A 56,932-nucleotide genomic window follows, 5' to 3' on the forward strand; every position below is an offset into this window, starting at 1 on the left:
CCCGTGGGCCGAGGCCGCCGGCATCACGCTGCGCGGCGGGGTTCGCGAGAACCCCGACGAGCACGTCGTCGACGGCACCACCGCGGGCGGCGAGCGGTGGCGGCTGGCCGCGCTGCCGTTCCTGTCCCAGCGCTACGCCATCCGCGCGGTGGAGATGTACGAGCTGACCGCCGCCGAGACCACCCAGACCTACGCCGACCACCTGGGCCGGGTGCTGGCCCGGCTCACCGAGAGCTTCACCGAGCCCGACCGGGTGCACCTGGTCACCGCGCACCTGACGGTGGTCGGCGCGAGCACCGGCGGTGGCGAGCGGGACGCGCACACAGTGCTCGGCTACGCGGTGCCGGCGACGGTCTTCCCGGGCACCGCGCACTACGTGGCGCTCGGCCACCTGCACCGCTCCCAGCGGGTACAGGGGCCCTGCCCGATCCGCTACAGCGGCAGCCCGCTGGCGGTGGACTTCGGCGAGCAGGAGAACGTCCCGTCGGTGACGCTGGTCGAGGTGACCGCGACGACGGCGGCGCAGATCCGCGAGGTGCCGGTCGCCGCGGCGACCCCGCTGCGGACGGTCCGCGGCACGCTGGCCCAACTCGCCGAGATCGAGGCCCCGGAGGGCTGGCTGCGGGTCTACGTCCGGGAGCAGCCGCGCGCCGGGCTCCGCGAGGAGGTGCAGGAGCTGCTCCCCCGGGCGCTGGAGATCCGGATCGACCCGGAGCTGGTGCCGGCGCCGGGCAGCGGCACCCGGGTCGCCCAGCGGGCCGGCCGCTCGCCCCGGGAGCTGTTCGCCGACTACCTGAGCAGCCGGGGGCACGCCGACGACGGCGTCCGGGAGCTCTTCGACGAGCTCCTCGAAGAGGTGGATCACTGATGCGCCCGATGCGGCTGGACATGGCCGGCTTCACCGTCTTCCGCGAGGAGACGACGGTCGACTTCACCGACGCCGACTTCTTCGCCCTCGTCGGCCCCACCGGCTCGGGCAAGTCGACGGTGCTGGACGCGATCTGCTTCGCCCTCTACGGCACGGTGCCCCGCTGGGGCGGCGCCCGCGGCCTGGCCAACGCCCTCGCGCCGTCGGCCACCGAGGCCCGGGTCCGGCTGGTCTTCGAGTCCGGCGGCGCCCGCTACGTGGCCACCCGGGTGGTGCGCCGGGACGGCCGGGGCAACGTCAAGACGGCCAACGCCGGGCTCCAGCTGATGCCGGCCGGGTTCGACGTCACCAAGCTGGACACCGGGCTCAGCCCGGAGGACCTCGGCGAGGTGGTGGCCGGCACCCCGGCCGAGATGGACGAGGCGGTGCAGGAGGCGGTCGGGCTGCCGTACGAGCAGTTCACCAGCTGCGTGGTGCTGCCGCAGGGGCAGTTCGCCGACTTCCTGCACGCCAAGCCGGCCACCCGGCAGCAGATCCTGGTCAACCTGCTCGGCCTCGGGGTCTACGAGGAGGTACAGAAGAAGGCGACCGCGCGGGCCGCGCAGGCCGAGGCGCGGTTGGAGACGGTCGACCAGCTGCTCGGCGGGCTGACCGACATCGACGATGCCGCGCTGGCGGCGGCCACCGCCCAGGTCGACCGGTTGCGCGAGCTGGCCGCGGCGGTGGCGGCGGCCGTACCGGAGCTGGACGCGGCCCGCGCCGCGGCCGGCGAGGCGCACGCGGCGCTGGCCGCCCTCGACGCCGACCTGGCCGTGCTCGGCGCGGTGCGGGCGCCGGCCGGGGTGGCCGAGGTGGCCCGGGCGGTGACCGCCGCCCGCGCCGACGCCGACGCGGCGGCCACCGCGGTGGCGCTGGCCGAGGAGCGGGAGGAGAAGCTCCGTGGCGAGCTGGCCGCCGCCGGCGACGAGAGCGCGCTGCGGCTGCGGCTGAAGGCGTACGCCGACCGGGAGAAGCTGGCCGGCGAGGCCGACACGGTCCGGGCGGCGCTGGCCGGGGCCGGGGCCGAGCACGACGCGGCAGTGCGGGCGCTGGCCGAGGCGCGGGCGGCGGCCGAGCGGGCCGAGGAGGAGCTGGCGGCGGCGTTCCGGGCGCACGAGGAGGCGAAGGCCACCGACCAGGCGGTGGCGCTGCGGGCGCACCTGGCCGACGGCGACGCCTGCCCGGTCTGCGAGCAGGTGGTGGCCAGGGTGCCGGCGGTGCCCGCCGGTTCGGCGGTGGCCCGCGCGGTCGAGGCCGGCAAGGCCGCCCGGGCGGCGAGCGAGGCGGCCCGCCGGGTGGTGCAGGAACGTGACACGGCGGCCCGGGAGCTGGAGCGGGTGCTGGTGCAGGCCCGCGCCCGGCAGGACCAGCTGGACGGCCGGCTGGCCGAGTTGGACGCCCAGCTCGCCGGGGCCGCGACGGCGGAGGCGCTGCGGGAGCGGCTCGCCGAGCACGCCCGGCTCCGCCGCTCTCTGGACGAGGCCGGCGCGGCGGTGCGGGCGGGCCGGGAGGCGGCCCGCCGGGCCCGCGGCGCGGTGGACGCCGCCGAGCAGAAGCTGCGCGCGGCGTGGCGGGCGTTCGACGCGGCCCGGGACGGGCTGGCCCGGTTCGGCCCGCCGGCGGCCGACCGGGAGGACGTCGCGGCGGCCTGGGCCGCGCTCACCGACTGGGCCGGGGCCGAGGCGCAGCAGCGCCGGGCGGAGCGGGCCGGGCGGGCCGCCGCGGTGGCCGAGGCGGAGGCGGCCGCGGCCGGGGCGACGGAGCGGATCGCCGGCATCTTCGCCGCCGCCGGGCTGCCGCCCGCCGACGACCCGGTCCGCGCCGCCGCGGTGGCCGTCGAGCGGGCCGAGGCCGACCGGCGGCACCTGGTGCAGCGGCGCGAGCAGGCGGCCGGGCTGCGCGAGCAGCGCGCCGGGCACGAACGCGAGGCGCAGGTGGCCCGGGCCCTGGCCGGGCACCTGCGGGCCAACAACTTCGAGCGCTGGCTGCTGGCCGAGGCGTTGGACCTGCTGGTCGACGGCGCCTCCCGGATCCTGCGGGAGCTCTCCGGCGGCCAGTACGACCTGGTGCACGACAAGGGCGAGTTCTTCGTCGTCGACCACCACGACGCCGGGCTGCGCCGGGGCGTCCGCACCCTCTCCGGCGGCGAGACGTTCCAGGCGTCGCTGGCGCTCGCGCTGGCCCTCTCCGAGCAGCTGGCCGGGATGTCCACCACGGCGGCGAGCCTGGAGTCGATCGTGCTGGACGAGGGCTTCGGCACGCTCGACGCGGCCACCCTGGACACGGTGGCCGCCACCCTGGAGAGCCTGGCCGCCCGGGGTGACCGGATGGTCGGCGTGGTCACCCACGTGCCGGCGCTGGCCGAGCGCATCCCGGTCCGGTTCGAGGTACGCAAGGACGCCCGGTCGGCGCGCGTGGAACGGACCGGCCGGTGACCGCCGGCCCGGTCGGCGTCCCCGGCGTGCGGGAAGGGCGGGCCCGGTGAGCGCCCGGTTCTTCGTCGACGCGTGGGATCCCGCCTACGGGGCGTCGTTCGAGGCGTCGTCGGCCGGGCCGGCCGCGCCGAGCAGCGCGCAGGTCGACCCGGACGCCGAACTGCCGGCGGTGGACTGGCGCGCCATCGACGTGCGCCCGGGCCTGCGCGCCCCGGACGTGGTGCTGCTGGTCGACGGGGTGCGCCGGATCGACGCCAGCGTCTGGACGGCTGAGTCCGACGGCGGCTCCTTCCCCGGCCTGGCCGCCTCCTACGCGGCCGGGGTGGTCCGCTGCGACCTGCAACGGGGCGTGGCGCAACTGGCCGGCACCCGGGTGGGCCGGGGCCTGTTCACCGCCAGCCCGTCGGCCGAGGACGTGGTGGCCGGGCGGGTCCGCTATCCGGTGCACCGGGTCAGCGGCACCGGCGAGCTGGCCAAGCTGCCGGCCGCCGTGCAGGGCCCGCTGACCGCGCTGGAGGTGGAGGTCTCCGGCGCCGCCCGGGTCGACGGCGACCTGCTGGTGGTCGACGGTCCGCTGCGCAACCGGCGGCAGCTGCCCCGCACCCTCGGCTACATCAAGACCCAGCACAGCCAGTACCTGGACGCCCGGCTGACCGCGGTGGTCACCGGGCTGGCCGCGGGGCAGCGCTCCCCCGTCTTCCGGCTGGGCACCGCCTGGGGCGGCTGGTCCTGGTACCTGCGGCTGCCGGTGGCCGCCGGGGCGCCCTGGGCGGGCATCGTCCGGATGGAGTGCTCGGCCGACCTGACCGTCGAAGAGGCGGTCGAGCTGGCCGACCTGTCCCTGGTCACGCTGCCCCGGTTCGCCTCCACGCCGTACAAGGACCCGCGCGCCCCGCAGAACCTGATCCCGATCGCCGGGCTGGAACGCCGGCTGCGGGCGCTGCTCGGTGACGCCCGGCTGCTGCACCGGGCGCTGACCGCCGCCGCCCGCCCCACCGCCCGCCGCCCCTGACCAACCCGCCGGAGATCCACACCAGGTCAGGGATGTGGCGGTATCCGGACAGCCCGGACACCGCCAGGTCGCCGATCCGGAGTCGATCGAGCCGGGAAACCCGCCGGCGGCGGGGTGACCGGGCCTACCCGGGCGGGGTTCGCGGCGGGCCGGGCCGGGGCCGCCGGGATACTGGGCGGCATGGGGCGCAGGCGGGCCGGGGACCGGGTGGTCGAGCAGGTCGACACCGGGCTCGCCGAACTGGCGCCGGACCCGGACCGGGCCGGCTCCTGGACGCTGCTGCTGGACGGCGCCCCACAGTCACACGTCGACCTGGCCGACCCCACCCACCTGGAGTTCGAGTACGTCCGCCGGCTGGCCGCGGCGATCGACCTGGTCGCGCCGGCCGGCGCCCCGCTGCGGGTGCTGCACCTCGGCGGCGGCGCGCTGACCCTGCCCCGGTACGTCAGCGCCACCCGGCCGGGCTCGACCCAGCGGGTGGTCGAGGTGGACGGCGCGCTGGTGGACCTGGTCCGGCGGATGCTGCCGTGGCGCGCCGACCCGCGACTGCGGGTGCGGGTGGCCGACGCCCGGGCGGTGCTCGCCAGCACCCGCGACGCCAGTTGTGACCTGGTGGTCGCCGACGTCTTCGCCGGCGCCCGGACCCCGGCCCACCTGACCTCGGTCGAGTACGCCGCCGAGGTGGCCCGGGTGCTGCGCCCGCAGGGCTGGTACCTGGCCAACGTCGCCGACGGCCCGCCGCTGCGGTACGCCCGCGGCCAGCTCGCCACGGTCCGTTCGGTGCTGCCCCGGGCCTGCCTGGTCGGGGACGCGGCCGTGCTGCGCGGGCGGCGCTACGGCAACCTCGTGCTGGTGGCCGGCCGGGTCGAGCCGCCGGTGCCGGAGCTGACCCGGCGGGCCGCCGGGGACTGGTTCCCCGGCCGGGTGCTGGCCGGCGCGGAACTGGACCGGTTCGTCGGCGGCGCCCCGGTGGTGCGCGACGCCGGCGCCACCGCGTCGACGCCGCCACCGCCCGGGATTTTTTCCGTCCGGCGTTGATCCGTTCGCCCCGGCGCTGCGTACCACCGGGCGGCCATGCCCGTGGGGGGAGGGCCGATGTCATCGGACACCCGGAGGTCTGCATGCATGCGGTGGCGGTCGGCTGGCACGGCGACTCGGTGCGGGCGGACTGGATGTCGGCGCGGTCCCAGTCGCGGTCGACCCGGTCCGCACGCGGGGTCGACGCCCGCCCGTCGCCTCGCCAGAATGACCCGGTGACGCCGCGACCGGCGCCGGGACGCCACCAGGCGGCGTCGTCCGAGGCCGCTCACTCCGACCAGCTGATCCGGCTGCTCTACGCCGAGCACGCCGGGCCGCTGCTGATGTTCGTCATGCGGCTGACCGGTGGGGACCGGCAGCGCGCGGAGGACATCGTGCAGGAGACCCTGCTGCGGGCCTGGCGCAACGCGCACCGCCTGGGGGCGCAGGGGCAGGGGTCGCTGCGGCCCTGGCTGGTCACCGTGGCGCGCCGGATCGCCATCGACGAGCACCGCAGCGAGCAGGCCCGCCCGGCCGAGACGTACGACCGGGACCTGACCGCGTTCGCCGAGGCGGACAGCACCGACCGGGTGCTGCGGACGATGACCGTGGCGGACGCGCTGCGTACGCTGAGCCAGTCGCACCGGGAGATCCTGGTGGCCACGTACTTCCGCGGCCGGACGGTGCCCGAGGCGGCGGAGGAGCTGGGGCTTCCGCTGGGCACCGCCAAGTCGCGGGTCTACTACGCGCTGCGCGCGCTGCGCACGGCTCTGCAGGAACGGGGGGTGACGGAATGAGCCGGGCGGACCACATGGACGTCGCGGCGTACGCGCTGGGCGTGCTGGACGAGCAGGACACCGAACGGTTCGAGGAGCACCTCGCCACCTGCTGGGCGTGCGCCGCGGAGCTGGAGACCATGGTGCCGGTGGTGGGGCTGCTCTCCGGCATCGACGGCGAGACGATGTCCGCGCTGGAGCAGACCCAGACCGACCCGGCCCTGCTGGACCGCACCCTGGTCGCGGTCCGGGCCGACCGGCGGCGTACCCGGTTGCGCCAGCTGCTGGCCACCGCGGCCGCCGTGGTGGTGCTCGGCGGCCTGACCGGGATCGGCTTCGCCAGCGTGGTCGAGCGGGACGAGGCGCCGCCGGACGTGGTCGCCGGACCGACCACCGGCGCCCCGGCCACCCCGCCGGACCAGACGCGCTCAACCGGCCCGAACGAACCGGGCCTCGGCGGCACCGAGGAGGAGGGCGACCGGCACGACGTGGTGGACTCCAGCACCGGCGTGAAGGCGACGTTCTTCGTGGTGTCGAAGGAGTTCGGCACCCGGGTCAACTTCAGCCTCTCCCGGCTGCCCGGGCCGCGCACCTGCCGGCTCGTGGTGGTACGCAAGAACGCCACCGCCGAGGTGATCTCCACCTGGTCGGTGCCGGGCGGCGGCTACGGCACCAACACCAACACCCAGCTGCTGACCCTGTCGGCGGCCACGTCGACGCCGGTCGACGACATCAAGCAGTTCCAGGTGCAGTCGGTGGACGCGAACGGGGTGGCGAGCCCGCTGGTGACCGTACCGGTCTGACCCGTCGACACCGATCGGCGCCGGCCCGCGACAATGGCCGGCGCCGATCGGTCGTTGGTTTTCCCGAATGGCCGCCGTCGATGGCGCGCACGCAGCCGGGTCACGCCCGGTTCAACCATTCCTTGTGAAATTGGCCACGGATCCGATTTCAACCTTGACAGCCCTCGTGCCGTATTACCCGGTGAACTGCCAAGCATGAGGAGGGCACGTGGCACAGATGAAGCGGACCGTCATCGTCGCGAGCGCGATGGTCGCACTTACGGCCTGCGCTCCCGCGGGCTACGACGGGGCGAACCAGAGCGCGGCCGAGCCGGTCGCCGTCGCCGCGGCCGAGCCCACCGCGACGGCTGAACCGGAGGCGTCGGCATCCGCGGAGGCCCCGGCGGCCGACGCGCCGCCGCCCGCCGACGTCGAACTCACCGACCGGCTGATCGGCAAGAAGGTCGCCCGGATGGGCAGCGTGGTGACCGACCAGGACGGCTGGATCCTGTACCGCTTCGACAAGGACACCAACGACCCGGCGGCGTCCAACTGCGTCGACAAGTGCGCGGAGGTCTGGCCGCCGGCGCTCACCGACGGCAACCCGCAGCTCAACGGCGTCTCCGACGACAAGGTCGGCACCGTCACCCGGCAGGACGGCACCCGGCAGATCACCCTGGACGGCTGGCCGCTGTACCGCTACATCGGCGACAAGAAGCCCGGCCAGTGGAAGGGCCAGGGCGTCGGTGGCACCTGGTTCGTGGTGGCCCCGGACGGCAAGAAGAACCTGACCTGCCTGCCGACCGGCACGCCGAAGCCGGTGGCCCCGCCCTCGGACGACCAGGGCGCGCCGGCCGGCGACTCCGGCTACTCGTACTGACCCACGTCAGGCCCGGTGGCCGGTCGCAGCCGGGGAGGGCGCGGCCGGTCACCGTCGTCGGCCGGGTCGGCGGCACCGGCCGCCGGTCCGGGCGCCCGGGAGCGGGCCCGGGTCGGTGGCGCGCCCACGCCAGCAGGCGCTGCCCACCGGCACTCCCGAACCCACGGTCGGCATTCCGGCGGCCCACTGTCGGAGGGAGCACCGCCGACGCCACGCGCGTCGGCGGTGTCGTGTGTCACCCGGACCGCCCGTGACAGCATGTCCCGGTGACCGAACCCACCGCGCGCCGGGCGCTGCGCCCGCCGGCCGGCTACCGGCTGGCCGCGTCGGTGCGGGCGCTCACCTTCAGCCCGTACGACCCGTGCGCGCGGATCGCCGGCGGCGCCCTCTGGTGGGCCACCCGCACCCCGGCCGGTCCGGCCACCCTGGCCCTGCGCCCGGCCGCCGGCGAGCTGGTCGCCGAGGGGTACGGCCCGGGCGCCGACTGGGTGGTGGACCGGGCGGACGCGGTGGCCGGGCTGCGCGACGACCTCACCGGGTTCGCCACGCTCGCCGCCGCCCACCCGGTGGTGGCCCGGCTGGCGGCGCAGCACCGGGGGCTACGGATGCCGGCCACCGGGCTGGTCTTCCCCCGGCTGCTGCGGGCGGTCTTCGAGCAGAAGGTGACCGGCAAGGAGGCCTACCGGGCGTACGCGGCGACGGTGCGGCACTTCGGCGAGCCGGCGCCGGGCCCGCTGCCGCTGCTGCTGCCGCCGGAGCCGGCCGCCGTGGCGGCCAGCCCCTACTGGGTGTTCCACCCGTTCGGGGTGGAGCAGCGCCGGGCCGAGACGCTGCGCCGCGCGGCGGCCGCCGCCGACCGGTTGCAGCGCTGCGCGGACGCCGCCGAGGCCACCCGCCGGCTCACCGCGATCGCCGGCATCGGCCCGTGGACCGCCGCCGAGGTGGTCCGGGTCGCCTACGGCGATCCGGACGCGGTCAGCGTCGGCGACTACCACATCCCGAACACGGTGGCCTGGGCGCTGGCCGGCGAGCCGCGCGGCGACGACGCCCGGATGCTGGCCCTGCTGGAGCCGTTCCGCGGCCACCGGGGCCGGGTCTGCCTACTGCTGGAGGCCGCCGGCGTGCAGGCGCCGAAGTTCGGACCCCGCGCCCCGATCCGCTCCTTCGCCCGGTTCTGAGCGCCAGCTCCGGCACGCGCCGGGGAACGATCACGACCATGCCGCCGGCCGGCGCCGGCGCGGCGTCAGCGGCGGGCGCAGAGCCGGCGCAGCGTGCGCCCCAGCCACCAGGCGTACGCGTGCTGGAAGAGCCGGCCGGCCGGCCCGGCCGCGCGCATCAGGAACCCGCCGGGGCGGCTGAACGCCACCACCTCGAACCAGACCCGGCCGGCGGCGTCGCGGCTGACCACGAACGCCTCCTCGCCGCGCGCCGGGTGCCCGGGGAGCGTGCCGTAGCCGAAGCCGGCCCGGTCTCCGTCGTCGACGGCCCAGACCACCTGGCAGGGCGCGGCCAGCCGCAGCGCACCGACGCCCAGCCGGGAGACGACCCGCACCCCGGGCTCGGCGCGGGCGGCGTCGGTGTCCATCCGGATCCCGGCCGACCGGTGCAGGCGCCAGGAGAGCACTGCCGCGCCGGCGGCGGTGAAACAGCCGTCCGGCAGGCGGACCCGGTGCCGCACGTGCCGCCAGCCGTCCGGCAGCCGCCCGTCGCGGGTGGCGCCGACGTGCGGATAGGTCAGTGCCGGCACGCGCACCCCCAGGCTCGACGGATCACCGCCAGCGTACGGGCGGCCGGAGCCGACGCCCCGCCGGCCGGCCCGGCCCGGCTCAGGCCGCCTCGCGCAGGTCGGCCAGTTCCAGCGGAGTGCTCCGGCGCAGCAGCTCCTCCAGCTCGGCCACCGAACCCACCTCGCCGAGCACGTTCTTGCCGCCGCCGAACCGCCGCGGATAGCGGTGCACCAGCCGGTAGCGGTACCGGCCCCGGATCAGCTCGACGCTGACCCGCCAGCGACCGCAACACCCGCAGACCCACTCGGACACCCCGCGAAAGTAGCTCTGACCTGCGGGTATCTGATCCGGTCGGCGGGGCGCAAGCGGGACGACGCGGGACACGCCACCCGGGTGCCGGCGGTGATCCGCCTCACCGCTGTCGGTGCCGTCTGGTTGACTGGTCGCCGTGGAGCTGCCGATCAATCCGCCGGTCGAGCCGATGCTGGCCAAGAGCGTCGCGAAGATCCCCACCGCCGCCGGGATGACCTACGAACCGAAGTGGGACGGCTTCCGGTGCATCGTCTTCCGCGACGGCGACGAGGTCGAGCTGGCCAGCCGGGGCGGCAAGACGATGACCCGCTACTTCCCCGAGGTGGTCGAGCAGGCCCGGCGGCAACTGCCCGAGCGGTGCGCGGTCGACGGCGAGCTGATCGTGATCCGCCGCGACGGGCCGGGCGGCCAGCCCCGGCTCGACTTCGAGCTGCTGGCCCAGCGCATCCACCCGGCCGCCTCCCGGGTGAAGCTGCTCGCCGAGACCACCCCGGCCGACTTCGTCGCGTTCGACCTGCTGGCGCTCGGCGACGAAACGCTGCTCGACGCGCCCTACCCGCAGCGGCGGGCCCGATTGGAGGCCGCGCTGGCCGGGGTGCGCCCGCCGGTGCACGTTACCCAGATCACCACCGACCCGGAGACCGCGCACCGCTGGTTCGACGTCTTCGAGGGTGCCGGCCTGGACGGGCTGATCGCCAAGCCGGCCGACCTGCCGTACGAGCCGGGCAAGCGGCTGATGTTCAAGGTCAAGCACGCCCGCACGGCCGACGTGGTGGTGGCGGGTTTCCGCTGGCACAAGTCCGGCCCGGTGGTGGGTTCGCTGCTGCTCGGCCTCTACGACGACGCCGGCGTGCTGCACCACGTCGGGGTGTGCGCCTCGTTCACCATGGCCCGCCGGGCCGAGTTGCTCGACGAGCTGGCGCCCTACCGGGACGCCGGTGCCGAGCACCCGTGGGTGCACGGCGACCACGAGCGGGGCCAGCGGATCCCGGGCGGGGTCAGCCGGTGGACCGGCACCAAGAACCTGGAGTGGGAGCCGCTGCGTCCCGACCTGGTGGTCGAGGTCGGCTACGACGCCATGGAGGGCGACCGGTTCCGGCACACCGCCCAGTTCGTCCGCTGGCGGCCCGACCGCGACCCGCGCTCCTGCGGCTACGACCAGCTCGACCGCCCGGTCCGGTTCGACGTGGACCAGGTGCTGCGCGGTGACCCCGCGGCGACCGTCGGGTCCGCCGCCGGTCCGGCGTAGCCTGGCCGTCGACCCGATCACGGAGGCTCGCTCGTGACCCGCACTTCCGACCGGATCCGCCGGTTCCGGCTCACCCTGGCCGGGCTGGCCGGCGCCGCGCTGGTCGCCGCCGGCTGCACCCTCCCGGCGCTCGCGCCGCGGACGGACACCGACGGCGAGGCGGCCGCGCCGGGCACCGCGCCGACCTGGCGGGCCTGCCCGGAGGTGGCCGAGGAGCTGGTCGGGCGGGGCGCGCCGGGCATGCGCTACGAGTGCGCCCGGATCGCGGTGCCGCGCAACTGGGGCACCGGCACCGGGGCCACCGCCGGGCCGGGCGTCGGCGAGACCTTCGAGATCGCGCTGCTGCGGGCCCGCTCCACCAAGCAGCGCGACCGGATCGGCTCGCTGGTGGTCAACCCGGGCGGCCCCGGCGGATCCGGCGTGGACACCGCCGTCTACCTCTCCTTCGGCCCGGCGTTCGGCGGCCTGCCGGCCTCGGTGACCGACCGCTTCGACATCGTCGGCTTCGACCCGCGCGGGGTGTCCCGGTCCAGCCCGGTGAAGTGCATCTCCGACGCCGACCTGGACGCCAGCTTCGGCTACGACCCGGACCCGGCGAGCCAGGCGGCGTTCGACGGGTTCGTCGCGCTCAGCCAGCGGATCGGGCGGGGCTGCGGAGAGCGCTACGGCGACCAGTTGCCGCTCTACGGCACCGAGCAGGCCGCCCGGGACATGGACGCGGTGCGCGCCGCCGTCGGCGACGACAAGCTCACCTACCTCGGCTACTCCTACGGCACCCTGCTCGGCGCCACCTACGCCCAGCTCTACCCGCAGCGGGTGCGCGCCCTGGTGCTCGACGGCGCGGTCGACCCGAAGATGGGGCTGATCGCCGGCTCGGAGAGCCAGGCCAAGGGCTTCGAGCGGGCGTTCGACAACTTCACCCGGTGGTGCGCCGCCAACGCCGGCCGCTGCCCGATCGCGCCGGACGCCCGGGCCGCGGTCACCTCGGCGATCGACAAGGCGCGGGTCTCGCCGGTGCGCGGCGCCGACGGGCGGGAGGCGACCCCCGGCTGGGTCTTCTACGCGGTCATCTCCTCGCTCTACACCGAGTCCGGGTGGCAGGAGCTGGCCCGGGCCGTCGACCGGCTGGAGGGCGGCGACCCGGAGCAGGTGTTCCGCCTCGCCGACGCGTACGCCGGCCGCGAGGAGGACGGGCACTACTCCAACCTGTTCGACGCCAACCTGGCGGTGAACTGCGCCGACGAGGAGGAGAAGCCGAGCCGGGAGCGGATCCGCCAGTTGCAGTCGCAGTGGCGGGAGAAGTACCCGCTGTTCGGTCCGGCGCTCGCCGTCGGCATGCTCTCCTGCACCGAGTGGCCCGGTGGCCGCGACCCGTACCCGACCGGCCGGGCCGACGGGGCGCCGCCGATCGTGGTGGTCGGCACCACCGGCGACCCGGCGACCCCCTACGAGCAGACCGCCGCGCTCGCCACGATGCTCGGGGTGGGCCGGGTGCTGACCTGGGAGGGCGAGGGGCACACCGCCTATCCGCAGACCACCTGCATCACCGCGGCCGTCGACGCCTACCTGATCGACCTGACCGTTCCCAGGCCGGGGCTGCGCTGCCCGGCCCGCTGACCGGGCGCTCCGCCGGCAGGTCCGGCAGCTCGATGCCGTGCCGGGTGGCGAGTTCCTCCAGCAGCGCCCGCATCCGGCGTACGTCGGCCTTGAGCTGCTCCTGCTCCTCGTGCTCGAAGGCGTCGTCGTCGACGATCAGCCGGCTGGCGAAGTGCGCGGTGATCAGTGGGATGACCAGCAGGACCATGGTGGAGATGAGCAGCGCGGCCAGGGTACGGCCGGCCCAGCTGGTGGGTGAGATGTCGCCGTACCCGACGGTGGAGGCGGTCACCACCGCCCACCAGACCGCGTCGGCCGGGGTGCGGTTCTCCACCTCGCCGTAGATGACGCCGGCCACCACGATCATCAGCAGATACGAGGTGATCAGCGTCCGGGGCGAGTTGGCGAACCAGACCAGCCCCCGGTAGATCAACCGGAACGGCAGCAGCAGGGCGTCCATGTCGCACCATGCTGCCCGGTGGCGGCAACCGGTGCCCGCACATCGGCCGGGGTCGCTGTGCCAGGCTCACCGGCATGAGCGAAGTGATCTTCCGTGAGGCCGTCCGGGCCGATCTGCCCGCCATCGTCGCCCTGCTCGCCGACGACGTGCTCGGCAAGGCGCGCGACCACACCGAGGTGGACGCGGCGTACGAGAAGGCGTTCGCCGACATCACCGCCGATCCGCGCAACCAGCTGATCGTGGCCGACGCCGACGGCGAACTGCTCGGCTGCATGCAGCTGACCTACATTCCCGGCCTCGGCCGGCACGGCGCCGAACGGCAGCTCATCGAGTCGGTGCGGATCCGCTCGGACCGGCGTGGCCAGGGGCTCGGCCGGACGATGATGACCTGGGCGATCGACCAGGCGAAGCAGCGGGGCTGCGCGCTGGTGCAGCTCACCACTGACAAGACCCGCCACGACGCGCACCGCTTCTACCTGGGCCTCGGCTTCGTCGCCAGCCACGAGGGCATGAAGCTCCCGCTCTGACGGCTCCCCGGCGAGATCCACGCGACCCCGGCGGGCACCGCTCGCCGTCGCGCGGTGGCCGGCCGGGGCGGCACGGGCGGCGACGCTCGCCGTCGCACTGCCGGCCGAAGGCGATGCGGGCGGTGACGCTCGCCGTCGCACTGCCGCCGGCCGAGGCGGCGCGGGCGGTGACGCTCGCCGTCGCACTGCCGCCGGCCGAGGCGATGCGGGCGGTGACGCTCGCCGTCGCGCTGCCGCCGGCCGGGGCGGCGTGCGGGGCCAGGCCGCCGCCGCGATCCGCCGGGCGGGCCACGCTCCCCCGCGTCGGGGAGCGGGGTCCCCCGGCGGCGGGGTGTCCGGCCCTCCTCGGCCGGCCAGGCTGGAACGGCCGCCGAGGAACGGAGACCGTCATGAGCAGCGCAACCGCCGTCGCCGCCGCCCCGTCACGCCACCCCCGCGACGGGCGACCGGCACCCCGGTGGGCGGTGCGGACCGCCCACCTGATCCCCCTGCTCACCCTCCCGTCCGGGCTGTGGCGCGTCGCGCTGGTGGCCGGCGTACCACTCGGCACGGTGGGCGTGGACGAGCCGATCCGAGGGTGGCTCGCCGCGTACATCGTGTCGCTGAGCCTGGTCTCCGAGGCGCTCGCGCTGCTCGCGATCGGGCTGGTCCGGCCGTGGGGCGAGGTCTTCCCGCGCTGGCTGCCGCTGGTCGGCGGCCGGCGGGTGCCACCGCCGTTCGCCGTCACCGCGGCCACCGCCGGCGCCGTCGCGCTCATCCTGATCTGGGGGTACGCCGCGGTCAACGTGGTGCTGGGCGACGGGACGGGCTTCACGCCGGCCGGCTGGGTGCTGATGCTCGCCTGCTACACGCCGCTGCTGCTCTGGGGGCCGCTGCTGCTCGCCCTCACCGTGGCCTACCACCGGCGCCGCTGCCGGGACTGAGCCCCGGACCGGCCCGGGACCGGCAGCCGGAGCGGACCCGACGGTGTGGCCGGGACCGGAACCGGCCGGCACCGGAACCCGGCACCGGCGGCGCGACCGGGGCCGGGACCGTCCGGGAGCCGGTCCGAACGGGACCGGCGGCGCCACCGGGGCCGGGACCGACCGGGAGCGGGACCGGACGGGAGCGGGGGCGGGTCCGCACCGGGGGCGGTGCGGATCCGCCGGGGCTCAGTCGTCGGCCAGGTGGCCGTCGCGCAGGGTGAGGACGCGGTCGGCCAGGTCGATCAGGGCCGGATCGTGCGTGGCGACCAGGGCGGTCATCCCCCGGGCGTGCACCACCGCGCGCAGCAGGTCCATGATGGACCGACCGGTCTCCGAGTCGAGCTGGCCGGTGGGCTCGTCGGCGATCAGCAGGTCCGGCTCGTTGGCCAGGGCCCGGGCCACCGCCACCCGCTGCTGCTGGCCGCCGGAGAGTTCGTACGGCCGCTGGGCCGCGTGCCCGCCGAGGCCGACCATCTCCAACAGCACGGCCACCCGCTCCTCCCGCTCTGCCGCCGGCACCCGGGCCAGCCGCAGCGGCACCCCGACGTTCTCGGCGGCGGAGAGGATCGGCACCAGCCCGAAGGTCTGGAAGACGAACCCGATGGTTCCCCGGCGCAGCTCCAGCAGCTCCCGCTCGCCGGCGCTGGTCACCTCGTGCCCGGCGACTACCACCCGGCCGGCGTTGGGCCGGTCCAGCCCGCCGACGAGGTTCAGCAGGGTGGTCTTGCCCGCCCCGGAGCGGCCCCGGACCGCGACCAGCTCGCCGCGGCCGGCCCGGAACGAGACGTCCCGCACGGCGTGCACGGCGTGCTCGCCGCGCCCGAAGGTCCGGCTGAGCCCTTCCACCCGGACCACCTCGTCGGTGGTCACCGCGCTCCCCCCGGCGGCCTGACCCTGCACCACGACGTCCTCGCTCATGCCGCCGCTCCGCTCCGCCGCGCGCCGCCACCCGGCCGCGTCGCGCCGAGTCCGATGATCCACTCGCTCATGCCCCCGCCTCCCGCTCGTTCCGGGCACGGTCGCCCGGGCGTACCTCCACGTGGTCCGGCTCCAGGTTGAGCCGGACCCGGTCGCGCAGCGACAGCGCCTCGACGAAGGGCGCCGGCAGCTGCATCCGGCCGGACCGGTCCAGCACCGCGTACTCCTCGGCGACCAGCTCGGTGTTGCCGTCGGCGCCGATCCGCGCGGTCCGGCGTACCTCCGAGGCGGTCCGGCCGTCGCGGATCGCGACGGTCCGGCGGACCTGCTCGGCCACGGCATGGTCGTGGGTGACCACGACGATGGTCACGCCCAGCTCGGCGTTGATGGTCCGCAGCGCGGCGAAGACCTCGGCGCCGGTCGCCTCGTCCAGCTCGCCGGTCGGCTCGTCGGCGAAGAGCACCTCGGGGTCGTTGGCCACCGCCACCGCCACCGCGCAGCGCTGCTGCTCGCCACCGCTGAGCTGGCCGGGCCGGCGGTCGGCGCAGTAGCCGACGCCCACCATGTCGAGCAGCTCGCGGGCCCGCTGCCGGCGGGCCCGCCGGCCACCACCGCGCCCCGCCAACTGCATCGGCAGCTCGACGTTCTCCAGCGCGGTCAGGTATGGCAGCAGGTTGCGGCCGGTCTGCTGCCAGACGAACCCGACCATCTGCCGCCGGTAGCTCAGCCGCCGGCGGGCGGAGAGGTCGAGCAGGTCGTAGTCGCCGACCCGGGCGATGCCGGCGGTCGGGGTGTCCAGCCCGGAGAGGATGTTCAGCAGGGTGGACTTGCCGGAGCCGGACGCGCCCACGATCGCCACCAGCTCACCCCGGTCGATCACCAGGTCCAGGCCCTGCAGGGCGACCACCTCGACGCCCTCGGTCTTGAAGATGCGCACCAGGCCGTCGCAGACGATGTGCCCGCGCAGCCGGTGCTGGCCGCCGGCCCGCTGGGCCGCGCGCTCGGCGGCCCGCGCCTGGAGGGCGGCCAGGTCCGGCACCGTCGGAGTCTGGGCGGTAGCGGTCATCTCAACTCTCCTCTCCGAGCCGGAGCACCTCACCGAGGCGCAGCCGGCGGTTGTTCAGGGTCTCGACGGCGACCGCGAAACCGAGCGCGACGGCCCCGAGCACGACGACCCCGGCGACCAGGCCGGGCTCGAACGTCACCGTGACCGGCGCGCCGCTGGTGAAGGCCGACAAACCGAGCAGGGGCGTGAGCAGCACCGGCAGCAGCGCCCCGACCAGCGCGCCGGTGAGCACCGACACGCCCACCAGCGGGGCCAGTTCCACCAGCAGCAGTCCCCGCCACTGCCGGCGGGACAGCCCGAGGGTGCGCAGCCGGGAGAGCACCTGCCCCCGGGCCCGGGCGCCGGCCAGCACGCAGAACGCGATGGCGAGCAGACCGAGCACCGTGCCGCCGGCCGCGCCGGCGGCGAAGCCGAAGACCAGCACCCCGTTGGCCCCGCCCTCACCCACCTGGCGACGCACGTCCGCCCAGGTGAGCACCTCGACGCCGCGCGGGCGCTCCCGGCCGGTGACGGCACCGCCGGTCTGGTAGCGGCTCTGGCCCTCGTCGCCGACCCGGCGCAGCGCCTCGGCGTCCAGATCCTCCCCCGCGACCAGGAAGCCGGTCGGCACCGGGTCGTAGTCGCGGCGCGGCAGCGACTGCAACGGCAGGATGACGAACCGGTCGTTGGCGGGCCGGAGCAGCGGGAAGCTCTCCGCCCGCTCGGCCACCCGGAACTCGTACCGCTGGCCCTGCACGCTGACGAAGGCGGAATCGGCCAGCCCGGCCTCGGCCAGGTCCTCGGCGACCAGCGGGGAGACCACGGCGGGTAGCGCGCCCGCCTGGCCGGCCGGGGCGAGCAGCGCCGCCGGCACCGGCACGTCGCGGCCGGCCGACCGGGTGAGCCGGTCCAACGCCGGCCCGTCCACCAGCAGCACGGTCACCGTGCCCATCAGGGCCTCGGCGCCGAGCGCGTCCGCCGCCGGCCGCTGCGCCGGCTCGTCGAGCACCGGGGCGGCGACCCGCACGCCGGGCAGCCGCTCCAGTTCGGCGCCGGTGTCCGGGGCGAGCCGGTCGCCGCGGATCAGCGCGTCGCCGGGCACTGTCCGGCTGGCGGTCCGGTCTCGGCTGGCCTCGATGCCGGTGGCGACCACCGCGCAGAACGCCGCGGTGGCGATGGCCAGCACCACGACGACCAGCGGGGCGGCCACCACCGACCGGCCGGCCCGTGCGGTGCCCAGGAACGCCACGCTGCCCCGGGTCCGCGCGGCGAGCCGGCTGACCAGCCGCAACGGCCACGGGTACACGCGCAGTGCCAGCATCGCCGCGGCGACCGCGAGCAGCACCGGGACCGACACCAGCAACGGGTCGACGTCGCCGGGGGTCAACCCCCGGCGCACCAGCAGGACGGTGGCCAGCGCGGCCAGCAGCAGCACGAACACCTCGACGGTGAGCCGCCGGGCGGACGGGCGCACCCGGATCAGGTCGCGCCGACCCGGGCCGCCGACCGGGGCGACCAGCGTGGCCACCGGCAGCACGAGGGTGAGCAGCGCGGCCGCCGCGACCGCGAGCGGCCAGGTGCTGCCGGGCGGACCCGGGACCAGCGTGCCGAGCAGCCAGCCCGCCGCCGCGGCGGCCGGAATGACCAGCAGCGACTCCGCCAGGCTGCGCCGGGCCCCGGCGGTCGCGGAGCCGCCCCGCGCGCGCAGCAGGGTGAACTCCTCGCGCCGTCGCCGGGTGCTCAGCGCGGCGGCCAGCGTCACCAGCCCGGCCAGGGTGGCCAGCACCCCGGCCGCGATCACCGCGAGCAGGGTCCGGGCGGCGGTCAGCGCGGCGGCGAACTCCCGCAGCGGGAGGTCGAGCCCCTGCACGAGGCTCCGCCTCGGCGGCGTCTCCCGCTTCATCTGCTCGATGCTGTCGATCAGCTGGTCGAGCTTCCGGACGTCGATGCCGTCCGCGCCCATCCGGTAGCGCCAGCTGAACCGCAGCGGCACCCCGGCCAGCGCCTGGCCGTCCAGCCCGGCCGGGCTGACCAGTCCGACACCGATGAACGGCATGGCGTCGCCGGGTGGCTCCACCACCTCCAGCGCGGACGGCAGGTTGTCCCAGATCCCGTCGGACCGGTCGATCGGCTCGAACAACCCCACCACGGTCACCGGCAGCCGCGCCGACGTGTCGTCCGGCGCCCCGGTGGCCATCTGCAGCCGGCTGCCGACGCGCAGGTTGAGCCGCCGGGCGACGTCGGTGTTCAACGCCACCTGCAACGGCTCGCCGGCCGCCCACCGGTCCTCGGGCCAGCGGCCCTCGACCAGCGTCGCGGCCTCCTGCACGCCGGGCATCGTGCGCAGGGCCAGGTCGACGAGGAGGTTCTTCGCCGCCAGGTGTGGACCGGTCACCCGGTGCTGCTCGGACTCACCGGCGTACCAGCGCTGCGCCACCGCGCCCCGCACGGCCGGCGGCATGCCGGCCTGGAGCGTGTCCAACTCACGCTGGTAGGCCTCGACCAGCTTGGTCGCGCCGGGAGCGGCGGTGAGCGGCTCGGTGCTGTAGGTCAGGTCCCGCAACGCCGCCGGCTGGCCGGCCAGATGTTCCCGCAGACCCTGCTCGGCGAGCCGGTTCACCACCCGGGGCACCCCGTTGACCAGCAGCGAGACGACCAGGGTCAACATCGCCAGCAGCAGGAACTGCCCGCCGTGCGCCCGGACCCGGCGGATGGCCGCGCCGATGCTCATCGCGCCGTCTCCCCACACTCGCTGGTCAGTCCGTTCCGCCCGGTCACCGCTCTCCCCCGATCCGCAACTGCGCCGCCGCCACCCGCTGCCGGATGCCGAGCGCGATGAACACGCTGAAGGCCAGCGCCGCCAGCAGCAGGCCGACCGCTGTCGCCCCGATCGGCGCCCAGTGCAGCGCGAACGCCGCCTCGGGCACCGGCCGGCCACCGGCCGGCGTGAGGATGACCAGCGGGGCCATGGTCGCGCCGACCGCCGCACCGAGCAGCAGGCCGACGCCCACGCCGATGCCGGCGAGGAAGGTCTGCTCGGCCAGCAGCGCCCGGGCCAGCAGCCGTGGGCTCGCGCCGAGGGTGTGCAGCACGGCGAACTCGGACAGCCGGTGTCGCGCGGTGGCCCAGACGTCCACCACCAGGCCGACCAGGGCGAGCAGCACGGAGCCGAGCGCGGCGGCGAGCAGCCCGGTGCGGGCGCCCTGCCAGTACGGGTCGTCGGCGGCCTCCGCGGCGACCGCGCGCCGGTCGAGGACGGTGGCGCCGGGCAGGTCGCCGGCGGCCCGGGCCGCCTCGTCGTGCCCGTCGCCGGTGGTCTTCACCCACCATTCCGGCACCGGCCGCACCGCGCCCTGCTCACGGATCAGCCAGTCCTTCGCCGCGGGCAGGTCGAGCAGCACCCCGGCGCCGGTGGCGGACGGCAGCGCGTCCACCTCGCCGACCAGGATGACCGGCACCGACACGCCGGAGAGCGCGAGGGTGTAGGTGTCCCCTTCGCGCAGGCTCAGCGCCTCCCGCACCGCCGGGGTCATCAGCGCCGGCACCGGGGGGTTGTCGTCGTCGGGCACGACGGCGAACCGGGACGGCGGCTGGAAGGCGAACCGGCCACCGTCGAGGTACTCGACCGCGTGCTCGGCGGTCACCCCGGTCGGCGTCACCGACGCGGGACCGCGGTCGCCCAGCAAGCCGCTGGTGGCCGCCCAGGTGCCGGCCAACTCCGCCGGGCGCGCCGTGCCGTCGGCCCCGACCAGCTTCAGGTCGTCGACCACCAGCCCGTACGCCCGGCCCGCCGCGTCGCCGCCGTCGGCCTCGAAGCCGGCCAGCCGGAGGGTGCCGCCCGTCTCCGGCAGCTCGACGGTGAACGCAACGGCCCGGCCGTCGCTGTCGCCGGTGGCCACCGGCAGCCGGAAGGCCAGCCCGTCATCCTGGCTCAGCAGGATCGACACGGCAATCTGGTGCGGGCGCACCGCCTTCTCGACGGGGGTGCTGACGGTCCCGGTCAGCGCGCGGGTGCCGGCGGGCAGCTCGACCCCGGCCGGGGCGGCCCGCCGGCTGACCAGCCGGTCGTACAGCGCCGGCGGCGGGACGTCGGCGAGCCGCTCGTCGAGCCGCATCACGTCGGCCGCGGCGGCCGCGTCCACGGCCACCACGGTCACCGGCAGGTCGTCCCGGCCGACGCGCACCTCGTCGCGCCAGGCCGGCAGCGTCCGGTCGGCGCCGGCCAGGGCGGCGACCTCCCCGGCGCGCTGACCGACGGCAGTGACCGGCACCCCGCCGGCCCGCTCGACCACCCGCAGGTCGGCGCCGACCGTGTGGTCGGCCTGGTCGAGGTGGGACCGCTCGCCGGTGGCGACCAGCGACCAGGCGAGGGTGCTGCCGCCGACGGCCAGGGCGAGCAGCAGCACCGGCCCGGCGTGCGGGCGGCGCCCGGCCTGCCACATGCCGAACATGGTCGCCGTCCACAACTTGCGGTCGATGAACCGTTCGGCGAACCGGGTGGCCGGCGGGAGCAGCCGCAACGCCACCACCGCGCCGGCCAGCACGCCGAGCGTCGGCGCGGCGACCAGCAGCGGGTCGAGCCCGAGCCGGCCGGCGGCGCCGGTCAGCGGCGAGGAGTACTGGCGCAGCTGCACCCAGGCCAGCAGGGCGAGCGCGACCAGCGCCAGGTCGAGACTGGCCCGCTGCACGGTGGCGGAGCGGGTGGGCCGGGACAGCGCCGCCATGTCGGCCACGTACGTGCCGGAGCCGCGCAGCGTCGGGGCGACCATGGCGACCAGGCACCCGGCGGCCGCGGCGGACGCCGCCGCCCAGACCAGGGTCCCGCCGCCGGCGGTGCTGCTCAGCTCGGCCGGGCCACCGGTGCCCACCAACCGCAGCGCCTCGCCGGCCAGCAGCGGCCCGAGCAGGGCCGCCGGCAGGACGACCATTGTCGCCTCGCGGGCGGCCAGGCCGGCCAGTTGCCGGCGGGCGGCACCCCGGGCGCGCAGCAGCGCGGTCTGGCCCCGCCGGTCCTCGTGCAGCAGCGCGGCGACCAGCACCAGCGCGTACCCGCCGAGGACCACGATCAGCAGCAGCGGGGTGGCCAGCGCGGACCGGCCCACCAGGTCGGCCCGGGCGATCCGGTCGATCAACCGCTCCATCGAGGTCACGGTGCGGGCGGAGGAACCAAGGCCGGCCGCCTCCGGCACCTCGGCCACCGCCTCGGTCATCGCCCGGCGCACTTCCGGCAGCCGGCCGACGCCGGCCGCGACGAGGTCCGGCTCGACCACCCAGGACGCGGAGACCGAACCCGGGAAGACCGCCTCGAAGTCGGCCCGGTCCAGCACGAACGGCCCGTACGAGGTGCCGGACTCGGCGACGCTGCCGGCACCGACCCCCGGAGCCAGCTGCCAGTACGGGTCGGTCGCGTCGCGCGGCCGCCAGGTGCCGGCGAGCACCACCTCGCTGGACCGCTCGCTGGCGCGGTCGCGCAGCGGCACCCGGGCGCCCGGGGTCAGCCCCAGCGCGCCGGCGACCTTCTCCGGCAGCGTCACCTGCGCCGGCACCGCCCCGGCGGTGGGCCAGGCGCCGGCGGTGAGGTCGGCGTGGGCGGGCAGGTCGTCCAACGTGGCGAGGTTGGCGAAGATCGGGTCGTCGTCGGTCCGGACCACCGAGCCGAGGTCGCCGGTGAGTTCCCGGCCGGTGCCGTAGCGGGCGCCGGTGACGGCCAGCGGGGCGCCGCCGAGGGCGGCGGTGAAGCCGTCCCGGATGGCCCGGTCGCGGGTGGCGTACTCGGCGACGTCCTTGCCGCCGGAGCCGGTCACCAGCAGGCTGCGCTCCTCCATCGACGCCCGGGCGAGCAGGGCCTGCTGCCCGGCCTCGACCGCCCGACGGCTGTAGTCGGAGAGCCCGGTGACCAACGCGACCGCGACCAGTGCCGCCACCACGGCGGCGGCCAGCAGGCCCCGTGCCGCCCGGGCCCGCCTCCACACCAGCTTCATCCGACGCCCTCCCCTGGCCCCCGTCGGGCCGACGAACAGCTAAAGCGGTGACGGGTGGGGAAAGGTTCGCGCCCGTTACTTGATCGTTACCCGGCGGTCCCCGGTCGCCCGCTCGCCCGGTCGCCGCGCGGTAGCCGGGCCGGGGCTGTCGGAGCTGGGCGGATCCCGCCGGATCGGCGCCGCCGAGGATCGGGAGAGGGGATCGGGCGTTGGTATCGGGCTGCTTGGATCGTCGGCATGGATACTCCCCTCACCGTCCTGCTGCTGGGCGTGGCCGCGCTGCTCATCGCGATCCTGGCCCGAACCCCGCAGCAGTCGCACCTGGCGTACCGGCTCGGCGAGATCGAGCGCCGGTTGCAGCTCGTCATGGACCACCTGGGCGTGCCGGATCCGAACCCGGTGCCGGCGGAGGTCCGGCAACACCTGGTCCGCGGCGACAAGATCAAGGCGATCGCCGCCTACCGGAAGCTCACCGGCGCCGACCTGCGCTCGGCCAAGGCGGCGGTCGAGAACTTCACCAACCCCCGCTGACCGCGTGACCGGCTGACCTGCGGCCGGTCGGGAGGCGGTGGGCCGGGCCGCCGACCGTCAGCCGGCCGGGAGATCAGCGGGGGCGGTCGCGGTCCTTGGAGGGTTGGACGCGCTTGGGTTCGCCGGGCATCTTGGGGTGGTCGGGCGGGTAGGGCAGGTCGCCCTGGCCGGCGGCGGCGTCCCGCTCGGCCCACTCCAGCAGCGGGGTGATGTCCCACGCCGCGTCGTCGATGCCGGCGTGCGGGTCGCCCCGCTCGGCCAGCCGGGCCGGCACGGTACGCAGGTCGAAGTCGTCCGGGTCGACGTCGGGCAGCTCGTCCCAGCCGACCGGGGTGGAGACGGTGGCCCGGGCGTTGGCCCGCAGCGAGTAGGCGCAGGCGATGGTGCGGTCGCGGGCCATCTGGTTGTAGTCGACGAAGACCCGGGTGCCGCGCTCCTCCTTCCACCACGCGGTGGTGACCAGCTCCGGCCGGCGGCGTTCCAGCTCGCGAGCCAGCGCGATGGTGGCCCGGCGCACCTCGACGAACGTCCAGCGCGGCTGGATCCGCAGGTAGACGTGCACGCCCCGGCCGCCGGAGGTCTTCGGCCAGCCGGCGGCGCCCAGCTCGTCGAGGATGGCGCGCAGCTCACCCGCGGCGGTGGCGGCGTCGGCGAAGTCGGTGCCGGGCTGGGGGTCGAGATCGACGCGCAGCTCGTCGGGGCGGTCCACGTCGGCCGCGCGGACCGGCCACGGGTGGAGAACGACGGTGCCCATCTGCGCCGCCCAGGCCACGTGGGCCAGGTCGGCCGGGCAGAGCTCGGCCGCCTTGCGCCCGCTCGGGAAGCTGATCTCGGCGGTCGCCACCCACGGCGGCACGCCCCGGGTGGGCACCCGCTTCTGGAAGAACATCTCGCCCTCGATGCCCTCGGGGAAGCGCTGCAACGTGGTCGGGCGGTCGCGCAGGGCGCGCATGATCCCGTCGCCGACGCCGAGGTAGTAGTGGAAGACGTCCGCCTTGGTGAAGCCGCGCTGCGGGAAGATGACCCGGTCGGGACTGGTCAGCCGGACGGTGTGCCCGGCCACGTCGAACTCTTCCGCCGCTGCCTTCGTGCCACCCATTGCGCGACCATATGCCACCGGTGCGACGACCGACGTACCGTTGGCGGGTGAGTCTCGACGACACCGAACTGCCCCGCACCGAGGACGAGTGGCGGGTCCGGCTCAGCCCCGAGGAGTTCCGGGTGCTGCGCGAGGCCGGCACCGAGGCCCCGTGGACCGGCGAGTACGTGAACACCAAGACGCCGGGCGTCTACCACTGCCGGGCGTGCGGGCTGGAACTCTTCGCCAGCGACACCAAGTTCGACTCGCACTGCGGCTGGCCGAGCTTCGACGACGCCATCCCCGGCCGGGTCAAGGAGATCGAGGACCGCAGCCTCGGCATGGTCCGGACCGAGATCCGCTGCGCCCGCTGCGACAGCCACCTCGGGCACGTCTTCCGGGGCGAGGGCTTCACCCCGAAGGACACCCGGCACTGCGTCAACTCGGTCTCCATCCGCCTCGAGCCGCGCTGACCCGTCGGCTGGCGCGGGTCGGCCAACTGTCGAACGGTGGGCCTCCTCGACGTACGCCGGCTGGCCGCGTGCCGCTGCTGCCGGTCGTGCTCGCGCTCCGGCAGGCCCGCCGGCGGTGACCGCACGACGCCCGCGGACACCGGCGAGCCCGTCCTGGCTCGGCGGCGACGGTGACGGGCCGGAAGCGGCGGGGTGGGCGGCCACCCCGCCGCCGCGCGTCGCGGGTCGGGTGCCACGGCTCACCGGCCCGCGGCCGGCCGCCCCGCCATCAGCTCGACCTGGGCGGTGCGCGACTGCTCGACGCGCCGGGCGAGGTCGGCCACCTCGGGGGCGACCGCGGTCGCCCGGTGCGCCCGGGCCAGGTCGGCGGCCGCCTGCTGGTGCGCGGTGAGCACCTCGCGCAGCACCCGGTCGACGTCGGCCCCGGTGGCCGAGCGCAACCGGGCCAGGTCGCCGGCGTCGGCGTGCCCGGTGTGGTCGTGGTGACCGGCGGTCGCCGCCGGGTCGGCGGCGCGCAGCCAGGAGCGCATGGTGGCCAGCTCGTCCGACTCGGTCGACTCGATCGCGGCGACCAGGGTGCGCAGCTCGCCGTCGGTCAGCCGGTCCCGCACCAGCCCGACGATCTCCAGGGTCCGCTCGGTGTGCGCCACCATCATGGTCAGGAACACCACGTCCAGGCCGCGGATCGCGGCACTCGCCGTCGCGGCGGGCGCCGGGGCGCCCGCCGGGGCCGGTGCGGGGTCGGCGGCGCATCCCGGGACCAGCAGCAGGCCGAGCAGCGCGGCGAGGGCGGCGCGGCGACGCCGGCCGGTGACCTCGCCGCCCCGCCCGGCGGTGCCGGGTGCGGCCCGTACCGGCACGGGCCGCACCCGTACGGTCAGAGCTGGGTCCACAGCGCCGGCACGTTCGGCGGCTCCCAACCCGGCAGGGCGGTGTGCGCCTGCCGGCAGCGGTAGCTCTGCCCGCCGTAGGTGACCTGGTCACCAGCCTGGTACGCGCGCCCGACGGTCCAGCTGCCGCCCGGGGCGGGCGGGCTGGTGGGCGACGTCGGCGTCGGGGTGGGCGACGCGGTCGGCGGCGGGGTGGTGGGGCTGGGGGTCGGGCCGCCACCGCCGCCGATCTGCAGGTCCACGCAGGAGTAGAAGGCGTTGGCGGTGTCGGCGATGTTCCAGATGGCCAGGACCTTCTGCCGGCCGGAGTAGCCGCCCAGGTTGACCGTGTGCGACACGGTGGCGCCGGGCTGCTGCCCGCCGCCGTTGAAGACGGCGATCCGGGTGCCGCCGATGTAGTACTCCCAGTTGCTGGTGGCGTGCCGGGCGGTGTTGACCCAGGTGAAGGTCACCGAGCTGCCGACCGAGGTGGCCGGCCAGCCCCGGCTGTCGTCGTTGAGGACGGCGAAGTGGGCGATGTTGGCGTGGCAGTTGCGCAGCCCCTTCGGGCCCTCGACGCTCTGCGGCTCGTACTTGATCTGGCCGCAGTCCGGGACCCGGTTCTGCGCGCAGAGCGCCTGCCGGCTGGGCGGGGACGAGACGTAGCCGTGCGCCTGCGCGGGGGCGGCGACGGCGAGCGAGGACACGACGGCGCCCGCCGCCACGAGCGGGACGGTGATTCTTCGACGCATGCTGGCAACTCCCTCGGCTCAAGCCTGCGGTGGTGTGCCATCAAAGTAAATTAAACCTTGTTAACAGTAAAGACTCCTGTCGATAAAATCATCGAAGTCGCTCGACATCTCACCAGCCGTGGCGGGACGGCTCCAAGCGGTGAGGCGGCGGCGTCAGAGCCGCAGCAGGCCGCCCCGCTCGTCGATCTCGTCGGCGGAGTCGTCGTCCAGCCACACTCCGCCGGTGGCGAGGTACCGGAACCGGTACTCCCCCGGGCCGAGTTTCACGGTCACCGTCCGGGTGCCGTCGCGACGGGCCACCAGTTCGTGCCGGCCCGGCTCCCAGTCGTTGAAGCAGCCGACCACGCTCACCGCGCCGGGCGGGGTGTCCCGGGGCAGGCAGAAGGTGACCCGGGTCTGGTTGCCGAAGAGTCGGTTGCGCTTGATCACGTGTTCCTCCGGGGTCGGGGCGTCCAGCAGGTACAACGTCCGACACGCCGGGCGCGACACGCCGCCGGCCGGGTCTCGTTGGCCCGTTTCGTCCCCTCGGCGCGGCGGCTGCCGCAGGCTGGAGGAAACGTTCCGTTCGGAGGGATCTGTCGTGGCAACCTGCGAGGTCTGCGGTAACGACTACTGGATGGCGTTCGAGGTGCGGACGGTCAGCGGCGACGTGCACACCTTCGACTGCTTCGAGTGCGCGGCGCACAAGCTCGCCCCGATCTGCGAGCACTGCCAGATCAAGATCATCGGCCATGGCGTGGAGGTCTCCGGCCGCTTCTTCTGCTGCGCCCACTGCGCCCGCGCGGTCGAGGGCGCGAAGGGCGCCGAGGTCCGCGACGCGGTCGGCGCCCGCCCCGCCTGACGCCACCCACACTCGTGAGCTCCGGCTGAGCAGCAGCAGGGCGACCCGCCGGGGCCGGCCCGGCGCGCGATCGGACGGTCGCGGGGCGCCCGCCCGGGGAACGGGAGGGTGAGGGGGCCGGACGGGGGCGGCATAGGATCGCGGGATGCCGTCGTTGAGCACCGGGGTCCGGGTCGCCCGGTTCGCCGACCTGGACGCCCGCACCTTCCACGACCTGCTGCGACTGCGCGTCGACGTGTTCGTGGTCGAGCAACGGTGCCCGTACCCGGAACTCGACGGCCGGGACGTCGAGCCCGGCACCCGGCACCTGTGGCTGGAGCACGACGGCGTGCCGCTGGCGTACCTGCGGATCCTGGCCGACCCGGGCGGCGTGGCGCGGATCGGCCGGGTGGTGGTGGCCCCGGAGGCCCGCCGCGGCGGCCACGCCGGCCGGCTGATGGCCGCGGCGCTCGCCGAGGTCGGCGACCGGCCCTGCGTGCTGGAGGCGCAGTCGCACCTGGTCGACTTCTACGCCCGGCACGGCTTCACGGTCAGCGGGCCGGAGTACGTCGAGGACGGCATCCCGCACACCCCGATGCGCCGGGAGCCGATTGACGGTTGACGATCTGTGTGGCAGCCTGCCGGGCAGAGCCACACGGGAGCCACGGGAGCCACGCGAGCACCGGGAGGGGCAACTCCCGGTCGTCCGGGCGTCATCGTCCGACCTCTGCCCTGGGGGCTCCCCTTGTCCACTCAGCTCCGACGATCACGCGTCCTGTGGCTGCTCGCCGCCGCGGCGGCCGCCATCCTCCTGTTGACCACGGCGCTGGCCAACCCGGTCGCCGCGCACGGTTCCGTGGTCGACCCCGCCTCCCGCAACTACGGCTGCTGGCAGCGCTGGGGCAGTGACTTCCAGAATCCCCGGATGGCGACCGAGGACCCGATGTGCTGGCAGGCCTGGCAGGCCAACCCGAACGCCATGTGGAACTGGAACGGCCTGTTCCGCGAGGGCGCCGCCGGCAACCACCAGGCGGCCATCCCGAACGGCCAGCTGTGCAGCGGCGGCCGCACCGAGGGCGGCCGGTACAACGCGCTCGACACGGTCGGCGCCTGGAAGACCACGCCGGTGTCGAACAGCTTCCGGGTCCGCCTGTACGACCAGGCCAGTCACGGCGCCGACTACATCCGGGTGTACGTGACCCGGCAGGGCTTCGACGCGCTCACCGAGCCGCTCGGCTGGGACGACCTGGAACTGGTCGGCCAGATCGGCAACACCCCGGCGTCGCAGTGGAAGCCGGAGACCAACGGCGTCTCCATCGAGATCCCGGCCAACGCGCCGGGTCGCACCGGCCGGCACATCGTCTACACCATCTGGCAGGCCAGCCACCTCGACCAGTCGTACTACCTGTGCAGCGACGTCGACTTCTCCGGTGGCGGCGGGCCCACCACCCCGCCGCCGACCACGCCGCCGCCCACCACCCCGCCGCCCACCACGCCCCCGCCGAGCACCCCGCCGCCGGCCGGCGCCTGCACCGCCACGTACCGGGTCACCGGGCAGTGGGCCGGTGGCTTCCAGGGCGAGGTGCAGGTGACCAACGGCGGGTCGCCGATCAGTGGCTGGTCGGTGACCTGGACCTACGCCGACGGCCAGCAGGTCAGCTCGGCGTGGAACGCCACGGTCGGCAGCACCGGAAACCGGATCGTCGCGCGCAACGTCGCCTACAACGGCGCCCTCGGCGCCGGGGCGAGCACCACGTTCGGCTTCCTCGGCTCGTGGAACGGCACCAGCAACACCGCGCCGGTGCTCACCTGCACGACGAGCAGCTGATCGCCGGCCGGGGCCGCGTCCCCCTGCCTCCGGACGCGGCCCCGGCCGGTCGGCGTCGACGGCCGGCGCCACGGCACCCGCGCCGGCCGGCCGGCGCGCCGTCCACCGGACCGGTCGACCGCGGCCGCCCCCCGCCCCGGTCGGCCGGTCCGGTCCGGCGCGCTCGCGGTGCGGTCAGCCGGCCCGGCCGGCCAACCGGTCGGGCAGGTCGAACAGGGAGGCGAGCCGGCGCCCGGCGGGCACCGGGTGCCGGTTAGCCGGGTCGATCAGGAACGACCGGATGCCCACCGCCTCCGGCCCGGCGAAGTCCGCGGCGAAGGTGTCGCCGACGAAGACGGCGGCCGAGGCCGGTACGCCGGCGGCGTCGAGCGCCGCCGCGTAGATCGCCGGGTGCGGCTTGCGCCAACCCACCTCGACCGAGGTGACCACCGCGTCGACCAGGTGGGCCACGCCGATCGCGGCCAGGTGGTCGGGGACCAGCTCGGCCCGGTGGGTGTTGGTGACCACGACGAGCCGGTGCCGGCTGGCGAGGTCGGCGAGCAGCTCCGGCATCCCGGCCGGGCAGCGCACCCCGGCGTTCCACTCGGACAGGTAGGTGGCCACGAACGTCTCGACGCCGGCCGGATCGGGCTCGGCGCCGAGGACCCGGCGGAGGAACTCGGTGCCCAGCTCGGTCATCGAGAACTCCCGGTCGTCGACCTCGCTACGCCGGTCGAACTCGGCGGAGACGGCCGACCACGCGGCCAGGAACTCGACGTAGTCCACCTGGGCACCCCAGCCGGTCAGCAGCGCGTGGCTCCGGGGGTACCCCTGCTCGGTGCGGCTGGGCGAGTAGTCCACCAGCGTGCCGAAGAAGTCGAGCAGGAGGTGCGTCGCCATCGCCGCATCCTGTCAGGGCGGTCGCCCGACGCGCCACGCGGGCGGTGGACGGTGCCTGCCTGGTCACTGTCGAGCTGCCCCACCGGTGGGACCACCCGCGGCAGGCCACCGGCCGGTGCCGCCCCGTCTGTCGGGGCAGCTCGACAGGGCTGCCGCACCAACGTCGCCGCCTGCCGCGTCCGTCCGGCGACCCACCGGCGGCGGGGCGGACGACGGGAGCGCCGGCCGGAACTCAGACCAGGCAGTTGACGATGTCGGCGATGGACCGGCGGCGGCCGGTGAAGAACGGGATCTCCTCCCGGACGTGCCGACGGGCGCCCGAGGCGCGCAGGTCACGCATCAGGTCGACGATCCGGTGCAGCTCGTCGGCCTCGAAGGCGAGCATCCACTCGTAGTCGCCGAGCGCGAACGAGGCGACAGTGTTGGCCCGTACGTCCGGGTAGCCCCGCGCCATCCGGCCGTGCTCGGCGAGCAGCTCGCGCCGCTCCGCGTCCGGCAGGAGGTACCACTCGTACGAGCGGACGAACGGGTAGACGCAGAGGTAGGCGCGGGCCTCCTCGCCGGCCAGGAACGCCGGGATGTGGCTCTTGTTGAACTCGGCCGGCCGGTGCAGCGCCATCTGCGACCAGACCGGGGTGAGCGCGCGACCCAGCGTGGTCCGGCGGAACCGCAGGTAGGCGTCCTGGAGCGCGTCGCTGGACTCGGCGTGCCACCAGATCATCAGGTCCGCGTCGGCGCGCAGCCCGGCCACGTCGTAGGTGCCGCGGATCACCACGTCCTTGCCGGCCAGCTCCTCGAAGAGCGCCTCGACCTCGCCGGTGACGTTGTCCCGCAGCGACGGCAGCGGGCTGCTGGCCCGGAACACCGACCACATGGTGTAGCGGATGGTCTCGTTCAGCTCGCGCAGCCGGGCCGCGTTGGTCTGCTCGGTCATCTCGCCGGTCCCTCCAGTGCTGTGATGATCTCGTTGGCCGCCGTCGCCCCGGATGTCACGCAGACCGGGATGCCGACCCCGTCGTACGCGGCGCCGGCCAGCGCCAGGGTGGGGTGGTCCGCGCGCAGGGCCGCCCGGGCGGTGGCGACCCGGTCGGTGTGGCCGGGGGTGTACTGGGGCAGCGCGCCGCCCCACCGCTGCACGTGCCCGGCCACCGGGGCGGGCAGCGCGACGCCGAGCACCGCCGACAGCTCCCGGTGCACGGTCGCGGCCAGGTCCTCGTCCGGGCGTTGCAGCGCGGCCTCCTCGCCGTACCGGCCGACCGAGGCGCGGACCAGCGCCAGCCCGTCCGGCCGGCGCAGGTGCCCCCACTTGGTGGTGAAGAACGTGGACGCCTTGATCAGCAACCCCTCGGTGCTGGGCACCAGGAAGCCGGACAGCTCCGGCAGCTCCGGCTCGGGCAGCGCGAGGGTGACCAGCGCGACGCTGGCGTAGTCCAGCCCGCCGACGGTGTCGGCCAGCTCCGGCGCCGGCCCGGCGAGCAGCCGGGCGGCCGGGCGCGCCGGCACGGCGAGCACCACCGCGTCGACCTCGACCTGCTCCGCGTCCCGGGTCGGGCCGACGGTCAGCCGCCAGCCGGCCGGCGTCGGGTGCAGCTCGCGGACCGCCGCGTTGTGGCGCAGGGTCGCCCCGCTGACCCGGGCCGCCGCCTCCACCAGGGTGCCGAGCCCGCCGGTCAGGGTGCCGAAGACCGGGGCGCCGGGGGCGCGCGGCGCCGCGGCCTGCGCGGCCCGCACGGCGCCGACCAGGGTGTGCTCCACCCGGGCGGCCCGGGCCAGCGCGGGCATCGTGGTGACCAGCGACAGGTCGTCGGCCCGGCCGGCGTACACCCCGCCCAGCATCGGGTCGACCAGCCGGTCGACCACCTCGTCGCCGAACCGGGACCGGACCAGCGCGCCGACGCTGATGTCGGAGTCCGGTCCGAGCAGTGGGCGGCCCTCGTCCCGGTCGGCCGCCGCGTCCGGCCGGGCCACCGTCGTCACCGTGGCCAGATCCCCGGGTACGCCCACCAGGGTGCCGCCCGGGATGGGCCGCAGCTCCCCGTGCAGGGCGAGCGCGGCCCGCCCGACCGTGGGGTGGACGATCCGGTCGGCCAGCCCGAGCCGGCGGACCAGGGCGACGGCGGCGGACTCGCCGCCGGCCGGGTCCCGCATCAGGAAGGACTCGGCGCCGAACTCCACCGGCTGGCCGGCCAGCTCACCGGTGCGCAGCTTCCCGCCGAGCGTGCCGGACTGCTCGTACACGGTGATCTCGGTGCCGGCCGGGGCGCGGTCGCGCAGCTGGACCGCGGCGGCCAGCCCGGCGATCCCGCCGCCCACCACCGCCACCCGCCACGGCCGCGCCACCGGGCTCAGCTCCCGTCGGCCGGGCGTGCGGACAGCTCGTGCACCAGGGCGACCACCCGGGTCAGCACGTCGGGATCGGTCTCCGGCAGCACGCCGTGACCGAGGTTGAACACGTGCCCGGGGGCGGCCCGGCCCTGGGCCAGGACCCGCCGCACCTCCGCCTCGACCACCGGCCACGGGGAGAGCAGCACCGCCGGGTCGAGGTTGCCCTGCACGGCCTTCTCGGGGCCGATCCGCCGGGTCGCGGTGTCCAGCGGCGTACGCCAGTCGACGCCGACCACGTCGGCGCCGGCCTCGCCCATCGCGGTGAGCAGTTCGGCGGTGCCCACCCCGAAGTGGATCCGCGGCACACCGGCGTCGGCCAGGCCGGAGAGCACTGCCGTCGAGTGCGGCAGCACGTAGTGGCGGTAGTCCGCCTCCGACAGGGCACCGGCCCAGGAGTCGAAGAGCTGCACCGCGGAGACCCCGGCGTCCACCTGGACCCGCAGGAAGGCCAGCGTCACCTCGGCCAGCCGGGCGCAGAGCGCGTGCCACAGCTCGGGGTCGCCGTACATCAGCGCCTTGGTCTTCGCGTGGGTGCGCGACGGGCCGCCCTCGACCAGGTAGCTGGCCAGGGTGAAGGGCGCCCCGGCGAAGCCGATCAGCGGGGTGTCGCCGAGTTCGGCGACCAGCAGCCGGACCGCCTCGTCCACGTAGGAGACGTCGGCGCGGGTGATCGGCCGGATCCGCTCGACGTCGTCGGCGGTGCGTACCGGCTCGGCCACCACCGGCCCGGTGCCGGGCACGATGTCCAGGTCGACCCCGGCCGCGGCGACCGGCACCACGATGTCGCTGAACAGGATGGCGGCGTCCACCCCGTGCCGGCGCACCGGCTGGAGGGTGATCTCGGCCACCAGGTCGGGGCGGCGGCAGGATTCCAGCATCCCCACGTTGGCCCGGATCTCCCGGTACTCCGGCAGCGACCGGCCGGCCTGCCGCATGAACCAGACCGGGGTGTGCGGGCCCGGCCGGCGCCGGCAGGCCCGGACGAAGGGCGAGTCGGCCGGTCCGCCGGGGCGGGGTGCCTCGTCTCGGGCGGCGGTGCCCGTGGTGTCGGTGGTCATCGCGGCAATCGTGCCACGATGCCCGCCGGCGCCCGCGCTCACCGCCGCCTTTTGTGATGTGCGACGAGAGGGCCGAACGACTCTGGTCGACGAGGGCCGGCCCGTGCGCCCGGAGCCGTCCCTCGGCGTGCCGTCCCGGTCGGCGGCCGGGCGCGGGCATAGGCTGCCGGCATGGCCCCCCCGATCGCGCTTCCGGAGACCTTCGCCCGCGCGGTCGCCGGGTTGCGGTCGGCGGCGCCCCGGCCGGAGATCGTGCTGGAGGAGGTGGGCGCGCCGCAGCGGCTCGCCCCGTACGCCTTCGCGCTCTCCGCCGCCGTGCTGCGCGACGACGACGAGGTGGCCACCGGCCGGCTGATCCTGCTGCACGACCCGGCCGGCCACGAGGCCTGGCAGGGGACGCTGCGGCTGGTCACCTACGTGACCGCCGAGCTGGAGGTCGACCTGGCGGCCGACCCGCTGCTGCCCGGGGTGGGCTGGACCTGGCTGACCGATGCCCTGGACGCCCAGGACGCCCGGCACCGGGCGATCGGCGGGACGGTCACCCAGACCATGTCGACCCGGTTCGGCGAGCTGGCCGGCCCGCCCGCGGCCGGCGACATCGAGATCCGCGCCTCCTGGACGCCGGTGGACGACAACCTGGCCCCGCACCTGCTCGCCTGGTGCGCGCTGCTCGCCTCGACCGCGGGCCTGCCGCCGCCCGGGGTCACCGCCCTGCCCGACCGGCGCCCCGCCGGCGCCGCCTGACCCGGCCGGTCATGGCGTGGGGCGCGGACCGCCCCGCGCCATGACCGGGGTGCCGGGTCGGCTCAGAGGTAGTCCTCGGCCTCGTTGCAGACCTTGTCCAGGCCCTTGCTGGCCTTGTCGAACTCGGCGCGGTTACCGGCGGCGGCCGCGTTCAGCGCGGTGGTGAGCTTGTCCAGGCAGGTCGCGATGACCTTCTTCTGCCGGGCCTGCTCGTCGCGGTCGTTCCGGGTGCCGGTCAGGTCCTGCTCGGTGTCGGCCAGCTTGTCCCGCACGCTCTGCAGGTCGGTCTTGAGCTTCTCGATCTCCTGGGCGTTCGCCGCGATCGTGCCGTCCCGCTCGCTGACCTGGCTGGCCATCTTCTTCTCGGTCCGGTCCAGCTCGCTGCTGGTGGTGACGAACAGGCCGGTCATCACCCCGCCGAGGACGAAGAGCAGGCCGGCCACCACGGCCAGCACCAGCACGGTGCGCCCCTTGCCGGCGGCCGGCGCCGCGCCGTACGGCGGCACCGAACCGGGCGGCCCGGACATCGGCGGCCCGGACATCGGCGGCCCGGACAGGGGCGGCCCGGACAGGGGCGGCCCGGACAGCGGCGGCCCGGACAGCGGCGGCCCGGACAGCGGCGGCGCGGACATCGGCTGGCCGTACGCCGGTCCGGAGGCGGGCGGCGTGGAGACCGGGCCGCCGTAGGGCGCGCCGGGCGGGGCGTACCCGGTCGGGGCGGTCGCGGGCGGGGCCTGCGGGACGCCGCCGTACTGCTGCGGCGCGGGCTGGCCGGCGCCGTACACGGTGCCGCCCGCGGGCGGCTGACCGGGCGCGGCCGGCGGCTGCGGCGGGTACGGCGGCGGGTAGCCGCCCGGCCCGGTCGGTGGCTGGGACATCTCTGCTCTTCCTCCAGGTGCGGGTGGTCCGGGCAGGGTGGGCCCGCCGGACCGGGTCGGTACGGGTCGGTGGCTGACCAGGGGTCAGCAGATCTTGAAGCCGTCGCAGGCGGTCTTGATCGGTACGGCGAGCCCGATGCCCTCGGCGTCCCGGGCCTTGGCCGTGGCGATGCCGACCACCTGCTTGCTGCCGTTGACCACCGGGCCGCCCGAGTTGCCGGGGTTGATCGGCGCGTCGAACTGGATCACCGGGCCGTCGCCACCCTCGGCCTTGCGGAACGCGCTCACCACGCCGGTGGTGACGCTGTCCTCCAGCCCGAGCGGGGCGCCGACCACGACGATCTGCTGGCCGGACTTCACAGCGGTGGACGCCGCCACCAGGCCGGTGAACTTGCTGGTGGTGCGCAGGTGGGCGATGTCGTTGGCCTCGTCGACCTTGACGATGGTGGCGGGGAACCGCTGGTCGGTGCGCTCCAGGAAGACCTCCCGGCCACCGCCGTCCCAGACCGCCTCCACCACGTGGAAGTTGGTGAACAGGTTCGTGCCGCCGCCGGCGGCCGGCTTGCCGATCGCGAACGCGGTGCCGGTGAACTGACCGGCCCGCACCCGGAACACGCTGGGCAGCACGGCGCTGGCCACCGCCTCCGGGTTGAACGCGGCGCCGGCCTGCTTCTCCAGCGCCTCCGTCCGCTGCTCCAGCCCGTCGAGCCGGGTGCCGTCGGTGGCCTGGGCGGTGTCCAGCCGGCGGCCGGTGTCGCCGAGCCGGTCGGAGAGCCCCTTGAGCTGGATCGCCTGCACGATGGTCACCACCGCCAGCACGGCCGCCACCAGCGCGACCACGACGGTGCGCCAGCGGCCCCGCGGGGGTGCCGCCGGGGCGGCCGGCCCGGCTCCCGGCCAGCCGTCCCCGGCCGGCGGGAAGCCCGACGCCCCGGCCGGCGGGAAGCCCGATCCGGAGGCCGGCGGGAAACTCGACGCCGTCGCCGGCGGGTAGCTCGACCCGCTGGCCGGCGGATAGCTCGGTCCGGCGGCGGGCGGCTGGCCCGGGCCGGCCGGCGGGTAGGCCGGCGCGCCGCCCGCGGCCGGTTGACCGGGCGCGGCGGGTGGCCGGGCGCCCGGGGTGGGGGCCGGCGGATGGCCGGGCGCGGCCGGCGGGTGGGCGGCCGGTGGCGCGCTGGCCGGCGGGTAGGCCGGCGCGGCGGCCGCGCCCGCGGGCTGGCCCCACTGCCCCTGCTGCGGCGGGGACCAACCGGCCCCGGCCGGCTGACCCGCCGGGTACCCCGCGGGCGGCCGGGGCGGCTCCACCCGGGGCGGCAGTGGGCCGGGCCGGCCGTAGCTCCCGTCCGGCGGTGCGCCGCCCGAGCCGTCGCCCGCCCCCGGTCCGGTGCCCCCCGACCCGTAGCCCGCAGTCATGTTCGCCACGCCCTCCCCGTAGCCGCCCCCTGTGGCCGCCGCCCCGGCTGGGAATGCGCACCAGCGGGCCGGCCGGATGGACCGTACCTGCGCGATCGGGGTTTGTCTTCCCCGATGTCCGGCCCGGCGGGACACCCGAGGGTCACCTGACCGACACACGCCGGACCCCGGCTGCACCCGTGGCATCTGTTGGCGCACTAGGGTTGTCAGGTGACCGACGAACCACCCCTGCGCCGTCGGGCCGCCGAAAGCCGTACGGGAAACGCACCGCACGACCCGCCGCCGGCCCGGCCGGAGCCGGCGGACGTGGCAGCCGACCCGACCGCCGGCGGGCCCGTACCGCTGACCGCTCCGCGGGAGGGCACCCCTGCGCCGGTGGCCACCGAGCGCGAGCTTGACGAGGTCGTGGCCCGTTTCGCCGCGGGCACCGGCCCGGTCGCCCTGGACGCCGAGCGCGCCTCGGGCTACCGCTACAGCCAGCGCGCCTACCTGGTCCAGCTGCGCCGGGCCGGCGCCGGCACCGCGCTGGTCGACCCGCTGCCGCTGCCCGACCTGACCGCCCTCGACGAGGTCATCGGCGAGGCCGAATGGGTGCTGCACGCGGCCAGCCAGGACCTGCCCTGCCTGGCCGAGCTCGGGTTGCGCCCGCGCCGGCTCTTCGACACGGAACTGGCCGCCCGGCTGGCCGGATTCGAGCGGGTCGGCCTGGCCGCACTGACCGAGCAGCTACTCGGATTCAGCCTGGAGAAGCACCACTCGGCAGCCGACTGGTCGACCCGGCCGCTGCCGGAGTCCTGGCTGACCTACGCCGCGCTCGACGTGGAACTGCTGACCGACCTGCGCGACGCGCTCGACGCGGAGCTGACCCGGCAGGGCAAGAGCGAGTGGGCGGCCGAGGAGTTCGCCGCCCTGGTGCGCACCGGCGCCCGGCCACCGCGGGTGCGCGCCGAACCCTGGCGGCGCACCTCCGGCATCCACCGGGTCCGCGGCGCGCGGGCGCAGGCCCGGGTCCGCTCGATGTGGTACGCCCGGGACCAGATCGCGGCCCGGCGGGACGCGGCCCCGGGCCGGGTGCTGCCCGACTCGGCCATCATCGCGGCGGCCGAGCTGGACCCGAAGGACGAGCAGACCCTGCTCACCCTGCCCGGCTTCGGCGGCCGCTCGGTACGCCGGCTGGCCCGCACCTGGCTGGCGGCGCTGGACGACGCCCGCCAGTTGCCGGACGACGCGCTGCCGGTGGCGCCGGCCGCCGAGGGTCCGCCGCCGCCGCACCGCTGGGCGGAACGGGACCCGGTGGCGGCGGCCCGGCTGGTCCGGTGCCGGGAGGTGGTCACCCGGATCGCCGGCGAGCACAACCTGCCGCCGGAGAACCTGATCGCCCCCGACTCGGTGCGCCGGCTGGCCTGGGTCCCGCCCGAGGAGGTCACCGACCAGACGGTGGCGGACACACTGCGCGGCTTCAACGCCCGCAGTGGCGAGATCCGCCTCCTCCCCGCCCAACCGAAGCCCTCCAAGGCCATCCCACCCCCTAACCCCCCACCACCTCCCCCAATTCTCCTTCCCACCCACCCCAGCCCGCGGTGATCATGAGGTTGGCGGCAGTCGTGGAGATCGACTCCGCCGTCAACCCCATGATCCAGCAAGGTGGGAGGACGCGTGGAGGGTGGGCGGGGTGGGTGGGGTGGGTGTGGGTGGGTGTGGGGGTGGGCCACAGGGGGGTGGGTGTCGGGTTTGGTTACTGGCGAGTAGCATCCGAGGGACCACGCCCGTGCCGGCGACCTTCATCCGGCCGCGCGCCGTCCGGCGGCGCGGCGACCGGATCATGGTCGAAAAGGAGGCTCAAGTGCCCCGTGAAGTTCGCGATGTCGTCTTCGTCGACGGCGTCCGCACCCCGTTCGGCAAGGCGGGTGGCATGTACGCCAACACCCGCGCCGACGACCTGGTGATCCGCTGCATCCGCGAGCTGCTGCGCCGCAACCCGCAGCTGCCGCCGGAGCGGGTCGAGGAGGTCGCCATCGCCGCCACCACCCAGATCGGCGACCAGGGCCTCACCATCGGCCGGACCGCCGCCCTGCTGGCCGGCCTGCCCAAGACCGTCCCCGGCTTCGCGATCGACCGGATGTGCGCCGGCGCGATGACCGCGGTGACCACCGTCGCCGGCGGCATCGCCATGGGTGCCTACGACATCGCCATCGCCGGCGGCGTGGAGCACATGGGCCGCCACCCGATGGGCGAGGGCGTCGACCCGAACCCGCGGATCATCGCGGAGAAGCTGGTCGACCCGTCCGCGCTGGTCATGGGCGCGACCGCGGAGAACCTGCACGACCGGGTCCCGCACATCACCAAGGAGCGCACCGACGCGTTCGCGCTCGCCTCGCAGCAGAAGACCGCGAAGGCGTACGCCAACGGCAAGCTCCAGCCCGACCTGGTGCCCGTCGCGGTCCGCGACCCGGAGGCCGGCTGGGGGCTGGCCACGGTGGACGAGGCGCCGCGGGACACCTCGATGGAGAAGCTCGCCACCCTGAAGACCCCGTTCCGCCCGCACGGCAAGGTGACCGCGGGCAACGCGGCCGGCCTGAACGACGGCGCCACCGCCAGCCTGCTGGCCGCCGAGGAGACCGCCCGCGAGCTGGGCCTGCCGGTCGCCATGCGGCTGGTGTCGTACGGCTTCGTCGGGGTCGAGCCCGAGGTGATGGGTGTCGGCCCGATCCCGTCGACCGAGAAGGCGCTGCGCATCGCCGGCCTGACCATCGACGACATCGGTCTGTTCGAGCTGAACGAGGCGTTCGCCGTGCAGGTGCTCGCCTTCCTCGACCACTTCGGCATCGCCGACGACGACCCGCGGGTCAACCCGTGGGGCGGCGCGATCGCCATCGGCCACCCGCTGGCCTCCTCGGGCGTACGGCTGATGACCCAGCTCGCCCGGCAGTTCGCCGAGCACCCCGAGGTCCGCTACGGCCTCACCGCCATGTGCATCGGCATCGGCATGGGCGGCACCGTGATCTGGGAGAACCCCCACTGGGAGGGCAACAAGTGAGCGCGCTCGCGGCACCGAACGAGGTCGTCACCAAGGCGCTGCTGCGCCAGGTGAACGTACCGGGGCTGGACCGGCCGGCCGCCCTGATCACCCTGGACAACGGCTTCGACCACACCAAGCCGAACACCTTCGGCCCGGGCGGTCTGACCAGCCTGGACGAGGCGATCACCGCCGCGCTGGCGGCGAACCCGGCGTTCATCGCGGTCACCGGCAAGCCGTACGTCTTCTGCGTCGGCGCCGACATCGTCGGCCTGCCGGCGCTGGCCGACCGCGAGCAGGCGCTGGAGATCGGCCGGCTCGGCCACCGGGTCTTCGCCCGGCTCAAGGACAGCCAGATCCCCACCTTCGCGTTCGTCAACGGCGCGGCGATGGGCGGCGGGCTCGAGCTGGCCCTGCACTGCCACTACCGGACCCTCTCCGGTGGTGCCGCGGCGCTGGCCCTGCCCGAGGTCTCGCTCGGCCTGGTGCCCGGCTGGGGCGGCACCCAGCTGCTGCCGAACCTGATCGGCATCCCGGCGGCGACCCAGGTGATCATCCAGAACCCGCTGATGCAGAACAAGATGCTCAAGCCGAAGCAGGCCGCCGAGATGGGCATCGCGGACGTGCTGCTGGAGCCGGCCGACTTCCTGGAGCGGTCGTTGGAGTGGGCCGCCGGCGTGGTCCGCGGCGACATCACGGTGACCCGGCCCGAGGTCGACAAGGACATGTGGGCGGGCGTGCTCTACTTCGCCCGGCAGACCCTCGACCAGCGGCTGCACGGCGCGGTCCCGGCCGCGTACAAGGCGCTGGACCTGCTGGAGACGGCGAAGGACGCGGACTTCGCCACCGGCACCGCGGCCGAGGACGAGGCGCTCGCCGACCTGATCTTCTCCGATGAGCTGCGCAGCGGCCTGTACGCCTTCGACCTGGTGCAGCGGCGGGCCAAGCGGCCGGCCGGCGCGCCGGACAAGGGCCTGGCCCGCCCGGTCACCAAGGTCGGCATCGTCGGCGCCGGCCTGATGGCCAGCCAGCTCGCGCTGCTGTTCGCCCGTCGCCTCCAGGTGCCGGTCGTCATGACCGACCTGGACCAGGCCCGGGTCGACAAGGGCGTGGGCTACGTGCACGCCCAGATCGAGAAGGCGGTCAGCAAGGGCCGGATGGACAAGGGCACCGCGGCCAAGCTGTACGGCCTGGTCAGCGGCTCGGTCGACAAGTCCGTCTTCGCCGACGCCGACTTCGTCATCGAGGCGGTCTTCGAGGACCTGAACGTCAAGAAGCAGGTCTGGGCCGAGCTGGAGAAGATCGTCAAGCCGGAGGCGGTGCTCGCGACCAACACCTCCAGCCTGTCGGTCACCGCGATGGCGGCGGAGCTGGAGCACCCGGAGCGGGTGGTCGGCTTCCACTTCTTCAACCCGGTCGCGGTGCTGCCGCTGCTGGAGATCGTCCGCGGCGAGCGGACCGACGACGCCGCGCTGGCCACCGCGTTCGCGGTCGGCAAGCAGCTGAGGAAGTCCTGCGTGCTGGTCTCCGACGCCCCGGCGTTCGTGGTCAACCGGCTGCTCACCCGTTTTCTCGGCACGGTCTTCGCCGCCGTGGACGCGGGCACCCCGCTGGACGTGGCGAACAGCGCGCTGGACCCGCTGGGCCTGCCGATGCGCCCGCTCGCCCTACTCCAGCTGGTCGGGCCGGCCGTGGCGTACCACGTCGGCGGCACCCTGCACGGCGCGTTCCCGGACCGGTTCGGGGTCAGCGAGAACCTCAAGCGGATCGCCGACTCCGGCCAGCCGATCGTGGTGGACGACGAGATCAACGCCGAGGTGGCCAAGTTGCTGGTGGTCGGCGACCAGCCGCTGACCGCCGAGCAGGTGCGGCAGAATGCGCTCGACGCGCTGGCCGAGGAGATCCGGCTGATGCTCGACGAGGGCGTGGTGGCCGAGGCGCAGGACATCGACCTGTGCATGATCCTCGGTGCCGGCTGGCCGTTCCACCTGGGCGGCGTGACGCCGTACCTGGACCGCACCGGCACCAGCGAGCGGGTCACCGGCCGGCGGTTCCTGCCGCACGGGGTCGCCAGCCTGCCCGCCTGATCCACCCCGCTCCCCCGCGACCGCGGTGGTCGGTCGCGTCCCCATTGGACGCGATCGGCCACCGCGGTCGTCTTCGTCACCCCTGCCGGGAGGCGGGCGGCCCTGTCTTGATCGGCGTAACTAGGATCGCCACGACCTCGACACATCTGGAGCTGACTGATGTCCCAGCCGCCGGCCAGTCCCTACGGGGACCACGGCTCGTACCCGCCCCCGTCCGGGGGCTACCCCTCCTCCCCGCAGCCCGGGGGCTACCCGGCGCCGCAGCAGGGCGGTTACCCGTCCCAGCAGTCCGGCGGCTACCCGCCGCAGCAGTCCGGCGGTTACCCGTCCCAGCAGTCCGGTGGCTACCCGCCGCAGCAGTCCGGTGGCTACCCGCCGCAGGGTGGCTACCCGCCCGCCCAGCCCGGCCAGGCGTATCCCCCGGCCGGCCCGCCGCCGAAGAAGAAGTCCGGCGCCGGCAAGATCGTGCTGATCGTGCTGGCCGTGGTGCTGGTGCTCTGCCTCGGCGGTGCCGCCGTCACCTGGTTCGCGGTCAAGGACGACGTGGGCGACGCCGTGGACGCCGCGAAGACCCGGGTGGTCGCCCCGGCCACCCTGGCCGGCCGCCCGCAGATCACCGACACCGAACTCGCCTCGCTCTCCGAGCAGATGGTCAGCGAGATGAAGTCGACGGTGCAGAACGAGACCAGCGCCGTCGGCGCCTTCTACGGCGACCCGGCCAAGCAGGACCTGGTCATGGTCGCCGCCGCGTCCGGTCTGATCGCGGACCCGAAGAAGGAGCTCGACGACGCGGTCAACGGCCTCTCCGCCGAACTGGCGGTCAGCAACATGGCCGACGTCGACCCGGGCCCGCTCGGCGGCGACGCGCGCTGCGGCGACGGCAAGACCGACGCGGTGGAGCTGGGCGTCTGCGTCTGGGCCGACAAGGGCAGCGTCGGCATGATCGTGATCTTCTTCTCCTCCGCGGACAAGGCGAAGGCCGAGTTCGTCGGCATGCGCGGCCAGATCGAGCAGCGCTCCTGAGGCCGTGACCACGCCGGGCCGGGCCCCGCCACCGAGGTGGTGGGGCCCGGCCCGCGTCGTACCCGGATCAGGCCGACGGCGCCTCGCCGGCCGGGGTGACGGGCGCCGCGGCGGCCCGCTCGGCGGCGCTGCGCAGCACGCAGAACTCGTTGCCCTCCGGGTCGGCCAGCACCACCCAGCCCGAGCCGTCCGGCCGGCGCTCGTCGGCGACCCGGGTGGCGCCGATGCCGAGCAGCCGCTCGACCTCCTCGTCCCGGGTCCGGTCGGTCGGCTCCAGGTCGAGGTGCAGCCGGTTCTTCACCACCTTGCCCTCGGGTACGGCCAGGAAGAGGACCTCCGGCCCGCCCGGCGGCAGCAGCATCGCCTCCGGGTCACCGGGGAAGTCGTCGGGCTGGCGGGGGCACTCGAAGACCTGCGCCCAGAAACCGGCCAGGGCGTAGGTGTCGCGGCAGTCGATGCCGATGTTGTGGATCCGTGCGCTCACTGCTGTTCCTCCATGTCGGATGTACCCGCCCGCTCCGCCGCGCCGCGCAGGACGCAGAACTCGTTGCCCTCCGGGTCGGCGAGCACCACCCAGCCGGTGCCGTCGGCGCGCCGCCGGTCGTCCACCAGGACGGCGCCGAGCCCGAGCACCCGGTCGATCTCCTCGTCCCGGGTCCGGCCGGCCGGCTCCAGGCAGACGTGCACCCGGTTCTTCACCGCCTTGGTCTCGGGCACCCGCTGGAAGAACACGTGCGGGCCGGCGCCGTCCGGTGGCAGCAGCACCGCCTCCGGGTCACCGGGGACGTCGTCGGCGTGCCGGGCGTAGCCCAGCACGGCCGACCAGAAGCCGGCGAGGGCGTAGGTGTCGTGGCAGTCGAAACTGATGTTGTGTATCCGTGGGAACACGGGGGAAGCCTCCGTGGTCGAGGCGCCCCGTGTGCGTGAGCGTCAGCCGGCGAGCCGGGGCGCGGACGTCATGACGATGGACATTCGACGCACCCCCCTCCGATCCCAGGCTGACGAGGTGATCTTTCCATCCGCCCGACGGCGGCCGCAACCCCCGGTCAGCGTCCGCCCGGCGGCCCGGCGTGTTCCTCGGCGGTCACCGCCGGGGCGGCGTCCGCCGCCGGCAGCGTCACCGTCACCTCCAGGCCGCCGCCGGGCTGGGCGACGGCCTGCACGGTGCCGCCGTGCGCGTCGCAGACCGCGCGGACGATGGAGAGCCCGAGGCCGGAGCCGCGGGCGCCGGTGCGCTCCCGGCCGCCGCGGCGGAACGGCTCGAACAGCCCCGGCACGTCGGCCGGATCCACCTCGAACCCGGTGTTCCCCACCACCAGCCAGGACCGGCAGCCGTCCGAGCCGGTGCGCACCCAGAGCCGGCCGTGCAGGTGGTTGTAGCGGACCGCGTTCTCCACCAGGTTGCCGGCCAGCCGGTCCAGCAGCCCGGGATCGCCGACCACCGGCGCCGACTCCAGCGAGGTCTGCACCCGCAGGCCGATCCGCTCCACCTCCCGGCGTACCGCCGACAGGGCGTTGGCGGTGCCGGCGGCGAGGTCGCACTCGGTACGCCGGCCGAGGCGGCGGCCGGCCTGCGCCTCGCTGCGGGCCAGCACCAGCAGCGCGTCGACCAGCCCGTTGGCCCGCTCGGAGGCGTCCCGGACCACGGTGGCCATCCGCCGGTACTCGGCGGTGTCCGCCTCGTCGTCGCTGAGCGTCACGTCGATCTCGGTACGCATCACCGCGAGGGGGGTGCGCAGCTCGTGCGAGGCGTTCGCGACGAACCGCTTCTGCGCCTCGAACGCGGCGGCGATCCGGTCCAGCATGGCGTCGAACGTCTTGGCCAGCTCGGCCACCTCGTCGTCCGCGCCCGAGTAGCCGATCCGCTGGTCCAGGGTGGCCTCGCCGAGCCGCTGCGCGGTGGCGGTGACCTGGTGCAGCGGCCGCAGCGCGCGTCCGGCCACCGCGTACGCCCCGGCCACCCCGACCACGCTGATCGCCAGCAGCGCGACCAGCCCCTTGGCCAGCAGCTCCGCGGACGCCGCGTCCACCAGCTGCCGCTGCCACTGCGCGGCATCCAGGGTCCGGCCGTCGGCCAGCACCACGGTGGTGCCGGGGAGCAGCTCGTCGGTCGGGCGCAGCGCGTCGCGGACCAGCAGCCAGGCCAGCAGCACCAGGATCGCCCCGGCACCGACCAGCAGCACACCGTTGAGCAGGGTCAGCCGCAGCCGCAGGGTGGGCCGCAGCCGCGACCGCCGGGTGGCGGCGCCGCCCTCGGCCCGCGACTGCGCCGCGCGTGGCCCCACCTCGCTCCGGGCGCTCACGGTGCCACCTCGGCGGTGCGGTAGCCGGCGCCGACCACCGTCTCGATCAGCGGCGGGTCGCCGAGCTTCTTGCGCAGGGTCATCACGGTGACCCGGACGATGGTGGTGAACGGGTCGGTGTTGGCGTCCCAGACCCGCTCCAGCAGCTCCTCGCTGGAGACCACCGCGCCCCGCGCCTTGAGCAGCTCGCACAGCACGCCGAACTCCTTGTTGGTCAGGTCGACCGGGACGCCGCCGCGGGTGACCACCCGACGGGCCGGGTCGAGCACCAGGTCGGCCAGGGACAGCACCGGCGGCGCGGCCGGGGTGGCCCGCCGGCCGAGCGCCTGCACCCGGGCCACCAGCTCGTCGAAGGCGAACGGCTTGGGCAGGTAGTCGTCCGCACCGAGCTGCAACCCCTCCACCCGGTCGGCCACCGTGCCGCTGGCGGTCAGCATCAGCACCCGGGTCAGCGTGCCGGAGGCGGCCAGCTCGGCGCAGATCTGGTCGCCGTGCATCCCGGGCAGGTCGCGGTCGAGCACCACCACGTCGTAGCGGGTGACGAAGGCCATTTCGTGGCCGCTGTCGCCGTCGTAGGCGACATCCACCGCCATGCCGCGCCGGCGCAACCCGCGCGCGATCGCGTCCGCGAGGTTCCGCTCGTCCTCGACCACCAGCACCCGCATCCCCGGTCCTCCTCGCCGCTGACCACCCGACAACCTAGTGCCGGCCGCCAAACCAGCGTCCCGCGCCGTCCCGGCCGGCCGCCATTGCAGAAAACCTTCGTCGTACGTAATGCTGCTGGCGGGAATCTACGGAACGGACGGAGCTGTCATGACCGACGCGGCGGCCCGGCGGGACATCGCCTACCAGGGCTTCCGGCTGCCCGGCGACCTGGCCGCCGGGACGGCGGCCGGGGTGCGCGCGGAGGCCGGGGGCCTGGCACTGGCCGAACCGGCCGGCCGCCGGGAGCACCGGCTCCCGGACGGCAGCACAGCGGTGTACGAGTGGGGCAGCTGGACCACCCCACCGGTCCCGGTGGGCTTCGCCGTGCACGAGGTGGTGCCGTCCTGGACCGCCGACAGCCCGGCCGGCTGCTGGCTCCGGGTCGAACTGCGCGGCTGGCACGACGACCGGCCGGCCACCGGCTGGTACCTGCTCGCCGACTGGGCGGCCGACGACGCGACCGTGCGGCGCACCTCGGTGCCCGGGCAGCGCGACGGCGACGCCCGGGTGGAGACCGACACGCTCGTCGTGGGCGAAGCGACGGTCACCGGCTGGCAGGCCCGGGTGACCCTGTTCCGGCCGGTCGGTGGCACCGAGGGTCCGGTGCTGCGCTCGGTCGGCGCGATGGCCTCCGGCCGGCCGGTCGCCGCCGCGGTCCGGCCACCGGCGGGCGGCCCGGGCGCCCCGGGCCCGGACGGCGTCCACCCGGTCCCGGTGGCGGCGGCGCCGGCCGGCGCGCCCGACCGGCGGCCGGGCTGGGGCACCGTGCTCGACGTGCCCCGGTACTCCCAGCGGCTGCACGCCGGCGAGCACCCGCGGTGGGGTGGCGGCGGCGACTCCTGGTGCAGCCCCACCTGCACCTCGATGGTGCTCGCCTTCTGGGGCGCCGCCCCGGCGCCCGAGCGGTACGCCTGGGTGCGCCCGCCCGGCCCGCGCCCGGTGGTGGTGCACGCCGCCCGGCACTGCTACGACCACGCCTACGCCGGGGCCGGGAACTGGCCGTTCAACACCGCCTACGCCGGTTTGCACGGGATGGACGCCTTCGTCACCCGGCTGCGCTCGCTCACCGAGGCGGAGGCGTTCGTCGCCGCCGGCATCCCGCTGATCGTCTCCGCCGCCTTCCGGGCCGGCGAGGTGCCGGGACTGGACTACGACACCCGGGGGCACCTGATGGTGCTGGTCGGCTTCACCACGGCGGGCGACCCGGTGCTCAACGACCCGTACGCGCCGGACGACGAAGGGGTGCGCCGCACCGTGGACCGGAGCCGGTTCGAGGCGGTCTGGCAGGCCGGCAGCGGCGGCGTCACCTACGTGGTCCGCCCGCCCGGGGTGCCGCTGCCGCCGGCCCCGGCGCAGGCCAACTGGTGACTCACCGCAGCCGCCAGATCCGCAGGGTGTTCCCCGGCGCCTGGCAGACCAGCGTGCCGGACTGCGCGCCGCACCGCCGTGCCCAGCCGGGCAGCACGGTGAGCACCCGGGTGCGGGCGGCGGGGAGGTCCAGCTCGGCCAGGAGCATCCGGCCGTCCGCCAGCCGGCGCAGGCCGTAGCGCGGCTGGCCCGCCGGCCACTCCCAGAGCGCCTGCCAGCGGCCCAGCTCACCGAGCACCCGGCCGGTCGCCGGATCGAGCACCGCCAGCGGCCGGTCCTCCCGGTCGTCCGGCCGGCCGCTCTCGGCGAGCAGCCGGTCGCCGACCGGCGCCAGGTGCGACCAGCGCGGGTCGGCCCAGCGGGTCCGGCCGGTCTCCGGGTCGACCACCCGCACCCCGGCGTCGGGCTGGTGCAGGCAGACCGCCGGCCCGCACGGGCTCGCCCAGCCCGTCTGCGGGTCGGGGGGCAGCGTCCAGCGCCGGCGCAGCGACGGCACGTCGTAGCCGGCGATCCCGCCGGTCCCGTCGCCGACCAGCAGCACGTCGCCGACCAGCTCCAGGTAGCGGTGCCCGGCGTGGCCGATCCGCGGCAGGTCGGCCGCGCCGAGCCGGGCGCCGGTTCGCGGGTCGTACAGCTCCACCCGACCCGCGGGCGAGACCGCGGCGACCAGGTCCACGCCCCCGCCGGCGTACCGGTAGGCGGCGAAGCCCTCCGCGGCCACCGGCACGGCCCAGCCGGGCGCCCCGGTGGCCGGGTCGACCGCCCGGACCGTCTGCCCCGGGCCGGGTCGGTGCGTCTCCAGCAGCACCCCGCCGCCCGCCACGGCCAGGGCCCGGCCCGGTCGCTGCCACCGCAGCTCGCCGGCGTCCAGGGTGATGGCGCTGGTGGACGCGTCGTCGCCGGCGGACGACGCGGTGCTGACCAGGAGCAGGTCGTCGTGCACGGTCAGCCCCATCGGGACGTCGTCGTCCGGCAGCGCCCGGCGCCAGAGCGGTTCCCCGTCCGGCAGCCGGTACGCGACCAGTTCCCGGGCGGTGCCGTCGGCCGGCAGCAGCCCCTGCAGGACCAGCAGCCGGTCACCGAGCAGGAGGAAGTCCGCCGGATCGGTCGCGGGCACGCTCACCGTCGGCGGGCCCGCCGGTGGGGCCGCCCCGGCGGTGAGCGTGCCCAGGGCGAGCAGGAGCGGCAGCGCCGCCCGCCACCAGCGGGCCGGCGGCCGGGGCCGGCCGCCGGCGGGCTCGGGCTCGGGGTCGCGTGGCCGTTCCCCCAGGTCGATGACCACGTCGCCGGTCATCCGGGCAGCCGCCGCACCAGGAAGCCGTCGCGCAGTCGGCGACAGAGGATCAGGTCCCCGTCGACCTGGCAGTCCCCCGCCACGTCCCGGAGCACGTCGTGCCCCCGCGCCCGGCCGGTGGCGGCGTCCAGTTCGGCGACCAGCAGCCCGCCGCCCGGTGCCGGCCGGGTCCCGACAACCCGTTGCTCCGCCGTCCGGGACGGCACCAGCTGCCAGGCGCCGAGGTCGGCGAGTTGCCGGCCGGTCGCCACGTCGACCACCACCACCCGGTCCGTCCCGGACGAGGTGGTCGTGAACCCGAGCATCCGGCCGTCCCGCTCGGGCAGCAGGCCGGTCCAGCCCGCGTCGGCCCAGCGCTCCTGGCCGGTGGCCGGGTCGAGCGCCCGGATCCCGCCGGTCCGGCCGGCGGCGCAGAGCAGGTCGCCGCACGGGTGGAGGTAGGCGGTCAGCGGAAGGTCCACCTCCCAGCGCCGCCGCAGCCCGTCCAGTTCGTACCCGGCCACCCGGCCCGTCTGGCGGTCGATGGCCACCAGCAGGTCCCCCACGACCTGGCGGTCCGTCGAGGCCGGCAGGGCGGGCAGCTCCTCCCGGCGCAGCCGGGCGCCGGTGCCGGCGTCGTAGACCTCGACCGCGCCGTCGGCCGGGACCAGCACGAGCTGCTCGATGAGGCCGTCGCGGCCCTGGTAGCTCACCCCCTCCGGCGGGACCGGCAGCGACCACAGCGCCCGGCCCGAGGCGAGGTCCACCGACCGGACCCGGCCCGGGCTGTCCAGGCCGCCGGTCTCCAGCAGCAGCCGCCCGGCGGCGTCCAGCCGGGCCAGGCCGGGCTGCCGCCAGCGCAGCCGCCCGGTGTCGGCGTCGAAGACCATGGTGTCGCCGCCCCGGAAGCCGTTGAGCCCGGCCGCGGAGAGCAGCAACAGGCCGTCGCGCACCTCGAGCCCCCAGAGCTGTCCGGCCCCCGGCAGCGGCACCCGCCACAGCGGGGCGGGTCGCTGCGGGGTGGCCGTCGCCCGCTCGGGGAGCGGGTAGGCGACCAGGTCACGGGTGCCGTCGGTGACCCCTTCGGCGGGCTGCGCGACGTAGAGCCGGCCGCCGGCGACGAAGGCGTCCGCGGCGGCGGAGCCCGGCACGACGGCCGCGACGCGGGCCGGCGGCGGCGTCGCTCCGGCCGCCGTGGCCAGCACCAACGCCAGCACCACGGCGCTCCGCAGTGGACGACCGGCCGGCCGGAGCGGCCGGCGGACCGGCCGGGACCGTTCGGGCTCCGGCGGGTCGCGCAGCTCACCGAGGTCGATCAGCGTCACGTCGTCCTCCCCGTCGGCCCGCGTCCGTCCGGCAAACCGGCCGTGGCCGTACCGGGCCGGCAAATGCGACGCATCACGCCTGTACGATGGCGCGTCGTGGCTGCGCCGATGGTAGACCCCGTACCGACCCGAGTCGCCGACCCAGTCGCGGCGCCGCCGTCCCGGCGTACCCGCTGGCGGCCGGCCCGCGCCGACGTGCTGGCCGTGGCCGCCTACCTGGCGCTCGGCGTGCTCGTCTGCCTCAACTACTGGGTGGACGTGCAGCACCGGGTCTCCTCGCACCTGCCCACCGACCACAGCTGGTTCGAGTGGCTCTTCTCGCACGGCGCGTACTCGGTGCGGCACCTGGAGAACCCGCTCTTCACCACCCGCCAGAACGCCCCGGACGGGGTGAACATGATGGCGAACACCTCGCTGCTCGGGGTGACGCTGCCGCTGGCGCCGCTGACCATGCTGCTCGGCCCGCAGGTGGTGTACGCGCTCTACCTGGGCGCGGCGCTGGCGGCGACCGCGGGCACGGCGTACTGGGCGCTCTCCCGGCACCTGGTGCGCTCCCGGGCGGCGGCCTTCGTCGGCGGCGCGTTCCTCGGCTTCGCGCCCGGCATCGTGCACCACGCCAACGGCCAGCCCAACTTCGTCTCCAACTTCCTGCTGCCGCTGATCGTGGTGCGGGTGCTGCGGCTGGGCGAGCCGGGCCGCTGGCGGCGCAACGGCGTCGTGCTCGGCCTGCTGGTGGCGTACCAGATCTTCATCAACGAGGAGATGCTGCTGCTCACCGCCCTGGCCTGCCTGGTCGTGGTGGTGGCGTACGCGGTCATGCGGCCGCGCCGGGCGTGGGCGGTGGCCGGCACCTTCGCCGCCGCCCTCGGCGTCGGCGGCGGGCTGGCGCTGCTGCTCACCGCGTACCCGATCTGGTTCCAGTTCAACGGCCCGCAGTCCTACCGCGGCCTGCAGGGCGGGGTGTTCCACAACTGGGGCGAGGACCTCAAGGCCTTCGTCACCTTCCCCCGGGACACCATCGCCGGTGACGAGGCGGTGGAGCAGACCATCGGGCTGACCGAGCAGAACACCTGGTTCGGCTGGCCGCTGGTGCTGCTGTCGCTGGTGGCGCTGGTGCTGCTGGTCCGCCGCTGGTTCGCCGCCCGGATCCTCGCCGTGCTGGTGGTGGTCTTCGCGGTGGCCGCGATCGGCCCAAAGGTGCGGTACGACGGGGTGGAGACGGCGACCGACGGCCCGTGGGCGTACATCCCGGACGACCTGCCGCTGGTCGAGATGATGATGCCGACCCGGCTGGCCCTGGTGGTGGTGGCAGCGGTCGGCGTGCTGCTCGCGCTGGCCTGGGAGGCGGCCTCCGGCGCGGGCCGCCCGCCGGTGCCCGCGCAGCGCGCCGACGAGGCGGACGCCCCGGCCCGCCCGCGCCGCCGCTGGATCCGGCCGGTCGGCTACGCCGCCATCGCGCTGGCGGTGCTGCCGCTCGTCCCGCGTCCGCTGCCGGCGCAGCCGGTCGACCCGCCGCCGCACTTCATCACCGCCGGTGGCTGGCGCCCGTACGTGCCCGACGGCCGCACCCTGGTGCCGGTGCCGATCCCGAGCAACGTGCACGGCCTGCCCACGCTGCGCTGGAGCGCGCTGACCCAGCACGCCTTCCCGATCCCCGGCGGCTACTTCATCGGCCCGAACGAGCTGGGTGAGGGGGTGTTCGGCGCGCCGAACCGGCCGACCAGCAGCCTGATCTACTCCACGATGGACAAGGGAGCGGTGCCGGCGCTGACCGAGGAGAACCGCCGCCAGGCGGTCGAGGACCTGCGCTTCTGGAACGCGTCGGTGGTGGTGCTCGGCGCCCATCCGCGCGAGGCGGTGCTGCGGGAGCTGATGACGGCGCTGCTCGGCCCGCCGCAGCGGGTCGACGACGTGTGGCTCTGGGACGTCCGCCCGCTGGTGCCCTGACGGCCGGCCGCCCGCCGCGCGTCCACCGCGGCGAGCTGTCCCGGCCCGCTGAACCCCGCCCGGCCGGCCCGCCGATCGGCACCCCGCAGACGGTGCCGCGGATCGGCTACGGCCAGCTCCCGCCGGCCGGGCGCGGGGCACGGCCGGCCGGCGGGTGCCGCCCGGTCAGCCGACGAGAGCACGCACGTCCCAGACCCAGGCGCCGGCGATCTCCCGGCCGGGGCCGAGCAGCTGGTCCACCGTGCGGCGCACCGGGTCACCCCGGTGCAGTCCGCCCTGGACCACCACCGCCGCCCGCCAGTGCCGCAGGTCCTCGACCGCCTGGCGGCGGTCGGCGTCGGTGACCACCGGCACCTCGCCGGTCTCGGCCACCCGCCGCAGCAGCACCGAGGTGGGCCGGTCCGGGGCGCCCCAGCGCGCGGTCGGGTCGTCGGCGGACCGGGGGCCGATGAAGTAGCCGCCCGGCGCGTCGAAGGCCAGCCCGGTCCGGGCCGACCAGAACATCGCCGGGCTCAGGCCGGCGCCGGTCACCGGCGGCACCGGCACCACTGTGCGGCCCGCCGGCACCGACGCCCGCCAGCCGCCCTCGGCCACGTACGGCGGCACCGGCCACGCCGGCACGGTCCGGATCGGCGTCGGGGTCAGCGGGAGCAGCGCGGCGGCGACCGCGCCGGTCCAGAGCAGCCGCACCGGCACCCCGACCGCCGGACCGTCGCCGGGGGTGGCCGCCGGCCGCAGCGACCGGACCCGGTCCAGCGAGAGGGCGAGCAGGATGCCAAGCACCGGTACGCAGACCAGCGACAACCGGGCCGGCACCGCCAGGTCCAGCAGCGGCAGCCCGGAGACCAGCCGGTACGGGCCGGGGATACCGGTCGGGGTGCCGTCCAGCCGGATCTGCTCGCCGAGCGAGAGCAGGGCGAACAGCACGCCGCAGACGGCCAACGCCCGCACCAGCGGCCGGCGCCACAGCCAGACGGTGACCACCACGGCGAGCACCAGCAGCCCCGGGCCGAAGAACGAGTTCTCCTCGGTGGGGTTCGGCGACAGCAGGCCGGGCAGGTAGTCGTCGCCGAGCACGGTCTGCCGGGCCGACGCGGTGAACGAGGCGGCGTCCAACTGGTAGCCGTACGCGTGGAAGGGCATCCCCCGGTAGTGGCCGGGGCCGAAGAACTGGAACCACAGCGGGTACGCCAGCAGCACCACCGCGACCGCCGCGCCGACCCCGATCCGGCCGCACAGCGCGGGCGCCAGCCGACGGGCCGCCGCCCGGTCGGCCAGCGCGTACGCGACCACGAACACGCCGGCCGCGAGGGCCACGAAGACCAGCACCTCCTCGCCGAGGAAGACCTGGTAGGTGACGGTCAGGCCGAGCAGCGCGCCGGAGCGCCAGACCCGGTCGGGCGCCGGCCGGAACACCAGCGCCAGGATCAGCGGCACCAGGAACTGCGCCGCCATGTGCAGGTGCGCCCCGGCCTGGGCCACCATGCCGGGGGCGAAGCCGCAGCAGAGCCCGCCGACGGCGGCGGCCAGCCGGGAGTCGACCAGCCGGCGGCGCAGCAGCACGTACCAGGCGGTCGCGGTGCCGGCCAGGCAGCAGACGACGGCGGTGAGGAAGGCGGCCTGCGAACCGAAGAGCAGGGTGACCGGGGTCAGCGGCAGGCCCAGGCCGAGCACCGAGGTGTTGGCCATCAGGTTCACCCCGTCCGGGGCGTTCAGCGCCGTGCTGTGCAGCGGGTTCTCCAGCCCGACCACCGACCGGGCGGCGCGGGCCAGCATCCACTCGAACAGGACCTGGTCGCCGGCCTGGTGGAACAGCCGCTCCGGGCGACCCCACTGACCGCTGGTGAGCAGCACCGCCAGGGCGAGGTAGCCGGCGACCACCAGCAGGTCCGGCGGGCGGACCGGCCAGCGGCGCCGCCGGGCGGGCGGGGCGTCGGCGGGTGCGGTGGTGGTGCCGACCGCCATCAGGCCGGCTGGTCGGTCAGCGCCCGCACGTCCCAGACCCAGACGTCCAGCTCGCGGCGGCCGGGGCCGACCAGCTGCTCGACGGTACGCCGCAGCGGCTCCGCGTGGTGCTGGCGCACCGGCAGGACCAGGATCGCCGCCCGCCAGTGCCGCAGCTCGTCCAGCGACCGGCGGCGCTGCCGATCGTCCAGTTTGGGGGTACGCCCGGTGGTCGCCACCTCCTCCAGCAGCTGCCCCAACCCGCTGGGGCGGCCGCCGAAGCGACCCGGGTCACCGGTGTTGCCGTTGCGCGGGGCGAGGAAGTAGCCGCCGGGAATCTTGAAGTCCAGGTTGGTCGACGCCGCCCAGCGCATCCCGTGCGTGTTGCCCATGCTCGGCACCGGGATCGGCACCAGGGTCTGGTCCGGCCCGACGTAGCCGCGCCAGCGGTCCTCGGTGATGAAGTCGGGCACCGGCGGGCGGGAGGTCATGTGCAGCGGCATCGGCGCGATCGGCAGCAGCGCCAGCACCAGCCCGGCGATGGTGAGCGTCCGTACGGTGCGCCGGTCCAGCGGCAGCGACCGGGCCCGCTCGACGGCGAGCGCCAGCAGCACGCCGATCACCACGCTGGTGATCAGTCCGAACCGGGTGGGCACCACCGCGTCGAGCAGCGGCAGCCGGACCAGCCACTCCCACGGCCCGGTGAACAGCTCCCGGTCCCACCAGGACACCCGCTCGCCGAGGGAGAGCACGGCGAAGAACACCCCGGTCGCGGCGAGCGCGCGGACCAGCGGCTCGCGGCGCAGCCAGAGCACGATGCCGACGGCGAGCAGCGACAGGCTCCAGCCGAAGAAGGCGTTCTCCTCCGAGTAGTTAGGGGCCAGGTTGACGTTGGCCCGCTGGTTGCCGCCGATGGTGGGCGAGCCGGGGGCGAAGAAGGCGGCGATGTCGTTGCCGTAGTCGCGCACCGCGTCGCTCAGGCCGTGGTACGCCATCGGCCCGCCGAACTGGATGTAGAGCGGGTACGCCAGCAGCGCGCCGGCGAGCACCGCGCAGACCGCCAGGCCCGCGCCGAGCGGCCGCCACGCCGCCGACCAGAGCGCCGGCCGCTGGACCAGCACGGCGAGCAGGAAGACCCCGCAGGCCAGCGCGGTGAAGAGCAGGATCTCCTCGTTGATGAACGCCTGCGCGGTGACCATCAGGGCCAGCAGCACGCCGTCGCGGACCGGCCGCCGGGACCGGGTGAGCACCAGTACCCGCCAGACGATGAACGGCAGCAGGAACTGGCTGATGATGTTCGGGTGCCAGCCGGCGTGCGAGAGCATGGCCGGCGAGAACCCGCAGAACCAGCCGCCGACCACCGCGGCCAGCGGGGTCTGTACGACGTGCCGGCGGAGCATCACGTACCAGGCGGCGGCGGTGCCGGCGAGGCCGAGGGTGACCAGCACCACGAAGGTCACCGCGGGGCCGAAGAGCAGGGTCACCGGCACCATCGGGATGCCCAGCGCGAGGATGGCGGTGTTCGCCATCAGGTTCACGCCGTCGGGGTAGTTGAACTGCTCGGTGAAGAACGGGAACTCGCCGTGCAGCACCACCCGCACCGAGTGGGCGAGGAAGAACTGCACCTGGGCCGGGTCGCTGCTGTAGAGCGGGGCGACCCGGCCGGCCGGGTCCACCCAGATCTGGCTGGTCACCCAGAGCGCGGTGAGCAGGAAGAGCCCGAACACGGCGAGGTCGGTGCGGCGGCGGCGCCACCACCGGGGCCGGGGCGCCGCGCCGCCGGACGCCGCGCCGTCGGGCTCCGCCGACGGGGCAGCGGGCCGCGCCGGCTCGACCGTGGGCCGTGCCGGGTCGGCGGCGGGCTCCGGCTCGGCGGGGCCGGCGGGCGCCGTGACCGGCTCGGTGGTGACCGGGTCGGCGGTGGTGACCGGGTCCGGGGTGGACGGCGCCGGCAGGGTGTCGACCCCGGCGCGGGTCGCCCCGTTCGGGGCCGGCGCGCCGTCCGGGGCGGCGTGACCGTTCGCCGTGCCGCCGCCGGCGGTCACCGGATCGGACGCGGTGGTGGCGTCGGATTCCGGCGAGGACTCGGCGCGGGTCTCGGCAGGCGTCACAGTCGGCGGAGTCTACCGGAGCGGGAAAATGTCCCCAAAGCCACCGCGAGGTCCCTTGTGGTGGCTCGGCTGGCGGCGGTGGGACGGGGTGCGAGCCGCCGCGTCCGGCTGACCGGACATCTCGTACTATGGCGCTTTCACGACGGCAGCTCGACCGAGGGGGCGTACAGGTGGCTCCAGTCCGCCGGCGCGGCATGACGGCCACCGCACTGCTGACCCTGCTGCTGACCGCCACGGCCTGCGGCCCGGTCGCCGACCGGCAGCAGCCCCGCGAACTGCGGGTGGGCTACGACAGCCGGGACGGCTCGCTCACCGTCTGGCCGCCGCGCGGCGCGCTGGCCGGCGACGCCGCGGTGACCGCGGCGGTGACCGCGGCGGTACGCGACTGGCGGTCACCGGTTGACGACCGGGTGCACCTGCCCACCTCGGGCATCCTCTTCGCCGGCGAGGTGGACGGCGCGCCGCTCGCCCTGGTGGCCGCGGACGTGCCCGGCGAGAGCGCCTCCTGGCTGCTGCAACTCACCCGCGACGGCGACCGGTACGCGGTCACCCGGGCCACCGAGTACACCGACCCCGGCTACCTCGTCTACTCCGACGTGCTCCCGGTGCAGACTCCCGCCGGCCGGCGCTACCTCACCTCGGCCCGGGTGCAACGCCTGCTCGGCCCGAACGGCAAGGCGTTGACCAGCACCGACGGCCTCACCGAGCCGGTCGACGTGCCGGCCTGCCGGGCGGTGGCGGTGACCGCCACGCTGCGCTCCACCGAGTCGCTGCCCCGGGGCCGGGCCGCCGAGCGGCTGCTCGACCTGGGCACCGGCACCGCCGATCCGCGCTACCCGCTGGTCCGCGACGAGAGCGGGTCGGGCAAGCGCGCGCTGGCCGGCCTGGACACCTGCGCGCTGGCCGGCGAGGAGGGCCCGTTCGGCAGCATCCCCCGGCGGATCGGCGACCGGGACGCGCCGCGCTCGGTGCCGTCGTCCTGGCCGATGGAGAAGGTCGCCGTCCGCACCCTCGGCGAGGTGGCCCTCGGCGGCGGCGAGCCGGCCGAGCTCCAGCAGCTGAGCTGGGAGACCGCCACCGGCCCGATGACCGCGGTGGTCTACCGGCCGGCCGACGGCGGTCCGGCCGTGGTCTCCCCCGCCGACCAGGCCAGCCCGTTGCAGACGTACCTGCTGCCGGTGCCGGGGCAGCCGCTGGTGGTGCTGAGCTGGCGGGCCACCCGGGACAGCTCGCTGTCGGTGCCCCCGGGCACCCCGCGGCTGGTGGACCGGCCGGGGCTCACCGTGGTGCCGGAGCCGGCGCGCACGGAGACGTTCAGCCTGGCCGGGTCGGGCAAGACGCACTACCGCTCGGTCGGCGGCCGCTGACCCACGCCGGCTCCGCGGCGCCGGGAGGCGGGTGACGGAGCGCTCTCGCCGCGTTGCCGGTCGAGCAGCACGGCCGGCCCGCCGCGACGGCGACGGCGGGCGTCCCGGTGACCCGGGGCCGCCCGCCGTCGGTGAACGCTCAGTTCGACGCGGCCGCGTCGTCGGC

Annotated in this window: 51 protein-coding genes (2 of these 51 only partly in view); 25 read left to right on the forward strand and 26 right to left on the reverse strand. The window is 75.7% G+C overall.

The window, feature by feature from the left end:
- The 8 genes from Q3W71_RS01790 to Q3W71_RS01825 form a co-directional block, all read left to right on the forward strand.
- Positions 1-868: the 3' portion of an exonuclease SbcCD subunit D gene (locus Q3W71_RS01790; protein WP_302917512.1), read on the forward strand. It extends 281 nt beyond the left edge of the window; the window shows 868 of its 1,149 coding nt (coding positions 282-1,149); the start codon falls outside the window, past its left edge; its stop codon occupies positions 866-868.
- On the forward strand, positions 868-3,342 hold the full coding sequence (locus tag Q3W71_RS01795; protein ID WP_302917513.1) for an SMC family ATPase: 2,475 nt from the start codon (positions 868-870) through the stop codon (positions 3,340-3,342). Before Q3W71_RS01790 ends, Q3W71_RS01795 begins: the two co-directional genes overlap by 1 nt.
- Positions 3,343-3,388: 46 nt before the next feature.
- Positions 3,389-4,354: a hypothetical protein gene (locus tag Q3W71_RS01800; RefSeq protein WP_302917514.1), complete on the forward strand. Its 966-nt coding sequence runs from the start codon at positions 3,389-3,391 to the stop codon at positions 4,352-4,354.
- A gap of 180 nt (positions 4,355-4,534) precedes the next feature.
- On the forward strand, positions 4,535-5,392 hold the full coding sequence (locus Q3W71_RS01805; RefSeq protein WP_302917515.1) for a spermidine synthase: 858 nt from the start codon (positions 4,535-4,537) through the stop codon (positions 5,390-5,392).
- 83 nt (positions 5,393-5,475) lie between these two features.
- Entirely contained in the window at positions 5,476-6,168 is a 693-nt protein-coding gene (locus Q3W71_RS01810) for a sigma-70 family RNA polymerase sigma factor (protein ID WP_088995274.1), read from the forward strand.
- A complete protein-coding gene (locus Q3W71_RS01815; RefSeq protein ID WP_302917516.1) occupies positions 6,165-6,950 on the forward strand; it encodes an anti-sigma factor in 786 nt (261 codons plus the stop codon). Before Q3W71_RS01810 ends, Q3W71_RS01815 begins: the two co-directional genes overlap by 4 nt.
- Positions 6,951-7,158: 208 nt before the next feature.
- Complete coding sequence (locus tag Q3W71_RS01820) at positions 7,159-7,809, forward strand: hypothetical protein (RefSeq protein ID WP_302917517.1); 651 nt, start codon at positions 7,159-7,161, stop codon at positions 7,807-7,809.
- 266 nt (positions 7,810-8,075) lie between these two features.
- Positions 8,076-8,987, forward strand: a complete 912-nt coding sequence (locus Q3W71_RS01825; RefSeq protein ID WP_302917518.1) for a DNA-3-methyladenine glycosylase — start codon at positions 8,076-8,078, stop codon at positions 8,985-8,987.
- A 65-nt stretch (positions 8,988-9,052) separates the two neighbouring features.
- Here the strand turns inward: Q3W71_RS01825 and Q3W71_RS01830 are convergent, their stop codons facing one another.
- Positions 9,053-9,556 (reverse strand): DUF1990 family protein, encoded by a 504-nt coding sequence (locus Q3W71_RS01830; RefSeq protein ID WP_302917519.1) that lies wholly within the window; start codon positions 9,554-9,556, stop codon positions 9,053-9,055.
- Between the two features lie 79 nt (positions 9,557-9,635).
- Positions 9,636-9,848 carry a hypothetical protein gene (locus Q3W71_RS01835; RefSeq protein WP_302917520.1) on the reverse strand — a complete coding sequence of 71 codons (213 nt, stop codon included), beginning with the start codon at positions 9,846-9,848 and terminating at the stop codon, positions 9,636-9,638.
- Between the two features lie 136 nt (positions 9,849-9,984).
- Between Q3W71_RS01835 and Q3W71_RS01840 the strand changes: the two genes are divergently transcribed.
- Both Q3W71_RS01840 and Q3W71_RS01845 read left to right on the forward strand, forming a co-directional pair.
- Positions 9,985-11,097, forward strand: coding sequence for an ATP-dependent DNA ligase (locus tag Q3W71_RS01840; protein ID WP_302917521.1), 1,113 nt, complete (start codon positions 9,985-9,987; stop codon positions 11,095-11,097).
- 54 nt (positions 11,098-11,151) lie between these two features.
- The gene (locus tag Q3W71_RS01845; RefSeq protein WP_302918697.1) at positions 11,152-12,714 is read left to right on the forward strand and encodes an alpha/beta hydrolase; all 1,563 of its coding nucleotides are present in this window, start codon (positions 11,152-11,154) and stop codon (positions 12,712-12,714) included.
- Here Q3W71_RS01845 and Q3W71_RS01850 read toward each other — a convergent pair.
- The gene (locus Q3W71_RS01850) at positions 12,641-13,153 is read right to left on the reverse strand and encodes a potassium channel family protein (protein WP_302917522.1); all 513 of its coding nucleotides are present in this window, start codon (positions 13,151-13,153) and stop codon (positions 12,641-12,643) included. The two genes, Q3W71_RS01845 and Q3W71_RS01850, sit on opposite strands and share 74 nt — an antisense overlap.
- 74 nt (positions 13,154-13,227) lie before the next feature.
- Between Q3W71_RS01850 and Q3W71_RS01855 the strand changes: the two genes are divergently transcribed.
- Both Q3W71_RS01855 and Q3W71_RS01860 read left to right on the forward strand, forming a co-directional pair.
- Positions 13,228-13,680 carry a GNAT family N-acetyltransferase gene (locus tag Q3W71_RS01855; RefSeq protein ID WP_302917523.1) on the forward strand — a complete coding sequence of 151 codons (453 nt, stop codon included), beginning with the start codon at positions 13,228-13,230 and terminating at the stop codon, positions 13,678-13,680.
- A gap of 389 nt (positions 13,681-14,069) precedes the next feature.
- The gene (locus Q3W71_RS01860; protein ID WP_302917524.1) at positions 14,070-14,603 is read left to right on the forward strand and encodes a hypothetical protein; all 534 of its coding nucleotides are present in this window, start codon (positions 14,070-14,072) and stop codon (positions 14,601-14,603) included.
- Positions 14,604-14,831: 228 nt separating this feature from the next.
- Here Q3W71_RS01860 and Q3W71_RS01865 read toward each other — a convergent pair whose 3' ends face one another.
- From Q3W71_RS01865 to Q3W71_RS01880, 4 genes are all read right to left on the reverse strand, one after another.
- Positions 14,832-15,563 carry an ABC transporter ATP-binding protein gene (locus Q3W71_RS01865; RefSeq protein WP_302917525.1) on the reverse strand — a complete coding sequence of 244 codons (732 nt, stop codon included), beginning with the start codon at positions 15,561-15,563 and terminating at the stop codon, positions 14,832-14,834.
- 67 nt (positions 15,564-15,630) lie between these two features.
- The gene (locus Q3W71_RS01870; RefSeq protein ID WP_302917526.1) at positions 15,631-16,629 is read right to left on the reverse strand and encodes an ATP-binding cassette domain-containing protein; all 999 of its coding nucleotides are present in this window, start codon (positions 16,627-16,629) and stop codon (positions 15,631-15,633) included.
- A gap of 1 nt (position 16,630) precedes the next feature.
- Positions 16,631-19,339, reverse strand: coding sequence for an FtsX-like permease family protein (locus Q3W71_RS01875; protein WP_302917527.1), 2,709 nt, complete (start codon positions 19,337-19,339; stop codon positions 16,631-16,633).
- Between the two features lie 43 nt (positions 19,340-19,382).
- Positions 19,383-22,589: an ABC transporter permease gene (locus Q3W71_RS01880; RefSeq protein ID WP_302917528.1), complete on the reverse strand. Its 3,207-nt coding sequence runs from the start codon at positions 22,587-22,589 to the stop codon at positions 19,383-19,385.
- A gap of 237 nt (positions 22,590-22,826) precedes the next feature.
- Between Q3W71_RS01880 and Q3W71_RS01885 the strand changes: the two genes are divergently transcribed.
- Positions 22,827-23,120, forward strand: a complete 294-nt coding sequence (locus tag Q3W71_RS01885) for a hypothetical protein (protein WP_302917529.1) — start codon at positions 22,827-22,829, stop codon at positions 23,118-23,120.
- 73 nt (positions 23,121-23,193) lie between these two features.
- On the opposite strand, the gene ligD is transcribed toward Q3W71_RS01885, so the two are convergent.
- Positions 23,194-24,219 carry a non-homologous end-joining DNA ligase gene (gene ligD / locus Q3W71_RS01890; protein WP_302917530.1) on the reverse strand — a complete coding sequence of 342 codons (1,026 nt, stop codon included), beginning with the start codon at positions 24,217-24,219 and terminating at the stop codon, positions 23,194-23,196.
- Positions 24,220-24,266: 47 nt separating this feature from the next.
- Between ligD and msrB the strand changes: the two genes are divergently transcribed.
- Positions 24,267-24,671, forward strand: a complete 405-nt coding sequence (gene msrB / locus Q3W71_RS01895; RefSeq protein ID WP_302917531.1) for a peptide-methionine (R)-S-oxide reductase MsrB — start codon at positions 24,267-24,269, stop codon at positions 24,669-24,671.
- Between the two features lie 239 nt (positions 24,672-24,910).
- Here msrB and Q3W71_RS01900 read toward each other — a convergent pair whose 3' ends face one another.
- The 3 genes from Q3W71_RS01900 to Q3W71_RS01910 all read right to left on the reverse strand — a co-directional run bounded on the left by Q3W71_RS01900 (position 24,911) and on the right by Q3W71_RS01910 (position 26,721).
- Positions 24,911-25,564, reverse strand: a complete 654-nt coding sequence (locus Q3W71_RS01900) for a DUF305 domain-containing protein (RefSeq protein ID WP_302917532.1) — start codon at positions 25,562-25,564, stop codon at positions 24,911-24,913.
- Positions 25,549-26,292, reverse strand: a complete 744-nt coding sequence (locus tag Q3W71_RS01905; protein WP_302917533.1) for a lytic polysaccharide monooxygenase — start codon at positions 26,290-26,292, stop codon at positions 25,549-25,551. The genes Q3W71_RS01900 and Q3W71_RS01905 overlap by 16 nt, the downstream gene beginning before the upstream one ends.
- Positions 26,293-26,445: 153 nt before the next feature.
- Complete coding sequence (locus tag Q3W71_RS01910) at positions 26,446-26,721, reverse strand: isoamylase early set domain-containing protein (protein WP_302918698.1); 276 nt, start codon at positions 26,719-26,721, stop codon at positions 26,446-26,448.
- Between the two features lie 151 nt (positions 26,722-26,872).
- Between Q3W71_RS01910 and Q3W71_RS01915 the strand changes: the two genes are divergently transcribed.
- The 3 genes from Q3W71_RS01915 (at position 26,873) to Q3W71_RS01925 (ending at position 28,940) form a co-directional block, all read left to right on the forward strand.
- Positions 26,873-27,133: a Prokaryotic metallothionein gene (locus tag Q3W71_RS01915; protein WP_302917534.1), complete on the forward strand. Its 261-nt coding sequence runs from the start codon at positions 26,873-26,875 to the stop codon at positions 27,131-27,133.
- A 145-nt stretch (positions 27,134-27,278) separates the two neighbouring features.
- Positions 27,279-27,734 (forward strand): GNAT family N-acetyltransferase, encoded by a 456-nt coding sequence (locus Q3W71_RS01920; protein ID WP_302917535.1) that lies wholly within the window; start codon positions 27,279-27,281, stop codon positions 27,732-27,734.
- Positions 27,735-27,917: 183 nt separating this feature from the next.
- The gene (locus Q3W71_RS01925) at positions 27,918-28,940 is read left to right on the forward strand and encodes a lytic polysaccharide monooxygenase (protein ID WP_302918699.1); all 1,023 of its coding nucleotides are present in this window, start codon (positions 27,918-27,920) and stop codon (positions 28,938-28,940) included.
- Positions 28,941-29,114: 174 nt separating this feature from the next.
- On the opposite strand, the gene Q3W71_RS01930 is transcribed toward Q3W71_RS01925, so the two are convergent.
- From Q3W71_RS01930 to hemE, 4 genes are all read right to left on the reverse strand, one after another.
- Entirely contained in the window at positions 29,115-29,819 is a 705-nt protein-coding gene (locus tag Q3W71_RS01930; RefSeq protein WP_302917536.1) for an HAD family hydrolase, read from the reverse strand.
- Positions 29,820-30,051: 232 nt separating this feature from the next.
- Positions 30,052-30,753 carry a hydrogen peroxide-dependent heme synthase gene (hemQ, locus tag Q3W71_RS01935; protein ID WP_302917537.1) on the reverse strand — a complete coding sequence of 234 codons (702 nt, stop codon included), beginning with the start codon at positions 30,751-30,753 and terminating at the stop codon, positions 30,052-30,054.
- The gene (gene hemG / locus Q3W71_RS01940; RefSeq protein WP_302917538.1) at positions 30,750-32,159 is read right to left on the reverse strand and encodes a protoporphyrinogen oxidase; all 1,410 of its coding nucleotides are present in this window, start codon (positions 32,157-32,159) and stop codon (positions 30,750-30,752) included. The genes hemQ and hemG overlap by 4 nt, the downstream gene beginning before the upstream one ends.
- A 5-nt stretch (positions 32,160-32,164) precedes the next feature.
- Positions 32,165-33,262 (reverse strand): uroporphyrinogen decarboxylase, encoded by a 1,098-nt coding sequence (gene hemE, locus Q3W71_RS01945; protein ID WP_302917539.1) that lies wholly within the window; start codon positions 33,260-33,262, stop codon positions 32,165-32,167.
- A 171-nt stretch (positions 33,263-33,433) separates the two neighbouring features.
- On the opposite strand from hemE, the gene Q3W71_RS01950 reads away from it, so the two are divergent.
- Positions 33,434-34,006 (forward strand): DUF3000 domain-containing protein, encoded by a 573-nt coding sequence (locus Q3W71_RS01950; protein ID WP_302917540.1) that lies wholly within the window; start codon positions 33,434-33,436, stop codon positions 34,004-34,006.
- 62 nt (positions 34,007-34,068) lie between these two features.
- Here Q3W71_RS01950 and Q3W71_RS01955 read toward each other — a convergent pair whose 3' ends face one another.
- Positions 34,069-34,884, reverse strand: coding sequence for a hypothetical protein (locus Q3W71_RS01955; protein ID WP_302917541.1), 816 nt, complete (start codon positions 34,882-34,884; stop codon positions 34,069-34,071).
- Between the two features lie 84 nt (positions 34,885-34,968).
- Positions 34,969-36,297, reverse strand: coding sequence for a S1C family serine protease (locus Q3W71_RS01960; protein ID WP_302918700.1), 1,329 nt, complete (start codon positions 36,295-36,297; stop codon positions 34,969-34,971).
- 210 nt (positions 36,298-36,507) lie between these two features.
- Here Q3W71_RS01960 and Q3W71_RS01965 point away from each other — a divergent pair, with 210 nt between their 5' ends.
- From Q3W71_RS01965 to Q3W71_RS01980, 4 genes are all read left to right on the forward strand, one after another.
- A complete protein-coding gene (locus Q3W71_RS01965; RefSeq protein WP_302917542.1) occupies positions 36,508-37,881 on the forward strand; it encodes an HRDC domain-containing protein in 1,374 nt (457 codons plus the stop codon).
- A gap of 259 nt (positions 37,882-38,140) precedes the next feature.
- Positions 38,141-39,334: a thiolase family protein gene (locus Q3W71_RS01970; RefSeq protein ID WP_302917543.1), complete on the forward strand. Its 1,194-nt coding sequence runs from the start codon at positions 38,141-38,143 to the stop codon at positions 39,332-39,334.
- Positions 39,331-41,400, forward strand: a complete 2,070-nt coding sequence (locus Q3W71_RS01975; RefSeq protein ID WP_302917544.1) for a 3-hydroxyacyl-CoA dehydrogenase NAD-binding domain-containing protein — start codon at positions 39,331-39,333, stop codon at positions 41,398-41,400. Before Q3W71_RS01970 ends, Q3W71_RS01975 begins: the two co-directional genes overlap by 4 nt.
- Before the next feature lie 159 nt (positions 41,401-41,559).
- Positions 41,560-42,423 carry a DUF3824 domain-containing protein gene (locus tag Q3W71_RS01980; RefSeq protein WP_302917545.1) on the forward strand — a complete coding sequence of 288 codons (864 nt, stop codon included), beginning with the start codon at positions 41,560-41,562 and terminating at the stop codon, positions 42,421-42,423.
- Between the two features lie 67 nt (positions 42,424-42,490).
- Here the strand turns inward: Q3W71_RS01980 and Q3W71_RS01985 are convergent, their stop codons facing one another.
- The 4 genes from Q3W71_RS01985 to Q3W71_RS02000 form a co-directional block, all read right to left on the reverse strand.
- Positions 42,491-42,907 carry a VOC family protein gene (locus Q3W71_RS01985; RefSeq protein ID WP_302917546.1) on the reverse strand — a complete coding sequence of 139 codons (417 nt, stop codon included), beginning with the start codon at positions 42,905-42,907 and terminating at the stop codon, positions 42,491-42,493.
- On the reverse strand, positions 42,904-43,311 hold the full coding sequence (locus Q3W71_RS01990; RefSeq protein WP_302917547.1) for a VOC family protein: 408 nt from the start codon (positions 43,309-43,311) through the stop codon (positions 42,904-42,906). The genes Q3W71_RS01985 and Q3W71_RS01990 overlap by 4 nt, the downstream gene beginning before the upstream one ends.
- Before the next feature lie 158 nt (positions 43,312-43,469).
- Positions 43,470-44,648, reverse strand: coding sequence for a cell wall metabolism sensor histidine kinase WalK (locus Q3W71_RS01995; RefSeq protein WP_302918701.1), 1,179 nt, complete (start codon positions 44,646-44,648; stop codon positions 43,470-43,472).
- Positions 44,649-44,722: 74 nt separating this feature from the next.
- Positions 44,723-45,391, reverse strand: coding sequence for a response regulator transcription factor (locus tag Q3W71_RS02000; RefSeq protein WP_302917548.1), 669 nt, complete (start codon positions 45,389-45,391; stop codon positions 44,723-44,725).
- 148 nt (positions 45,392-45,539) lie between these two features.
- Between Q3W71_RS02000 and Q3W71_RS02005 the strand changes: the two genes are divergently transcribed.
- Positions 45,540-46,799, forward strand: coding sequence for a peptidase C39 family protein (locus Q3W71_RS02005; protein WP_302917549.1), 1,260 nt, complete (start codon positions 45,540-45,542; stop codon positions 46,797-46,799).
- Between the two features lies 1 nt (position 46,800).
- On the opposite strand, the gene Q3W71_RS02010 is transcribed toward Q3W71_RS02005, so the two are convergent.
- Both Q3W71_RS02010 and Q3W71_RS02015 read right to left on the reverse strand, forming a co-directional pair.
- A complete protein-coding gene (locus Q3W71_RS02010) occupies positions 46,801-48,093 on the reverse strand; it encodes a PQQ-binding-like beta-propeller repeat protein (protein WP_302917550.1) in 1,293 nt (430 codons plus the stop codon).
- The gene (locus tag Q3W71_RS02015) at positions 48,090-49,397 is read right to left on the reverse strand and encodes a PQQ-binding-like beta-propeller repeat protein (RefSeq protein ID WP_302917551.1); all 1,308 of its coding nucleotides are present in this window, start codon (positions 49,395-49,397) and stop codon (positions 48,090-48,092) included. The genes Q3W71_RS02010 and Q3W71_RS02015 overlap by 4 nt, the downstream gene beginning before the upstream one ends.
- A 108-nt stretch (positions 49,398-49,505) precedes the next feature.
- Here Q3W71_RS02015 and Q3W71_RS02020 point away from each other — a divergent pair, with 108 nt between their 5' ends.
- Positions 49,506-51,344: a hypothetical protein gene (locus tag Q3W71_RS02020; RefSeq protein WP_302918702.1), complete on the forward strand. Its 1,839-nt coding sequence runs from the start codon at positions 49,506-49,508 to the stop codon at positions 51,342-51,344.
- A 165-nt stretch (positions 51,345-51,509) separates the two neighbouring features.
- Here Q3W71_RS02020 and Q3W71_RS02025 read toward each other — a convergent pair whose 3' ends face one another.
- Positions 51,510-53,309: a hypothetical protein gene (locus Q3W71_RS02025; RefSeq protein ID WP_302917552.1), complete on the reverse strand. Its 1,800-nt coding sequence runs from the start codon at positions 53,307-53,309 to the stop codon at positions 51,510-51,512.
- Positions 53,309-55,399 (reverse strand): hypothetical protein, encoded by a 2,091-nt coding sequence (locus Q3W71_RS02030; protein WP_302917553.1) that lies wholly within the window; start codon positions 55,397-55,399, stop codon positions 53,309-53,311. The genes Q3W71_RS02025 and Q3W71_RS02030 overlap by 1 nt, the downstream gene beginning before the upstream one ends.
- Before the next feature lie 170 nt (positions 55,400-55,569).
- On the opposite strand from Q3W71_RS02030, the gene Q3W71_RS02035 reads away from it, so the two are divergent.
- Positions 55,570-56,766 carry a hypothetical protein gene (locus Q3W71_RS02035; RefSeq protein ID WP_302917554.1) on the forward strand — a complete coding sequence of 399 codons (1,197 nt, stop codon included), beginning with the start codon at positions 55,570-55,572 and terminating at the stop codon, positions 56,764-56,766.
- Between the two features lie 139 nt (positions 56,767-56,905).
- Here the strand turns inward: Q3W71_RS02035 and dxs are convergent, their stop codons facing one another.
- Positions 56,906-56,932, reverse strand: the final stretch of a protein-coding gene (dxs, locus tag Q3W71_RS02040) for a 1-deoxy-D-xylulose-5-phosphate synthase (RefSeq protein ID WP_302917555.1). The gene runs 1,929 nt beyond the window's last position; only the last 27 of its 1,956 coding nucleotides appear in the window; its start codon lies off the right edge, out of view; the stop codon is at positions 56,906-56,908.

The sequence above is a fragment of the Micromonospora sp. C28SCA-DRY-2 genome (assembly GCF_030519475.1).
Classification (GTDB): domain Bacteria; phylum Actinomycetota; class Actinomycetes; order Mycobacteriales; family Micromonosporaceae; genus Micromonospora.

Coding starts and splice junctions, on each gene's coding strand:
- Q3W71_RS01795 (WP_302917513.1), top strand. CDS start 868: ATGCGCCCGATGCGGCTGGACATGGCCGGCTTCACCGTCTTCCGCGAG.
- Q3W71_RS01805 (WP_302917515.1), top strand. CDS start 4,535: ATGGGGCGCAGGCGGGCCGGGGACCGGGTGGTCGAGCAGGTCGACACC.
- Q3W71_RS01810 (WP_088995274.1), top strand. CDS start 5,476: ATGCATGCGGTGGCGGTCGGCTGGCACGGCGACTCGGTGCGGGCGGAC.
- Q3W71_RS01815 (WP_302917516.1), top strand. CDS start 6,165: ATGAGCCGGGCGGACCACATGGACGTCGCGGCGTACGCGCTGGGCGTG.
- Q3W71_RS01850 (WP_302917522.1), bottom strand. CDS start 13,153: ATGGACGCCCTGCTGCTGCCGTTCCGGTTGATCTACCGGGGGCTGGTC.
- Q3W71_RS01855 (WP_302917523.1), top strand. CDS start 13,228: ATGAGCGAAGTGATCTTCCGTGAGGCCGTCCGGGCCGATCTGCCCGCC.
- Q3W71_RS01860 (WP_302917524.1), top strand. CDS start 14,070: ATGAGCAGCGCAACCGCCGTCGCCGCCGCCCCGTCACGCCACCCCCGC.
- Q3W71_RS01865 (WP_302917525.1), bottom strand. CDS start 15,563: ATGAGCGAGGACGTCGTGGTGCAGGGTCAGGCCGCCGGGGGGAGCGCG.
- Q3W71_RS01870 (WP_302917526.1), bottom strand. CDS start 16,629: ATGACCGCTACCGCCCAGACTCCGACGGTGCCGGACCTGGCCGCCCTC.
- Q3W71_RS01875 (WP_302917527.1), bottom strand. CDS start 19,339: ATGAGCATCGGCGCGGCCATCCGCCGGGTCCGGGCGCACGGCGGGCAG.
- Q3W71_RS01880 (WP_302917528.1), bottom strand. CDS start 22,589: ATGAAGCTGGTGTGGAGGCGGGCCCGGGCGGCACGGGGCCTGCTGGCC.
- Q3W71_RS01885 (WP_302917529.1), top strand. CDS start 22,827: ATGGATACTCCCCTCACCGTCCTGCTGCTGGGCGTGGCCGCGCTGCTC.
- ligD (WP_302917530.1), bottom strand. CDS start 24,219: ATGGGTGGCACGAAGGCAGCGGCGGAAGAGTTCGACGTGGCCGGGCAC.
- Q3W71_RS01905 (WP_302917533.1), bottom strand. CDS start 26,292: ATGCGTCGAAGAATCACCGTCCCGCTCGTGGCGGCGGGCGCCGTCGTG.
- Q3W71_RS01920 (WP_302917535.1), top strand. CDS start 27,279: ATGCCGTCGTTGAGCACCGGGGTCCGGGTCGCCCGGTTCGCCGACCTG.
- Q3W71_RS01930 (WP_302917536.1), bottom strand. CDS start 29,819: ATGGCGACGCACCTCCTGCTCGACTTCTTCGGCACGCTGGTGGACTAC.
- hemQ (WP_302917537.1), bottom strand. CDS start 30,753: ATGACCGAGCAGACCAACGCGGCCCGGCTGCGCGAGCTGAACGAGACC.
- hemE (WP_302917539.1), bottom strand. CDS start 33,262: ATGACCACCGACACCACGGGCACCGCCGCCCGAGACGAGGCACCCCGC.
- Q3W71_RS01950 (WP_302917540.1), top strand. CDS start 33,434: ATGGCCCCCCCGATCGCGCTTCCGGAGACCTTCGCCCGCGCGGTCGCC.
- Q3W71_RS01955 (WP_302917541.1), bottom strand. CDS start 34,884: ATGTCCCAGCCACCGACCGGGCCGGGCGGCTACCCGCCGCCGTACCCG.
- Q3W71_RS01960 (WP_302918700.1), bottom strand. CDS start 36,297: ATGACTGCGGGCTACGGGTCGGGGGGCACCGGACCGGGGGCGGGCGAC.
- Q3W71_RS01980 (WP_302917545.1), top strand. CDS start 41,560: ATGTCCCAGCCGCCGGCCAGTCCCTACGGGGACCACGGCTCGTACCCG.
- Q3W71_RS02000 (WP_302917548.1), bottom strand. CDS start 45,391: ATGCGGGTGCTGGTGGTCGAGGACGAGCGGAACCTCGCGGACGCGATC.
- Q3W71_RS02005 (WP_302917549.1), top strand. CDS start 45,540: ATGACCGACGCGGCGGCCCGGCGGGACATCGCCTACCAGGGCTTCCGG.
- Q3W71_RS02010 (WP_302917550.1), bottom strand. CDS start 48,093: ATGACCGGCGACGTGGTCATCGACCTGGGGGAACGGCCACGCGACCCC.
- Q3W71_RS02020 (WP_302918702.1), top strand. CDS start 49,506: ATGGTAGACCCCGTACCGACCCGAGTCGCCGACCCAGTCGCGGCGCCG.
- Q3W71_RS02025 (WP_302917552.1), bottom strand. CDS start 53,309: ATGGCGGTCGGCACCACCACCGCACCCGCCGACGCCCCGCCCGCCCGG.